Genomic DNA, 57081 nt, shown 5'->3' with positions numbered 1-57081 from the left:
CAACCGCGACGTTCAACCTATCCCGATCGGTCGCAATGGTGGCAAAGACCCCTACCCGACCACCGTCAATGCCAATCCATCGGCGCGCATCAATCAGACCCTGAGCAACACCGAGCTCAATGACGGTGACTTTGCCAATGTGGCCAGTGGCTCTTCCATTCGCGGCAACATGATCACACCAAATTCGAACCTGCCCGGCATGAACACGCTGACCAATCCCAATGGGATGCCTGGCATGAGCGCTGGCCATGGCGGCGGCTCTGGCGCCTCGATCTCCAATACGGTCAACCGGGCGATGAGTACCGGGCTTGCCCCTCTGACCCGTATGGCCGGAGGCCAATAAGATGAATCGCACCCTGCTTTTGCTTGCCTTGCTCGGCTGCTCCAGTGCAATGGCCGATACGAGCGCTGTCAATACTGCAAACCTTCAGGATTCCGGCATGCAATACCGCGGCAATTTCAACGTCAACCAGGCCGCCGGCGACCAGATGCAACAAGCCAACACCAAGGCAATCGCCATCGGCACCGATTCGCATGCCACCACCCGCGTCATCCAGAAGATCGACACACCGGCCGATCGCTCGATGAACGCCAGCGCCAACATTGGCGGCAACTCTTTCAGCAATGGCAACGGGATCCTCGGTGTGAACCAGGGCGCCGGGGCCAACAACCAGATGGCCAACGTGACGCGCGTCAGCATCAGTGCTGCCCCGCAGAGCGTTGACGACAGTGCCCTTTCGCAACAGAACGTGGCGCTTTTACCGAGCTCAGGAGCAACTGGTCCCTCTTCCGGCAGTCGCCAGGTCACGACAAGTGATCAGGCCTTCACCGGCAGCCGCGGGGTGATCCAGGTGAACCAGAGTGCCGGGGTGGGGAACCGTATGGCTAACACCCTGAGCATCCGGGTCGCTGACTGACCCAAACAACAAAAGCAGTGCAATTAGAAAAGTACCAACACTTAACCAACTAATAAGCACGATGGAGAAACACCATGAAACCTACAATGGCTCTCAAACCACTGGTTTTCGCACTTGCAGCAGTGATGGCAATCGCAGCACAGGCAGGCGGTCGTGATGACAATGATCACGGTCATGGTAACGGGCACGGCAATGGTCATGGCAATGGCCATGATCCAAAAGGCCCTACCCTCGAACAACTGCTGCAAATCGGCGCAGGCGCCGGTGCCGCAGTGCTCGACGCACAAGACAGCGATGGCAACGTGGTGAAAAACCAGGGCACCCTCAACAACGCCAACGCCAGCGACTCGCTCAATAACTCCAACGGCAACATGGGCGCCAACGTTGCAGCCGGTGACGGCAACCAACAAGACAACGCCGCTGCCCTGGCGACTGCCGACGAAAGCTTCATCTTCGGCACCGCTGTTGCTGCCTCGAGTGCAACTCAAGTCAACAACAACAACTATGTGAAAAACTCGTCCACCTTCAACAACGCTACGCTCAACAATGCAGGCAACAATGGTTCCGGCAACATCGGCATCAACGTGACCTCAGGCAACTTCAACCAGCAGAAAAACAACCTCGCGATCGCCGTTTCCGGTGGCCGTGTAGCCACAGCCGCCGCAGCCGCCAACCAGTCCTCCACCGGCCTGGTCGTGGAAAACAAAGGCGTGCAGGCTTACAAAACCGATACCCTTACCGGTACTTATGCCGCAGCTGGCACGTTCAAAGCCAAAGGCACTGCAACCATCGAAGACGACAACCATGGCGGTTGGGGCAACCGTGGCGGCGGCCACGGCGGCAACGATGATCAGAAAGCCAAGTTCGAAGCCGTGGGTACTTTTGGCCTCGCTGGCGTCACCACTCAGCAAGTGCTGACCAAAGATGGCTGGAAAACGCCTGTCGTCAACAATGCCAACATGACCAACTCGATGAACAACTTCTCCGGCAACGGCGGAGCCAACGTCTCGGCGGGTGTGGGCAACCAACAAAGCAACTCGCTGTCCATCGCTGCAGGTTGCAAAGCCTGCATGTAATCGCGATCGAAACGAAAGCCCCGGAAACGGGGCTTTTCCTCAGTCCGCAAAGGCGTATCGATCATGCGTAAGACGGCCCTTTTCGCCCTGCTTTGTGTCTGTGGCCTGACTCAGGCCGGTCAGATGCCCGTGGCTGCCCTGCCGGGTGGCACGCTCATCTACAAGAACGTGCAAAGCATCCGTGAGCGCAAGTTTGCCGACATCGTCGAACAGAAAACCGATTTCAGCTGCGGCGCTGCTGCACTGGCAACGGTGTTACGCCAGGCCTATTGGCTCGACGTCGATGAGGAGCACATCATCAAAGGCATGCTGGTCAGTGCAGACCAGGACCTTGTGCGTACCCAGGGTTTCTCCATGCTCGACATGAAGCGCTACGTAGAAACCATCGGCATGCGCGCAAGGGGTTACCGGATCCCGCCCGAAAAGCTCGAAGCGGTAACCATTCCGGTGGTGGTACTGATGGAAATTCGCGGCTACAAGCATTTCGTCGTCCTGCAGCGTTCGGACAAGGATTGGGTGTACATCGGAGACCCGGTTCTCGGCCATAAACGCTACAAACATGATGACTTTGTCAAAGGTTGGAACGGCATCGTGTTCGCCATCGTCGGTCCCGGATATGACAAGGCCAACGCCTTGCGCAGCCCTCCGGTGCCATTGACGGCCAAGAACAAGCTCGATGGTTTCAACCCTGTCAGAGATGCTGAATTGATGGACTTCGGGTTCATACAGAGCGACTTCTTTTAATCGCCGATTATAAAGAATGGGGCTGGATGTCCCGGGAGCAGCAAATGAAAACCTCATACTGGCTGGCCGCCGCCTGCCTGGCAGCGAGTGCGTCAGGCTATGCCAATGCAGGATTCAAACCTATCGAGATACAGGACCAGGAGCTGTCCGAATTACGCGGTCGTTATGTCATGCCGGGGCGGATCATCAGCTTCGGCGTTGTCATGAACAGTACCTGGCGCAACGCCGCTGGCGATCTGATCGGGGCAGCCACCTCGATGCAAATTCAGGCAGCCACGGTCAAACCCGAATTCTATGTGCAAACCATCAAAGAGCACGGCAACGGTAGCCCCCTGCCAACGGGTACCGGCACGATCACCGGCGGCGCCGGCCTCAACAGCAGCCAGGGCGTGACGCAAAGCGTCCGTGCCGCTGGCGACAGCAATACCGCCTACAACAACGTCGCCATCAATGTCTCGGAAGCCAGTCAGGCACCCGCGCTGGCGCCCGCTCAGGGGCAAGCGCTGATGGCCGGGCAAACCATCGGCGGTAGCAATGCCGCAGGCAGCGTAGCCGTTTCAGCCACCGGTGGCGGCGTACAAATGGCCATTCAGGCCGCCGGCAATCAGGGCACCGCCCTGCAACAGGTCGCCCAGGGTGGCTTGCTGCAGAACACCCGTTTGCTCGGCAGTGCCAACGTGGTCAACAACATGACGCAACTCAACGTCGTCCTGAACAATAACGGCATGAGCGCCGCCGCGCTGGATTGCAACCTGAATCAACTCAGAGCACTACGCTCCATTGGATATTGAACTACGCTCAGTCTCGATCATTGGGCTAAAAGGGACGGCTTTTTCATGTATCGATCAGTATCACTGCGTGCCGCAGTGTGTTTGAGCACTCTTCTCCCTGCGGCGATGCTTCAGGCAGCACCCGACGCAGATGTAGAGGCCCTGAAACAGGAACTACTGGAGCTGAAACAACGATACGAAGTACAACAAAAAGCCCTGGCGGTACTTGAACAACGAGTCCGTCAGGTAGAAGAGCAACCCACCGCCCCGCCGCCAAAACGTCTGGCCAAATCGCCTGCTGACCTGAAAGGCAATCGCGTCGCCACCGGCACCGGTGCGGCCGCCGCATCAGGAGGCGCCGCCGGGGGCAGTGGCGCTTCTTACGGGCAATCGCTGGCTGATGATTCACAACCGGCGCAGAGCGTTTCCAACCTGTACGACGAGGCCAGCGGCTTCTTCGGCGGCGGCAAGTTCAGCGTCGAAACCGGCATCACCTATTCGCGCTATGACACTCGCCAGTTGATTCTCAACGGCTTCCTCGCGCTGGATTCGATTTTCCTCGGCAACATCAACCTCGACCGGATCAAGGCCGACACCTGGACCCTCGACCTGACGGGCCGCTACAACTTCGACAATCGCTGGCAGTTCGACCTCAACGTGCCCGTGGTGTATCGCGAATCGACTTATCAGTCGGGCGGCGGCAACGAGGGCGCGGCGGGCGTAACCACCGAAGAAACCGTGACCAAGGATCCAACCCTCGGCGACGTCAATTTCGGCATCGCGTACAAGTTCCTCGACGAGTCGGTCAATACCCCGGATGCGGTGGTTACCTTGCGGGTCAAGGCGCCGACCGGCAAGGATCCGTTCGGCATCAAGCTGCGCCAGACCAATGCCAACTCCAACCTGTTCGTGCCTGACACCCTGCCTACCGGCAACGGCGTCTGGTCGATCACGCCGGGCATCTCGCTGGTCAAGACGTTTGACCCTGCCGTGCTGTTCGGCAGTTTGTCCTACACCCACAACCTGGAGGAGTCGTTCGACGACATCAGCTCGACCGTCAACCAGAAAAACCCGGGCAAGGTACGCATTGGCGACAGCTTCCAGATCGGTGCCGGTATTGCCTTTGCGCTGAACGAGAAGATGAGTATGTCGTTCTCGGTGTCTGACCTGGTTCAACGCAAGAGCAAGCTGAAGCAGGATGGCGGGGATTGGGAATCGGTGGTGTCCAGCGACGCCAACGCCGGTTACTTCAACGTCGGCATGACCATTGCGGCCACGGATAACCTGACCATCGTGCCCAATCTGTCCATCGGCATGACGGATGATGCCCCGGACTTTTCCTTCAGCCTGAAATTCCCGTACTACTTCTAACCATTGGGAAACGCAAAAGGCCCGTTGCGATCACCTCGCAACGGGCCTTTTCCATTTTCCGCCCTAGCGGATCTGATGCTTGTGCAGCAAACGATAGAACGTCGGCCGTGACACGCCGAGGACTTTGGCCGCAACGCTGAGGTTATCGCTGTGCCGGTTCAACACATCGCACAACGCCTGGCGTTCGGCGCGGGTCTTGTAATCTTCCAGCGTGCCCATCGGCGTGGCGATCGAGTGCTGGCTGATCAACCCCAGATCCCGGGCCTCGATCTGCCGGCCTTCAGCCAACACCAGGCCACGGCGCACACGGTTGGCCAGCTCCCGGACGTTGCCCGGCCAGTCATGCTTGCCCATGGCAATCAGTGCATCTTCACTGAAACTGCGTGGGCGTCGACCGGTTTCGTGGCTATAGAAGTGAGAAAAGTGGTTGGCCAGCATCGAGAGATCGCCATGGCGTTCACGCAACGGTGCGGTGACCACTTGCAGCACGTTGAGCCGGTAATACAGATCTTCACGAAAACGTTTCTTCTCGATGGCGGCTTCAAGGTCGACGTGAGTCGCCGCCAGAACGCGCACATCCACCGGGATCGGCTGACTGCCGCCGACGCGTTCGATGTGTTTTTCCTGCAGGAAGCGCAGCAGGTTAGCTTGCAACTCCAATGGCAGATCACCGATCTCATCAAGAAACAGCGTGCCGCCATTGGCCGCTTCAATACGCCCGACCTTGCGCTGGTGCGCGCCGGTAAAAGCACCTTTCTCGTGACCGAACAGCTCGGACTGAATCAAATGCTCGGGTATCGCCCCGCAATTGATCGCTACAAAAGGTTTGCTGTGGCGCTGGGATTGTCGGTGCAGCGTGCGCGCGACCAGTTCTTTGCCGGTACCGCTTTCGCCGCGGATCAACACCGGCGATTCGGTCGGTGCCAGTTTGCTGAGCAATTTGCGCAGCTCGCGAATCGGCTTGCTGTCGCCGAGCAATTCATGTTCGGGCTGGTCCACGTGAATCGTGCCTTGCCCGCGCAAACGCGCCATGCCGAACGCACGGCCAAGGGTGACCTGCACCCGCGACACGTCAAATGGCAGTGTATGAAAATCGAAAAACCATTCACAGACGAAGTCTCCGACGTTCTGTAAACGCAAGACTTCCTGATTGAGCACGGCGATCCATTCGGTGCCGCTGCGACTGATCAGCTCCTTGACGGCTTCGGGGCGTTCGAGGTGAAACGGCTGTAAACGCAACAAGCCGACATCGCAACTGCGATCGGCGGCGTTTTCCAGAGTGCAACTGTCGACATCCCAGCCTACGGCGCGTAATCCGGGCAATAAGCGGTGGCAGTCGTCGCACGGATCGACCACCAATAAACGTCGTAACGCTGGCGCTTCGCTCATGACTGTTCCTTGGCGCCAAATTATTAGAAATGATTGTAAAAACAGTCATTTGGCAGACCCGACTGTAACACTAGCAAGATTTTGACAGGGCCTTGTATCGATTGCTTATAGGCGTACAAGCAAATACGTTATAAGAACCTAAGTTATTAGTAAGCTATCGACTTATTTTTTCAGCCCCGACCTTTCAGCGAGCTTTCAAACGCGTTGTAAAAAGCATCGGCCTGAAAGAAAGTTGAAATTTCTTTGTTTCATGTGTGACCTGCCTGCGGGTTCGGTGCATCAGTACAAGTAGAAGCCGCACGGTAAGCCCAACCGACGGCACATCACTTGATTGGGCACGACAGAGAGAAAAAAACATGACCGCCCCGCTCCGTATCAACGAAGCTCTTTTGATTGCCAACCACGCGTTCAAACCTTTTCAGTGCGTGGCCTGGGCACCACAAGACGGCAATGGCGAATTGAGCCTGACCGTGATCGATCGGACCAATTCGCACATCGGTCGCCAAAAGATCCCAAGCAGCGCCTACTCCGATCCTGCGCAACTCGAGCAGCTGCTGCAACAGGCTCGCGCTGAACTCAGCAAAGAAGGCCATTTGCTGCAATCCTGGTCGATGCCACACTAACAACCGGGCAATGCGGATGACACTCAGGTCATCCGCCCTCCTCTGTTAGTTGTTTTCTTTTCAATTCCCAAACTTCTGCCCAACGCATGGCAACGTATCCAGCTTAATGCTTGGCCGGCTTGCTAGTGGTTCAAAAAGACACTGTTCTGGCACAGTGCGACCCTCCACCTGTTAGTTATCACAGTTGTACTTCTCCCGGTTCAGGGATTGAATGTTTCGCTCGTGCAGTTACCCATCCGGTTTCCGGTACAAGGTCAACTCGCAAGGAGATGCGTGCATGGCGACTCTGAACACTTCTGTGCTGCCGGCGTTATCGACAACGCTATTCACGCGCGCCGGTCAACTTGACAACACCTTTGCCACTACCGGTGTCGCTCAAGTGTATTTCGCTGACAGTGTGTCCAGTCTGACCGAGGACATCGCCCTCGATGCGCAGGGGCGGATTCTGGTTGCGGCCAAGGTCGGCGTCGCCACTGGCAGCCGATTCGGGCTGGCGCGAATGCTGGCCGACGGCTCGGCCGATCTGGCCTTTGGCGTTCAGGGCAGCGTGATCGGCACCTTTGCCCGCGGTTTTGAAGCCACGGCCGGCAAAGTCCAGGCACTGCCCGACGGACGCATCCTGCTCGCCGGCCTGCATTATGAAAACGCTCATCGCACCTTGCCGGCACTGGCCATGTTCGACGCACAGGGTAAACCGGACCTGAGTTTCGGCGACAATGGCCATCAGGTCGTGCGCCTGCCCGGCGACCTGTCCATGGGCAGCCGGGATGCCTGGCTGCCGCCGGGTGTACCGGGCGCCGAAGCCTGCGACTTTGTGGTCCAGGATGACGGCCATATTCTGTTGATCGCCAATCACCACTTCGAACTCGCCGACCATGCCGGCATGCTGATTCGCCTCAAGCCCGACGGCAGTCTGGATGAAACCTTCAACCGCCGCGGTTTCGTGATGATTCGCCACTTGCTGCTCAACACCTGGCTCAGCAGCCTGCTATTGCAACAGGACGGGCGCATCGTGGTGGCAGGTTCCATTGACTTTCCGCAGGAGGGTCTGCTGGCGCGCTACCTGCCCGACGGCTGCCTCGATGAGCGTTTTGCCGTGGACGGCTTCATGGCGTTCAAGGCACACGGGCAAAGCGCCCAGGTCAGTCAGGTCCTTGAGTCGGCGGATGCACTGCATTGTTTCGGTAGCAGCCGCGACCCGATTCGCTGCATGGCGTATAGCGTGCACACCAATGGTCGGCCGAACCTGCACAACCATGGCGGCCAGCCACAACTGCTGGAAATCGGCCCGAGCGGCTGCCAATGGAGCGCCGCTCAACCCATGGCAGACGGCCGCATCATCGCGGTCGGTGCAACCATTGGCGGATTCGAGGCGGATTTCATTGTTGCCCGTTACCTGAGTGATGGCGGCCTGGATCACAGCTTCGGCGACGGCAAAGGCTGGTTGCGCACGCGTCTGGGGCGCAGCCTCGACACAGCCAATTCGCTGGCCGTGCAAGCGGATAACGCCATTCTCGTTGGTGGTTATTCATTGGATGGCAATTATCGGGCGATGGTGGCGCGATATCTCAATCCGTAAGTCTGCGGCCGTCAACAGCGTTTACCATTCGTCGGTTTTGGCCCTGGACCTGTAATTTCTGACAGTAGACGTTAGCTGCGATCAGCGTTGAGATGGCGACACACGCAGATGGCTGCGTGGTGATCCTGGAAAAGGAATTTGAAATGACTGATCAAGAGAAATTATCCGGACAACTGACGCAGGTTGATGCTTCGAGCAAGCGGGCCAGCAAGATCAAACCAGCGATCCTGCAACTCACCGACCTGGACGGGCATTACATCGAATCCGGCAGTACCGTTGAAATTGTCGACTTTTTTGTCCATGGCGTGGCCGATCGCCCTGGCCCGGCGCAAATTCTGGATGGGGGAACCCTGATTGCCAATGCGCAGATTGACGAGCATGGCCGCTTTAAACAAGTACTTCTTGGCCAGAATCTGGGTGTTCATGCATACACCGTGCGAGATGAGTCTGGGCGAGAATCATCTTCCTGGGAGGTTAATATTGAAACAGATTCGGTAGTAATCGCATCTGTAAAAGGGCCCGACCAGAAATGGATCGATAGCGGTTCGAGTACAATTCATAACGAACTAACTTTTTTTGGCAAAGGCGTGCGTGGCCAAGTGGTCGAACTACTGGATAACGACATCGTGCTTCAGTTGCTCAAGGTCAATGACAGCTGGCATTGGCACGCCCTTCTCACGGGCCTTAAACCAGGCAAGCATCAATTCGTCGCTCGAAAGTTAAACGGCGAGGAATCAAACCACTGGCATGTTGAGATCGAAAAACCAGCATCGCTGAGCATTCAATTTAGTTACGGCGAAGGAAATCATCAGCCCATCAATAATGGCGAAACCACAACACAGACAGAAGCAGTTCTGGTTGGAACTGCCAAGCCGTACGAGTCTGGCCGGATCCTCAGTGATATCCATGAAGGGATTGTCTATAAGGCAAATGAACACGGAGTTTTCGTTGCCCCTGTTAAAGGCTTAGTCCCCGGCCATAGTTACAGGTTCGTCTGCCGATCTGAATCCGAACCGAATCGGCAGTCGGAACCTTGGGCAATCAAGGTAGCGTCTTCGAAGCTGCCGCAGCCGTAATTCTGCCTCATCATCAGAAAGCCCCATCGAGTGATGACTTGGCGGGGCTTATTATTGAACACCAGCAATCGTGTAAATACCTGCCCAAGCGTTCGCGGGGGTGGCGCGGTATCTCAATCCGTAGGGCTGTGGCCGTCAACAGTGTTTACCACTCGTCGGATTTAGCCCTGTACCTGTAATTTCTGACAGTAGACGTCAGCTGCGATCAGCGTTGAGATGGCGACACACGCAGATGGCTGCGTGGTGAACCTGAAAAAGGATTTTGAAATGACTGATCAAGAGAAATTATCCGGACAACTGACGCAGGTTGATGCTTCGAGCAAGCTTGCCAGCAAGATCGAACCACGGATCCTGGAACTCACCGACCTGGAGGGGCGTTACATCGAATCCCACAGCGTCGTTAAGATTAGCGACTTTTTTATCAAAGGCGTGGCCAATGTGGCTAGCCCGGCGCAAATTCTGGATGGTGGAACCGAGATTGCCACTGCTCACGTTGACGAGACTGGCCACTTTGAGACAGAACTTTTTCACCAGTCTCTGGGTACCCATATATACACCGTGCTAGATGAGTTTGGGCAAGAATCATCTCCTTGGGTGGTTACTATTGCTGCAGTGGATCAGTTATTGATTGAGTCCGTAATAGGGCCCAACGACGAAACGATCGAAAACGGTTCGAGTACAGTACATAACGACCTGAGGTTTACCGGCAGAGGTGCGCCTGGCAAAGTGGTCGATCTACTGGACAACGGCATCGTGCTTCGCTTGCTCAACGTCGCTGGCAACGGGCACTGGAGCGCCCACCTCACAGGCCTTAAGCCAGGCAACCATAAATTTGTCGCTCGAGAGTTAAATGGCAAGGAATCCGCCCCCTGGCTTATCGAGATCGAAAAACCGGCATCGCTGAGCATTCAATTTGGTTACGGCCAGGGAAATCATCAGCCCATCAACGATGGCGAAACCACAACGCAGACAGAAATAGTTCTGGTTGGCACTGCCAAGCCGTACGAGTTTGGCCGGATCCTCAGTGATGCCCATGAAATGGTTATCTACGATGCAAATGAATTCGGAATTTTCGTTGCCCCAATTACGGGCTTGATCCCTGGTTATAGTTACAGATTCGTCTGCCGATCTGAATCCGAACCGAATCGGCAGTCGGAACCTTGGACAATCAAGGTAGCGTCTTCGAAACTGCCGCAGCGGTAATTCTGCCTCATCTTCAGAAAGCCCCGTCGAGTGATGACTCGGCGGGGCTTGTTATTGGGCACGAGCAATCGTGGAAATACCTGTTTCAACTGCAGTAGCGAGGATTAGTCCACGAGCTGCTTGATCTTCCTCGACACATCCGGCAACTTTCGCGCTTCTTAATAAAAGGAGCAGCCGATGTCCGGCTCAATGGCCCAGGCGTTCGCGCAAAACTTTCTCGGGCACTCGCCACGCTGGTACAAGGCGACCATCGTCGGTTTTCTCATCCTCAATGCCGTCGTGCTGTTCAGCATTGGGCCGGTCGCCGCCGGCTGGTTGCTGGTGATCGAATTCATCTTCACCCTGGCCATGGCGCTCAAGTGCTATCCGCTGATGCCCGGCGGTTTGCTGCTCATCGAAGCACTGCTGTTGAAGATGACCACGCCACAGGCGCTTTACGATGAACTGGTGCACAACTTCCCGGTGATCCTGCTGCTGATGTTCATGGTGGCCGGCATCTATTTCATGAAAGACCTGCTGCTGTTTCTGTTCTCGCGTCTGCTGTTGGGCGTGCGTTCAAAAGCGGTGCTGGCCTTGATGTTCTGCTTTCTGTCGGCGTTTCTATCGGCGTTTCTCGACGCCTTGACGGTCACCGCGGTAATCATCAGTGCGGCGGTCGGTTTCTATTCCGTTTATCACCGCGTGGCGTCGGGCAACGATCCGCGCCAGGACAGCGAGTTTGGAGACGACCAGAACCTGCCGAAACTGCATCACGACGATCTGGAACAATTCCGCGCGTTCCTGCGCAGCCTGTTGATGCACGGCGCGGTCGGTACCGCGTTGGGCGGCGTCTGCACACTGGTGGGCGAGCCGCAAAACCTGTTGATCGGCCATGAGATGGGCTGGCACTTCGGCGAGTTCTTTCAGAAAGTCGCGCCGGTGTCGCTGCCGGTGTTAGCGGCGGGCCTGGTGACGTGCGTGTTGCTGGAGAAACTGCGCTGGTTCGGCTACGGCACCCTGCTGCCGGACAATGTTCGCGCCGTGCTGGCCAACTACGCCGCCGAAGACAATGCCGAACGCACAGCCCGGCAACGCGCAGCCCTGCTGGTGCAAGGTGCTGCGGCGCTGATCCTGATCGGTTGCCTGGCCTTTCACATCGCTGAAGTCGGCCTGATCGGTTTGATGGTGATTGTGTTGATCACCGCGTTTACCGGAATTACCGACGAGCATCGCCTGGGCAGTGCGTTCAAGGACGCCATGCCATTCACGGCATTGTTGGTGGTGTTCTTTGCGGTGGTTGCGGTGATTCACGATCAACAGCTGTTCGCGCCGTTGATCCAGTGGGTGCTGGCCCTGCCGGTCGAGCAACAACCGGGCATGCTGTTCATTGCCAACGGCCTGTTGTCGGCAATCAGTGACAACGTGTTTGTCGCCACGATCTACATCACCGAAGTGAAACAGGCGTTCCTCGCCGGCCACATGAGCCGAGAGCATTTCGAGACACTGGCGATTGCGATCAATACGGGCACCAATCTACCGAGCGTGGCCACGCCCAACGGGCAGGCCGCGTTCCTGTTCCTGCTGACCTCGGCAATCGCGCCGCTGGTGCGTTTGTCATATGGACGGATGGTGTGGATGGCGTTGCCGTACACCGTCGTGATGGGGTTGTTGGGCTGGTATGCCGTGAGCTACTGGCTCTGATCAACACTGAATAAACCTGTGGGAGCGAGCCTGCTCGCGAAGAGGGAGTGTCAGGCAACAGATTCGTTGAATGACACACCGCTTTCGCGAGCAAGCTCGCTCCCACATTGGTTTTTGGGTGGGGTCAGCGAGGCAGGATGTAGTTTTTGATCGCCTGGGCGACGCCGTCTTCGGTGTTCGACGCGGTGACCACGTCAGCCTGACGCTTCACCGCCTCCTCCGCCTGGCCCATGGCGATCGATAAACCGGCGCAATGGAACATCGCCGGGTCATTGCCGCCATCACCGATCGCTGCGGTCTGTTCCAGAGCAATGCCGAGATGCTCGGCCAGGGTCGCCAGTGCGGTGCCCTTGTTGGCCTCCAGCGCCGTCACGTCGAGGTACACCGGTTGCGAGCGTGAGACTTGCGCCATGCCGTTGACCTTGGGCAGCAGTTGCGCCTCCAGTTCGATCAACAGTTCGGTGTTGTTACTGGTCGCGACGATCTTGTCGATGCGCTCCATATACGGCTCGAAACTGTCCACCACCACCGGCGGATAACCGAGGCCGTGCTGTTCGCGCGGCACCATCGGCCCGTGCGGATCCTTGAGCAACCAGTCGCCGCCACTGAACACCCAGATTTCCACGTCCGGCTGATCGGCGAACGTTGCCAGCGCAATCAGCGCGGTGGTGGCCGGCAGGTAATGCGCGACCAGCAAACTGCCGTCCGGATTGACGATCGTGCCGCCATTGAACGCCGCTGTCGGCACGTCCACACCCAGTGCTTCGATCTGCTGCAACATGGCTTTGGGCGGTCGGCCGGTGGCGAGGCTGAACAGTACGCCCGCCTCACGCAGCGAACGTACGGCGTCGATGGTGCGCTGGCTCAGCGTGTGATCCGGCAGCAACAGCGTGCCGTCCATGTCGCTGAGCAGAAAACGGATGGGTTGTTTCGGCAAGTCACTCATCCGAGGCCATGCCAGACGCGGCCATCGCGAGTGAGCAGATCTTCGGCGGCTTGCGGGCCGTCTTCACCGGCCGCATAAGTCTGCACGCTGGCATCCTGCTGCCAGGCGTCGAGGAACGGTTGTACCGCGCGCCAGCCGTTCTCGATGTTGTCGGCGCGCTGGAACAGCGTCTGGTCGCCGGTCAGGCAGTCGTAGATCAGGGTTTCGTAGCCGGTCGACGGCTGCATCTCGAAAAAGTCTTTGTAGGCAAAACCCAGCTCGATGTTGGCCATGTTCAACGCGGGCCCCGGCCGCTTGGCGAGCAGGTCGAACCACATGCCTTCGTTGGGCTGGATCTGGATGCGCAGGTAAGTTGGCTGCAACTCATCGACTTCCGTGTCACGGAACTGCGCATACGGCGCCGGTTTGAAGCAGATGACAATCTCGGTGTCGCGCACGCTCATGCGTTTACCGGTGCGCAAGTAAAACGGCACGCCGACCCAACGCCAGTTGTCGATCATCACCTTCAGCGCCACGTAGGTTTCGGTGTTGCTGTCAGGCGATACGTTGGCCTCCTGGCGATAACCGTTCAGTGGCTTGCCATCGACTTCACCGGCGCTGTACTGGCCACGCACCGAGTTGGCCCGAGCCTCTTCAGTGGTCCATGGACGAATTGCACCCACAACCTTGGCCTTCTCGCCGCGCACCGCATCGGCGCCGAACGCGGCCGGCGGTTCCATGGCAACCATGGCGAGCAACTGGAACAGGTGATTGGGCACCATGTCGCGCAGTGCGCCGGTGTGTTCGTAAAAACTGCCACGGGTTTCGACGCCGACGGTTTCGGCGGCGGTGATCTGCACGTGGTCGATGTAGTGGTTGTTCCAGAAGGCCTCGAACAGGCTGTTGGAGAAACGGCTGACCAGAATGTTCTGCACGGTTTCCTTGCCCAGATAATGGTCGATCCGATAGATCTGCTTTTCGGACATCACCTTGAGCAAACAGGCGTTCAACGCTTCGGCAGTGTGCAGATCGGAGCCGAACGGCTTTTCAATCACCACCCTTCTGAACGCCTCAGGGGTTTCTTCGAGCAATCTGGCAGCGCCGAGTCGGCGCACCACTTCGCTGAAGAAACGCGGCGCGGTGGCCAGGTAGAACACTGCATTGCCAGTGCCGCTGTCAGCGATTTTCGCCGCCAGCGCGGAATAAGTGCTGTCGTCCAGAAAATCACCCTGGACGTAGCTGATACCTTTGGCGAGCTTGGCCCACAAAGCCGGATCAAGCATCTGATCGTCCTTGCCGACCTTCGCCGCCACTTCGGTGCGGATGAAGTCTTCGAGCTTCTGCGCGAAGGCTTCATCGGTAATGGCGTTGTGGTCAACGCCGACGATCCGCAGATTGTCGTCAAGCAAGCCGTCGCGACTGAGGTTGTACAGCGCCGGCATCAGCAAGCGCTTGACCAGGTCGCCGTGGGCACCGAACAAGAACAGCGTGGTCGGTGGTGCGGGTTCTGCCTTGGATTTTCTGCGGATCGTATGGGTCATTTCTTCGGTGTCTCCACGTGGCCGCCGAAGCCGAAGCGCTGGGCCGAAAGAATCTTGTCGCCAAAGGTGCCCTGACCGCGCGAGCGGTAGCGCGAGAACAGCGAGTTCGACAGCACCGGGACCGGCACCGCTTGTTCCATGGCGGCTTCGATGGTCCATTGACCTTCGCCGCTGTCCGCTACCGAGCCGGAGAAGCCGTCGAGCTTCGGATCGCTGGCCAGTGCGTCGGCGGTCAGGTCGAGCAACCACGAGGAAACTACGCTGCCACGGCGCCACACTTCAGCAATGTCGGCCACGTTGAGGTCGAAACGCTGATCTTCCGGCAGACGCTCGCTGGACTTGGTCTTGAGGATGTCGAAGCCCTCGGCGAACGCGGCCATCATGCCGTACTCGATGCCGTTGTGAATCATCTTCACAAAATGCCCGGCACCGGCCGGACCGGCGTGAATGTAGCCATGCTCGGCACGGTGATCCTCGGACTTGCGATCCTTGGTGCGCGGGATGTCGCCCATGCCAGGCGCCAGTGCGGCGAACAGCGGGTCGAGACGCTGCACGGTTTCGGCGTCACCGCCGATCATCATGCAATAGCCGCGTTCCAGGCCCCAGACGCCGCCAGAGGTGCCGACGTCGATGTAGTGCAGGCCTTTCTCGGCCAGAGTCCTGGCCCGACGAATGTCATCCTTATAGTTAGTGTTGCCGCCGTCGATGATCGTATCGCCGGCTTCGAGCAACGTGCTCAGGGTGTTGATGGTGTCTTCGGTCGGCGCGCCGGCCGGCAGCATGACCCATACCGCACGCGGTTTGGCCAGGCCGGCAACCAGTGCCGGCAAATCGGCGACGCCAGTGGAGCCCTCGGCGACCAGGTTATCGATGAAAGCGGTATTGCGGTCGTAAACAACGGTGGTGTGGCCGTTGAGCATCAGACGTCGCGCAATATTGCCGCCCATGCGGCCCAGTCCAATAATCCCGAGTTGCATGTGCTGATGCTCCTTACTACAAATAAATGTGTGTCATTGGTTATAGCCCAACGCGACTGATGGAGGTTAGTCCAGAGCGTTGCGATGAAGTTTCCGGGCATTGTGCCCGATCCAGACTGATAACGCCCCGAATCCTGCTGAAGACACACCGACCATGAAAAATAAAAAAGTTCCATTCACAGGCAAAAGAAATCAAAATTGGCGCCGATAGTAAGTCAGCACCCCAAAACGGGGACGACCTACAGTTGATGCACGCCATTTGCGAGGTGAGCAATGGGCACAGTACACACAGCAATGCCGCCACAAACCCTGTACGTGACAATCCGTCGCGATGAATTGCGCCAGTTGAAAGACGAACGCGACCAGTTGAAGCAGGAGCTGGCGCAGCTGCGCCTCTTGACCCAGGGTGCGCAACCGCAACCTTTGCCGGTCGTTCAGCGTCAACCCCACGCTTGATCCCCCGCCTATTTCGGGAACCGCAGCCGCTGTTCCCGACATGATGCTTAGCCGCCCACCGCCTTATAGACCAAAAGCGGCAACTCACAAACTTTTCACATTCTCTTCGTAATACTCCGCCCCATTCTGGCCGTACCTGCGTGTACGGCTTCCGTTCGTCGGTTTCATGGATGTTCCGGCGGTGGTTGTAATGTGAGCTGGAGCGCCGAATGGCATTGTTCAAACGCAGCAAAACGACTGCGACAGGTTTCGACTGGGCCGGTTTTATCTGGTTGTTTGTATTCTTCTGGTACTTCTCGGGTATCACCCAACTGCTGATCCAGCTGACCGGCACCTCGGGCTTCACCGGGTTCCGTCAGGCGTTCGTCATGAGCGCGATCTGGCTGGCGCCGATGCTGCTGTTTCCGAAACGCACCAAACTACTCGCCGCCATCATTGGCGTGGTGTTGTGGGCCTGTTCGATGGCCAGCCTCGGTTACTTCTTCATCTATGAGCAGGAGTTCTCCCAGAGCGTCATCTTCATCATGTTCGAGTCGAACATCTCTGAAGCCGGCGAGTACATGACCCAGTACTTTGCCTGGTGGATGGTCCCGGCGTTCCTCGCACACACTGCCTTCGCTTACTTCCTGTGGACGCGTCTGCGCCCGGTGTACATGCCCCGTGGCCGCGCATTCGTCGCAGCAATGGCTATTCTGATTGCCGTGATCGGTTATCCGCTGGTCAAACAAACGATGCGCATGGGCACCTTCGCCCAAGGCTTCGAAAAATTCGAAACCCGCATTGAGCCAGCGGTGCCATGGCAGATGGTCGTCGCCTATCACCGTTACCAGGAAACCCTCGCCGACATGCAGGGCATGTTGCATAACGTGAGCAAGATCCCGCCGCTGAAAAACCTCAAGGACGCCTCGGCCGATCAGCCCAAAACCCTGGTGCTGGTCATCGGCGAATCGACCAACCGTCAGCGCATGAGCCTCTACGGCTATCAGCGCAACACCACGCCGGAACTGGACAAGCTCAAGGATCAACTGGCGGTTTTCGACAACGTCGTCACCCCACGTCCATACACCATCGAGGCGTTGCAGCAGGTGCTGACCTTCGCTGATGAAGAGCATCCGGACCTGTACCTGTCGACCCCGTCGCTGGTCAGCATGATGAAACAGGCCGGCTACAAGACTTTCTGGATCACCAACCAGCAGACCATGACCAAACGCAACACCATGCTCACGACCTTCTCCGAACAGGCCGACGAGCAGGTGTACCTCAACAACAACCGCAACCAGAACGCCGCGCAATACGATGGCGACGTGATCGAACCGTTCAACAAGGCCCTGACTGACGCGGCACCGCGCAAGCTGATCGTTGTGCATTTGCTCGGCACACACATGAGCTATCAGTACCGCTACCCGCCGACGTTCGACAAATTCCAGGACCGCACCGGCGTACCAGCCGGCGTACGAGACGACCAGGTACCGACCTATAACAGCTACGACAATGCCGTGCTGTACAACGATTTCGTGGTGTCCAGCCTGATCAAGGATTACGCCAAATCCGACCCGAACGGCTTCCTGCTGTACCTCTCGGATCACGGTGAAGACGTGTTCGACTCGGTGGGCCACAAGACCCTGGGCCGCAACGAAAACAAACCGACCGCGCCGATGTACACCATTCCGTTCATGGCCTGGGCGTCACCGAAGTGGAAAGCCAATCACGACTGGAACTTCGCTGGCGACCTCGATCGCCCTTACAGCAGCTCGCACCTGATCCACACTTGGGCCGACATGGCCGGTCTGAGTTTCGATGAACTGGACCACAGCAAGAGCCTGGTCAGCGACAGCTTCAAGGCGCGACCACTGCTGATCGGCGACCCGTACCAGACTGAACAGCGTGCGTTGATCGACTTCAGTTTGATGAAGCCGAAGAAACCCGATGCCGCACCTGCGGACATCGCGCAGAAGTGACACCAGAAAGGGGCCCGAAACCGGCCCCTTTTTCCTGTCCGCAGGAAATTCAGCTACCCAGACTCGAAGCTCGCTTCGTCACTCAGCTACTCGCCACTGTCAGCGCTGACAGGTGCAAACGCCTGACAATCGATTGTTCTGCAACATGCTGCAAAACCTGCCCTGAACCGGCGTTAACCCCGCGTTAATTCACGCCTCCCAGACTCTCTTCCGAGATCTGCTTCATGGACGAACGGCTCCCACTTGTTCAGTAGGAGGCACCATGAAAATCACTACCGCAATGCTTGCCGGGCTGTTCGCCCTGGGTTCTGCCAGCGTGTTCGCCGAAGGCGGCGCTGAGCGCATGCGTTATTACTACGACAATTTTCCGGTTCACCACGTCCAGAGCGAGCAGAAGAGCGACGCCAACGCGAAAGAAATTCGCGTTCCCGCCGATCAGACGGCGCAGGTGACCGAGTCCTATCGCGACTGAGATTACCGAGCAACCGATGGACCTTCCATGGCTCCGCTCTGGCCTGGAAGAAGACAGTTTGGCGCCCTGGTCGGGGCGCCTTTTTTATGGGCACTGAGTTGGGTGTGCGGCTTTCTACTGTGGCGAGTTCGCCCCTCACCCCAGCCCCCTCCCGAGGGAGAGGGCGCTAATTTGTGGGCTTTTCAAACCTGAGTTCGGCTCGATGTTTCAGGTCGGCGTACCTTGCCCAAACACCTCGGTCAGTCCCCTCTCCCTCCGGGAGAGGGTTAGGGTGAGGGGCTTCTAGGTTTGCAGGTCTTTAATCCAGAACAGCATGCGCCCGTGATCCGGGTCGAACATGCCCGGCGCGAAGCCGAACTTGCTGTAGGCGTTCTGCGCCACGGCGTTGCCTTCCAGCACTTCGAGGGTGATCTTGCAGCAGCCGCGCTGGCGAGAGATTTCCTCGACTTTCAGCAGCATCTTCTGGCTCAGGCCGAGGCCGCGAAATTTGCCCACCACCGCCACGTCATGGACGTTGACCAAGGGCTTGCAGGCAAACGTGGAAAACCCTTCAAAGCAGTTCACCAATCCCGCCGGTTCACCACCGACGAAAGCCAACACGCTGAACGCATGCGGGCGCCGGGCCAGTTCTTCGGGCAGTCGACGCAGCAGGTCAGGGTCGAGCGAATGACCGCCGCCCATGGGGTCTTCTGCGTAGTGATTGAGCACGATGCCGATGGCTTCGGCGTGCACTGGATTGCTGTAGCTGGCCTGAAGTACAAGAATCTCTGCGCAATCCATTTCCATCCCCGAACACAAGAGCCCCGGCGCGCAACGTGCGTACTGAAAGGCCGTCTGACCTTAGCGCGGGGGTGATCGGGCGGGCAACCGGCAAATGCAAAAGATCTTTTGTTTTTTACCCGTCAATGGCCCCAGATCAGCTCTTCGGTCCAGCCCAGTTCGGCAAAGTCTTCGGCGCGCAGCCCGCTCTCGCCGGCGCAAAAGAACTCATCCAGCTGCGGCGGTTTCACCGCCGTGTCGCTGAGCATCGCATGCACTTGACCACGGTGATGAATCTGATGCTCGAACAGGTGCGAAAGCATGCGCAGACGGCTGTCATGCTGCGGCGTATCGCGGGCAATGGTGACGATGCGGGCCAGTTCGGCATCGCGCAATTGTTCGCAATAGGCGATCAGGCGCCGATCCACATGAGCCTGCGCTTCCCGCAACTGCGGGCCGTCGGTAAACGGCTCGTCCACATTGAAAAACACATAGCAGTCGGGATGCGGCTCGGCCCCGCGCAGTTCGCGCTCCAGCGCATCGACGTAGAACCAGTCGCAGGTCAGGATGTGATTGAGGGTCAGGCGAATACTCGGAAAAAAACTTACCCGCGGTGCTGCCAGACCTGCCGCGCCTAGCTGCATCCAGGCCTTGGCCAAGCGATGATTGGCCCACGCATTCTGGTAAGCCATGGTCAGCAAATGATGGGATAACGCTTGGCTCATGTCGTTGCCCTCTTCCACTCAAGCATCGGCAAAGCGCTGCAGCTGCATCTCCTGCAAGCGACTGAGGGTGCGGCGGAACGGGAATTCCAGGTAACCCTCGGTGTACAGCGCGTTCATGGGGACTTGCGCCTCGATGTACAGCGGCACCTTGCGGTCGTAGCACTCGTCGACCAGCGCGATGAAACGCCGTACGCCGTCGTCGTGAACCGACAGCTGCGGCAACTCACGGTCACCCGCAGCGACCCGTTGCGCGCCATCTTCGGTGCCGCGAGCGATCCGCCCTTCGCGTTTCTGTGCACTGAGATTGGGCACGTCGCTCAACAGAATAGCCGTGTAGCGGTCACACAGTGCGATGAAATCCATGGCGGCGAACGGCTGTTCGCACAGATCCGCGTAGCGGCACCACACCACCGTTTCACTGGCCTGCACCACGTTCAACTGGCGATGGCCGACCGTCACTGGCTCTGCGCTGGCCGCTTGCCCGGCGTTCAGCGTTTGAAAAACCTCCTCCAGCGTACTGACCGCAGACGTGGCGACGAAGTAGCGCTGCAGACCGGCCCCCGGATGCAGGCGATGATCCTCGGCGCCATTCACCGCAACCACCTGCATATGCGCCTTGATCGCGGCAATCGCCGGCACAAAGCGGTCGCGATTGAAGCCGTCGGCGTACAGCTCGTCCGGCGGCAGATTGGACGTGCAAACGATCACCACACCTTCGTCGAACATTACCTGAAACAGCCGACCGAGAATGATCGCGTCACCGATGTCGTTGACGAACAGTTCATCGAAGCACAGCACCCGCACCTCGGCGGCCAGCTCTTTGGCCAGCGCGCGCAACGGGTCGGCAATCCCGGTCAACTGGAACGAGCGCTGGTGCACCCAGCCCATGAAGTGATGGAAGTGTTGGCGTCGCGCCGGCACCCGCAGGCTCTGATAGAACTGATCCATCAGCCAGGTCTTGCCACGCCCGACCGGCCCCCACAAATAAACGCCGGTGACCGAAGGGGCATCGGCGTGCAGGGCTTCGTGGCATTTTTGCAGCGCCCAGACTGCATGTTCCTGAGCTTCATCCTGGATGAAACCCTTGTGTTGCACGGCGTGTTGCCAGGCGCTGAGGGGGGAGTCGAAAGTCATGCGCGGCAGTATGCCACGACGGTTACAGGGAAATATCCAGTCGGGCGATTTTCCCCTGTTCGTTCAACCGGAACGTGTAACGCAGCTGGGCCGGGCTGCCGGGGAATGTCCCGGAAATCAGTCCGTGCACCAGCACCTTGCCGGTGCGTTGCTGGACATCCAGCACTTCGACCCGTGGCTGATAGCGTTGCCCGGTTTCTTGCATCCACTGCGCGATGGCTTGCGGACCGACCTGATGCTGGCCCTCGTCGAACACGTTGGCATCCTCGGCAAAAAAACTGGCGACCTTCGAGGTGTCGCGTGCATTGGCCGCATCGATATACGCCGCGATCGCCGGGGCCAGTGCAGAGACGGAATGGGACATGGTGCAGCTCCTTTTTGTCTGGTTCTGCGAGCATCCTAAAACAGCTTTGCGTCAGTTTTTGTCAGGAGTGAAACGCCCGCTTTCATCCAGCTGCATCTGCTCGCGCCAGGTGCGCAACAGGTCGCTGCGCCGGCCCGGATAAGCCTCGCCCTGGCGACTCGCCGCGCTGATGCGGTCGGTGCGAAAGGTACGGTAGGCGCTGCGCAGTTCGCACCACGCAACGATAATTCGCACTTCATTGAGAAAGCCCAGCGCCAAGGGCCAGATCAGACGCTGACTCGGCACCTGTTGCGCGTCGGCGTAATCAATATGCAGTTTGGCCTGATCGCGGATGGCGTGGCGAAACACGTTCAACGGCACGGTGTTTTGCGGAAAACCATAGCCCGGCGGGCCTGGCATCACCGTGGGATTGCGCAGCGCTTCCTGGGCTTGCGGATCGAGCACCGCAGCAATTTTCGCCAGCGCATCCGCCGCCGCTTTACCGAGAACTTCGTCGCCCCGCTGATCGACATAGCGCAAACCGAGAACGATGGCTTCGGTCTCGTCGGCATTGAGCATCAACGGCGGCAGAAACAGGCCGCTGCGCAACACATAACCAATGCCCGCCTCGCCATGGATCGGCGCGCCGAGGGCAGTCAGTTCAGCGATATCGCGATAGAGCGTGCGCTCGGACACTTCCAGCTCGGCAGCCAGGGTTGCCGCCGTCACCGGGCGCTTCTTGCCGCGCAGCACTTGCAGCAAAGTCAAAAGACGAGTGGTACGCGACACAATGGGCAAGCTCTTGACGGGAAAGATGCCGGAGCTTAGCAGAGGCTGCTGTCAGAAAATGGCAGGAGAAATATGGGAGCGAGCAATAAAACCTGACCTTTCAGGCAGTTATTGCTCGTTGCCCTCGCCGTCCGCTTCCGGCATTCTGCGCCTCCATTTTCTGACCCGGCCCCGCCTTACGGCGCGCAAAACACCATGACCGCCTCTGAAAAAGCCCCGCGCAACAACGACCTGATCTACGGCCTCAACGATCGCCCGCACCTGACTGCCACGGTGTTTGCCGCGCTGCAACACGTACTGGCGAGCTTCGTCGGCATCATCACTCCGACCCTGATCATGGGTGGCGCCCTCGGTCTGCAGAGTGAAATTCCTTACCTGATCAGCATGGCACTGTTCGTCTCCGGGCTGGGCACCTTTGTCCAGGCCAAGCGTTTCGGTCCGGTCGGTTCGGGATTGTTGTGCCTGCAAGGCACCAGTTTTTCCTTTATCAGCGTGATCCTCAGCGCTGGCTTTATGGTCAAGGCGCGCGGTGGCGGCACCGATGAAATCCTCTCGACGATCTTCGGCGTGTGTTTTTTCGCCGCGTTCATCGAAGTGGTGCTGAGCCAGTTCATCGGCAAGTTGCGCATGCTGATCACCCCGGTGGTCACCGGCACCATCATCACGCTGATGGGTCTGTCGCTGATCAAAGTGGCGATGACCGACATTGCCGGTGGTTTCGGCGCGCCTGACCTGGGCGCCGCCAGCCACGTGTTTCTGGCGGCGCTGGTGATCGGCACCATCGTCGTGCTGAACCGCGTCGACGTGCCGTTTCTGCGCCTGGGCGCGATCGTCATCGGCCTGACCCTCGGCTACGTGGTCGCCTGGCTGATGGGCACGGTGGACTTCGCCTCGATGCCCGAGGTGCCGCTGGTCAGCGTGCCGGTGCCGTTCAAGTACGGTTTCAACTTCGACTGGGTGGCGTTCGTCCCGGTGGCGGTGATTTTCCTCGTGTCGCCGCTGGAGGCCGCGGGTGATCTGACTGCCAACTCGATGATCTCCCGGCAACCGGTCAAAGGCCCGCTGTACATCCGTCGCATCAAGTCCGGCCTGCTCGCCGACGGCCTCAACTCGGCCATGGCGGCGGTGTTCAACAGCATGCCGATGGTGACCTTCGCGCAGAACAACGGCGTGATTCAGCTCACCGGCGTAGCCAGCCGTTATGTGGCCTTCTTCATTGCCGGTTTGCTGGTGCTGCTGGGACTGTTCCCGATGATCGGCGCGGTGCTGCAGTTGATGCCGAAACCGGTGCTCGGCGGCGCCGAACTGGTGATGTTCGGCACTGTTGCGGTGGCCGGAATCAAGATTCTTGCCGAGGCCGGCCTGCATCGGCGCAATATGCTGATCGTGGCGATTTCGCTGGGCATGGGTCTGGGCATCGCGGCGGTCCCGGAAGTGTTGCGCGAACTGCCGCAAGCGCTGCGCAACATCTTCGAATCGCCAATCACCGTCGGCGCGTTGTGCGCTATCGTGCTGAACATCTTCCTGCCCGAAGAGTTCATCGAACTGGAAGAAGACGATTTCGACCCGGAAGCTTCTATTCTGCAGGTCATGGAAAACCCGGACATGCCGGCCAAAGGTGAACCTGCCCCAGCGGCGGCTGTCGCACAGTTGAACCGCTAACGTCAGGCCTTTAACAGAAAGGGCTGAGCCGCTGACGGTTCAGCCCTTTTTTGTTGAGAGACCGTTTATGCGCCGCTTGCACGCCGTCATTCTGTCGTTACTGCTGCTGTCCCTCAGTGCTTGTGCGCTGTTCCCCAACCGTGATCCGGTGAACATCAACGTGGTCGGCCTCGAACCGTTGCCGAGCCAGGATCTGGAAGTGCGTTTCGCCATCAAGCTGCGCGTACAAAACCCCAATGAGACAGCGATCGACTACAACGGCATCGCGTTGGATCTGGAGGTCAACGGTCATTCGCTGGCGTCAGGTGTCAGCGATCAGAGCGGTTCGATTCCGCGATTTTCCGAAAGCATCGTCACCGTACCGGTCAGCATCTCGGCGTTCTCGGTGCTGCGCCAGACCCTCGGCCTGAGCCAGACGCAAACCCTCGATAACCTGCCCTACGTGCTGCGCGGCAAACTCGCCGGTGGCTTGTTCGGCACCATGCGGTTTGTCGACAGCGGCAAGCTCAGCCTGCCCAAGAGCAGTGCCGCGACCTGGTGAAAATGCGGTAGCCTGCCGCGTACCTTAAAGACATTCATGGAGGCTGCAGGTTTATGGAAGACATACCGACGCTGTACACCGAACGACTGATCCTGCGCCCCTTGCAACTGGCCGATGCAGAAGCCGTGCAACGCGAATTTCCGCATTGGGAGGTGGTGCGCTATCTGAACGCGGCCGTGCCATGGCCGTATCCGGAGGGCGGTGCCCTCGCCTATCTGCGCGACATTGTCTTGCCGGCGGTCGCGGCGGGCAAGGAATGGCCGTGGACAATTCGCCTGAAATCGGCACCGGAGCAATTGATCGGCAAGATCAGCCTGATGGATCAGCCGGAAAACCATCGCGGCTTCTGGCTGGCGCCGGCGTGGCAAGGTCAGGGTTTGATGACGGAAGCCTGCGCGGTTGTGACCGATTACTGGTTCAACGTGCTTGAACGTCCGCTGATGCGCGTGCCGAAAGCGGCGCCGAACATCGGCTCGCGCAAGCTCTCGGAGCGCGCGGGGATGCGCTTGATCCGGACTGATGAAGGCGATTTCGTCGGTGGGCGTTTTCCACGGGAGCTCTGGGAGATCACCCGTGAAGAATGGCTGGAGCGCCACTGACTCCCAGACACACCACCGATCCAATGTAGGAGTGAGCCTGCTCGCGATGGCGTCGGATCAGTCAGGATTCATGTTGAATGACACACCGCTATCGCGAGCAGGCTCACTCCTACAGGTTTTGTGTCAGCCAGTAGGTCATGTGTTGAATCGCACCCCGGGCTTGGCGCGTTCATCCACTGACAGCTCAAACACATCCGGCCGCGCATAGTGCCCGACCACATCATAGTCATAGCGCGCACGCACCAGCTCATCGGTGTCGATTTCAGCAGTCAGCAATCCCGACTCACCGCGCAACGGCCCTGCCAGCACATCTCCCATCGGCCCGACAATCACGCTGCCACCAGCAATCAACGGCCGGTCCGCCGGCCAATTGGCAATCTCCACGCCCAGTTCATTCGGTGAGGCCTGCACCTGACACGCACTGACCACAAAGCAGCGGCCTTCATGAGCAATGTGGCGCATGCTGACTTGCCACATCTCGCGTTCATCGACGGTCGGCGCACACCAGACTTCGATGCCCTTGGCATACATCGCCGTGCGCAGCAACGGCATCATGTTTTCCCAGCACACCACCGCGCCGAGCTTGCCGACCTGCGTATCAAGCACTGGCAATGTCGAACCATCGCCCTTGCCCCAGATCAGCCGTTCGGTGCCGGTGGGCATCAGTTTGCGGTGCTTGGCGACGAGGCCGGCCTGCGGGTCGAAATACAGTGCTGTGCAATACAGCGTGCTGCCTGCGCGTTCGATCACGCCGATCACCAGATTGGCCCCGGTGCGCGCCGATAGCCCCGCCAGAGCGTCCGTCTCAGCCCCTGGCACATCAATGGCATTGGCGAAGTAACGAGCAAAGGCTTCGCGTCCCTCGGGCAAGCGATAACCCAGTTGCGTACCGAAGCCCTCGCCTTTGGGATAGCCGCCAAGTACCGCTTCCGGCATCACCACCAACGCCGCGCCAGACTCGATGATCGCGTCTTCCCAACTGAGAATCTGTTCCAGGGTCGCGCCTTTGCCTACGGGCAAAGCGCCGATTTGCAGCGCAGCAACAATTGATTTGGTCATCGCAATCACTCCATCAGGTTCAGTGGTTGCCGATTCTGCGGCGCCACGCGATCATGAATAAAGCCCCATTCACTGCTGAATGATATGAACCAAATGAATATCGCTACCGTCGACCTCAACCTGCTGAAAGTCTTTGAAGCGCTGCACGAAGAATCCAGCGCCAGCCGCGCGGCGTTGCGTCTGGGGGTGACGCAATCGGCGGTCAGTGCGGCTTTGCGCCGGTTGCGCGAGGTCTACGGCGATCAATTGTTCGTGCGTACCGGGCGTGGTCTGGCGCCGACACTCAAAGCCAATCAATTGAAACCGGTGGTCAGTGAGGCGCTGAACAAATGCCGGCAGAGCCTGGCGATGGTCGACCCGGCGGCCAATCAGTACAACGGCCGTTCGGTCACCGTGGGGCTGTCGGATGACTTCGAGATTGCCTACGGTCGCCGCCTGATCGAGGAAATAGCGCGCAGCGCACCGAAGTTACGCCTGATTTTTCGTCAGACCCACAGTCAGATCGTCGCCAGTGCCCTGATGGAGCGCAGCATCGATCTGGCCATTACCGCCGGGGGCTTTGCCGAACGCTTGCTCAGCCGTCAGGTGTTGGGCGAAGGGGGGTATGCGTGTCTGGTCGATCCAGCGAGCCTGGCGCCCGGCCAGCAGCAGATCGGTCTCGAGGAGTTTGTCGCCCGTGAGCACATTCTGGTGTCGTCTGGCGGTTTTATCGGGATCACCGATGAAGGGTTGGCGGCGTTGGGCCTGAGTCGGCGGGTGTGCGCCTCGACCACGCATTTCGCTGCGCTGCCGTACCTGCTCAAGGGCAGTCGGGCAGTGGCGACCATTCCGACCCATGCCGCCGAAAGTATCGCCACGCTCAGCGGCCTGACGCTGCTGCCCTGCCCGCTGAAATTGCCGCGTTACCCGATCGAACTGGGCTGGCGCACCAGCACACAGATCGATCCGGTGGTAGTCAAGGTTCGCGAGGCGATTGCCGCGACGTTCGCCTGAGACGTTACTTGTTCGCGGCCATCAGTCGATTGACTTCACTGCGCACCATGTTGGCGAACTCCGGCGGCGACATGCCGTCCAGTTCCGCGCGGACCCACTCGGCCCACTTGCCTTTGCGCTTGCCGCGCTCGCCGAACAGACGCGCGGCTTCGCCTTTGGCTTTGCCCAGATTGTTCTGCCAGAGTTCGAACAGACGGGATTTCTCGTCTTCCAGCGCAGCGCGCTCTGCGAGTGATTTGTCGGCCAGATTGAAACTCATGGGGAATTATCCTGCTGCGTAAAATGCCGACATCTTACACGCTCGACAGAAATGTCCCGCGCAGGTTTTTGTTTCCGGTCTAAATTCAGTGCAACTTTTCAGCAAGCGTCACACTCCATTGATCACTGTCCATTCAACTGCAAGGAGTCACCCAATGGCCCGCAAATCCGCCGTGCAAGCCGCCGAAGATCAAATCAAGGATCAGGCCTTCAGCGAACTTCAGGCTCTGATCGAAGAGTCCGACAAACTGCTCAAGAGCAGCGCCTCACTGGTCGGTGAAGAAGCGGAAACGCTGCGCGGACAAATCGCCCAGAAACTGCAGCAGGCACTGGATTCCGTGTCGAGCGTGCGTGATCGCACCCAACCGGCAGTCGAAGCCACCGAAAGCTACATCGGCGGTCATCCATGGCAGACCGTGGCCATCTCCGCCGGTTTTGGTCTGGTGGTCGGTTTACTGCTCGGCCGTCGCTGATTCAAGCGCGCAAAAAAAGGCGAACCCAATGGGTTCGCCTTTTTTGTGCCTGCGTGTTTTTGCCTGCTTTGAACCAGTTCCAGGCCCTCAGAACCTGAGCCCAACTCGATCTTTCACGTCGGCGCACATCCCCCATTCACCGCGGTCAGTCCCCTCTCCCTCCGGGAGAGGGTCAGGGTGAGGGGCTTCTGATCTTCGATCACGCCCCCGCCAGTTCACGCAACTGCGCCAGCGTTTGCGCATCCAGCACGATACCTTCAGCCAACGATTTGCTGCGCTGCCAATGCCGACGATCGCCCGGCAAACGCTTGAGGCCGACACTGTGCATCTGCCGCACCAGTTCACCACTGCGCTCGGCAAAACCTTGTCCGGCGGCTTTGCTCGGATCGATGACGATCAACAATTGCCCGGTCCACGGTGTTTTCGCCCCGGGATGATTGGACCAATCGAACTCGAAGGAGAAGTTGCCCCCCGTCAGCGCCGCCGCCATCAACTCGACCATCATCGACAGCGCCGAACCTTTATGCCCGCCGAACGGCAACAGCGCCCCGCCCTCGAGAATCGCCTTGGGATCCTGCGTCGGCTGACCAAGGCTGTCCACCCCCGTCCCGGCTGGCAACCGCTCGCCTTTGCGCGCAGCAATCTGTACGTCGCCATGGGCGATTGCGCTGGTGGCCAGATCGAAAACAATTGGCGCAGCACCGGCCCGTGGTGCGGCGAACGCAATCGGGTTGGTGCCGAACAACGGGCGGTCGGCACCATGGGGCACCACGCAGGTCATGCTGTTGACCACACTGAGCGCCACCAGGCCTTCATCGGCGAAGGGCTCGACATCCGGCCACAGCGCGGCGAAGTGGTGCGAGTTGCGAATCGCCAACACGGCGATCCCGGCACTACGCGCCTTCTCCACCAATAACGCTCGGGCGGCGGCGAGTGCCGGTTGGGCGAAACCGTTGCCGGCATCGACGCGGACAAATCCGGAGGCGACATCCTCGACCTGCGGCACAGCGTGACCATTGACCCAGCCGCTGTTCAGGGTCGAGACATACCCGGGAATACGAAACACGCCATGGCTGTGGGCACCGTCGCGCTCGGCGCCGGCACAATTGGCGGCCAGCACTTGCGCGACTTCGGCGGAGGTGCCGTGGCGCAGAAAGATCGTTTCAAGCAATTGCGTCAGCGCTTCGAGAGACAACGCGGACGAGATGGCAGAGGACACATGATCGTGTGGCGCAGACATCTGAAGCTCCAGAATGATTATTGGAGGGAACAACAGCGTACGGAGGACTTGCTGACCGATTAACCATGGCGAAGCTGTCGGCTGTCAACCCCGCAATCATCTGGAAATCACTGCACCTCGTGCGCAGCACACTTCGACCCGGAGTGTGCGGTAACTATCTACCGCCAAAGACCTGACCGGAGTACCTAGTCTTGAGCTCCCGCCCATGGCGCCTCCGCTCAGAGTTCGAACATGCCTAGCCCTACCGCTCCTCTGCTGTTCCCCGACATTCTTGAATCCCCCGGTCTGCATGCGGACCTGGGTCCGGCGCACGGCCTCAACAGCAAAGATTTCAGCTGGCTTGCCCATGTGCAACTGGCGACCCATGCTCTGCGCAGTGAACAAGACCCGCCCATGCTGGCCGAACGCATCCTGCTGAACGCCGACAAGCAACTGGCTGTGCCGCTGGCCGGCAGTTTTATTCTCAGCGCCGGTCCGGATGACAGCGGCGTGTTTCTCTACACACCCTACGATGGCTTGAAAAAATACAGCGATCACGAGGCCTTGACCCAAGCCTTGCAGGCGCGCCTCGACAACGCTGACGAACAGGATGATCTGTTGGCCTTTCTCAGTGTTTCGCTGCGCAAGGAGCTGGTTGAGAAACGCGGCATCACGCTGACCCGTGAAACGCTCGAAGGTGATGTATTTGACGATCAGAAAACCGCAATCAGTCTGTCTCAGGACGCCTGCGCGCGCGACCTGCTGGATGAACTGAAACGCCTGCCTTCGCTCACCCGACTGCTGGAGCAGATCCTCGACGAACTGCTCAAACCGCACTTTGCCGACCTGCAGCAATCACTCACCCGTGTCAGCCTTTACGCTGACACTGCTCCAGTCTCCGCAGGTATCAGACAATGGGTCAGCTCGCTGTCATTGAGTGAAGCGCTGCTGCAGCATTTCCGACATCAGGGTTGGCCGCCCGGCCAGACAGCGGAATTCTCCCATCCGTCTCGCTCAAGCCAAGAGGCCGACCAGGCTGCATGGGCCGCTGCGATCGCGTCTGCGTCGGGGAAACTGACCATGCTGCTGTTTCGGCAGCTTGAGGCCTACTGGAATGCCCCCGCATTCGAGGGTTCGACCAGACGCATGTTCTTCAGCCAGACCTTGCGGGATCAGGTACGCGCAGACTTGATGATCAAGCGCGAAACGCAAATCCTCACCGCCACCGAGTTCAATGCCTTGCACTGCTTGATCCGAGAGCCGAAGGTGGCGTTCCGTCGGCCCAACTTCGAAACCGTGTGTCTGCGCGATGAGACCGTCTTCGTAGAGTTGGCCGGCTCGCTGATGATCAACCATGACAAGGCTTACCTCTACACCCCCACCCAAGGCTTGCAAGTCCTCACCAACTACGCCGATCTCAAGCAGACGCTGACCGCCAAGCTCAGTGCTGCCGGCCATGAAGACGAGCTATACGGACTCATGAGCCTGGAGGAGCGCAATCGCTACCTTGGCTTTCGCAACGCCCAAGTGTCCGGAGAAAACATCGGCGGCGACATCATTGCCACACTGTTCGAAGCGATCATCACCAAACAACGGCAGAACGTTGAGTTTGCCTTGCAGCTCTTTCGCCAAAGCGAACGCAACACTGACATCCATGCGCTTTTCGACAAGGCACTGGATATTCGCTCGATGGTTCACGAGCGCCTTATCAAGCTTGACGTCAACGAACGCTGGAGTACTCGACCGCTGTTTACCATCACGCCGCCATCATCGCTTGTCCAAGCCGACAAGGCCGGGCACTTGGCGACGAAACTCCAAGGAATACTGGACAATCTCACCAACCACTTTAAAGACCAGCCGACCACGAGCAGCCGCGAACAACGTAGCTTCCTCGAAGGCATTCGGTGGAAGCTGGCGCACGCCTTTGAGGATGGGATGCGTGGTGAGGCTCACATCCGAAACCTCAGTGGCTCCTGGCTGACGGCTGAGCGGAAAATCGTCGATACCGTGTTCGACACAAGACACGCAACACGCATGGATCGGCAGTCACTTAATGGCTTCCGGCCGGATGCCTGGGCGCTGACGCTCACCTGCGCCGACCAAAGCGATGTGCTATCGCTGGCTCATTGCGTGCTGTTGACCGAACGCGGTGGCATGGACGTCGAACATTCCGGGCGCGCCATTGTGTGGACGCCGGCCATCGGCCTGGAGTCGTTCGACAATATCGCCATCGCGCAAACGCAATTGCAACGACGGCTGGACGATAACAACCAGCGTCAGACACTGCTGGAAAATTTGCCGCCGAAGCAACGCCAGCTGGATCAGCCCTACACGCTGGGCGCCTTTGAATTGATTGAAGGCAGTGTGGTGAACGATCGCATGCAATCGGCGGTGGAACATTTTCTCGCTCATTGTGAGGTATTACGCACTTGCATCGAGGACAAGGACACACTTGCATCTTTCCTCAATCAAATGAAAAGCACCGTCATTGATACCAACCTGCTCCGGGCCATTGAACTGGCCCGGACCGTTGTCCGGCGGCTGGATTTTCCCGACTGGTTGCGCATGGCCCCAGTCACGGAACAACGAACGCAACTGGCGCTGCTGGATGAATTGCGGCTGAGCTTCATCGATGGCAAGGATTTTCTCGAGGGTGTCCCGGCGTTAGCCACCCATGTCGAGCAAACGCTGAAGACGCTGCTCGATGCCAGATTCCCGAACAACGGACTCGAGCCAAAGGATATCCTGATCACCCCGAATCTGACGCTGGCGGGCCCTGCCTGCAATCTGCTCGATTTCGCCCTGCATCACTACAACATCGTGCAAGGCACCGGTTTCAAAGTGGCCTCAACAACCGCTACAGCGTTACCGAAGAACCTCAATCAGTCTGCCGTTCAGCAACTCCTGCAATCCCTGGAAATCACTACTACCTATACGCAGAAAGTAACCGCTGCGCTGTCAGGCGACAGCGACTCTGCACGCACCAGCAAAGAGCGTTTTCTGCGTCAGTTGCCCTGGCAATTGATGCAGCACGCGCACTCGATGAAATTGCAACAGCAGCTGTCGGAAACCGGTTACGACTACGTTTGTCAGGTTCTGGACATGCCGGACGGGATAGCCCGTGCCATGGTGCAGGACGCTCAGGCCATGGCGTCCGCTCTTTCATTGATCAAGACCGAAGGTGCTGAATTCGTCGACGCCCTCGGACTTTACATTATCGGGCCGGGCACGGGAAAAACAGGACCCCGAGTGCTCTACGCCCCTTACTCCAAGTACGTATTCCGCGAATTCGAAGATGAAGTTCAGCTGATTGAGGCGTTGAATACACCCGGGCATTTTCAGGATCTGATCATCCGGCGTCTGCCGTCCGGACAGCAGTCCGTGTTCAAGAATCTGCTGAAAACGACGATCGCCAAACCCAGTGAAATCAAGCTAAAAAGCACGCCCATCAACGGCAATCTGCTGGAGCATTTGCACAAGGATACCCTCAGCCTGTTGCCGCAATTACTCAGTTCCCAGCCACAGATCAATGCGCAAGCGGACTGGGAAGCGGCGAAGTTTCTGTTCAGTCACGGTGTTCGTCTGGTTCCGCATCTGTTGCCGGGAAAACTCGCCTGTCTGTTTTTTCTCTGGAAGAGCTACAACGACTTCAAAGCGTCTGCCGAAGACCTGCAGGAACACCGTTGGGCGAATGCCGTGAAGAACTTCATCGCGGGGGGGATATCCCTGTTCAGTCTGGGGCGTTTGTCCTGGGAAACGGAAGTAGAAGAAGAGACCGCTGAATTTGCCCCCGAAGCGCAGACACCTGGATCGAAGGCTCCCGGATCCGGCGTAGACACAACAGTAAAGAGGGCGTCTCGCTGGTCAAAAGTCCCCCCCGCTACATTCTCTCGGGTTAATTTGCGGTCCTTTGAAACCAGCAAGGCTCTCGAAACCCTCAAGCTTGAGGACAACAAACTTGTTTATGGGGAACCCTCGACGGCACGAAAATACGCGGCAATTGCCGGCAAGGTCTATCCAGTGGTCCAGTCCGGAAAAACCTGGTATCTACGCAAAAAAGACGGAGGCCAAGGCCCGGCGCTTGAACAGAAAAACGCCAGGTTGGTCGTTGCCCGCGCCGGCCAGCCTGTTCACCGCTGCCGATCAAAGCAGCGCGACCGTGCGCAAGCCGATGTCGAGCTAAGCCGCTCGATAATGATGTATATCCAGGCCAAAGGGATGACCCAAATCAACCGCCGCTATCCCGCCAGAGCCTTCGTGATTCAGCAGGCTGTCCGCCGCGCAAGAGAGTACGCGCTTAATTGCGTGCACAATTTCGTCACTCATCGCGACAACCTGGGTGGCACGCGGATAGAAACGATACTCAAGGATTTTTTCGAAGTGTCGCAACTCAGCTCCGCGCTGCTCACGAAAATCGAAAAGGTGATCATCCGCCTGTGCCGCGAGCTGACGGATCCCAATGATGACTTGCTCTATACAGACCGCTTTTTCGCTGGACTGAATGCGAGTTACGGCGACGGTACGGTTGCCTTTGTGTTTAAACAAGACAAACGCAGAGTAGTCCACCTCACCCAACATTTTTTTAATCCGCGGCTGGACGTTTACACCGCGTATTTGCCTCGCAGGTTCAATATTGACTCGCACGCTCGAGCGGTCGCGCTGATCCACGAATTGTCACATATAGCCTGCGATAGCGTAGACCTGGCTTCCGTAGAGGCAATGTCGCCCTACTCCCATCTGATCGACGTATCAACCGCGGAAGGCCAACTTCTCAAAGACGATCTGGACCGTATGCGTAACACTTTGTCCCGCTCTACGCCCATTTCGCAGTTGTTCGCGGAGCAGGATGCAAATGGCGTCTGGGTGAGTTTCGACCAATTGCCCGACAGGGACGATGATTGCAACAAAATCCTCAGGCTTACTAAAACCAAAGACCTCGGGAAGGCACGCGAAGCCTTTCGCAGTCCGATCTCTGACGAGGCACGCATTGAAGTGAAGTTGGCCAATGCCGATTCCATCGCGCTGCTGATCAGCGAAATGGGCAGGGTGCTGGACCCGCTCCCGGCCCCAATACCTTTGCCGGCTCCAAGCGTAAGACAGACAGGCCCCTCACTGCTGTTGTCGTAAAACCGAAGCAAAAATACGCCGGCTTGAAGCCGGCGTATTTTTAACAGGAAGCAGCCTCGTCCGTCAGTCCTTCTGATCCCGCAACACGTTGCCCGACGTGCCGTCGATGCGGAACTCATAGACAACGCCATCAGCCTTGCGCCCCTCGCCTTCCCAGTAGCCGTCGTTGTCGGCTTTGATCTCATAGACCTCGACATAACCGGCCTTGGTTTTGACGGTCTCGATGGCTTTTTCGATGGTGATCCAGCCGGCGCCCGGCCGATCGGCCAACGCTGCGCCTGCACTGAGCAAACCGGCGGTGGCCAGCAACGCTGCGAATGTCTTCTTGATCATTTGTTTACTCCATTTGTGGATAGTGGTCTTGGTCGTCCTGTTTTTTGGGCGCCAGAGGAAAAAATAAGTTCACTTTGATGGGTAAATGCCATGACGGATGTTCTCGGTCACTTCCCGACAAGGTTAGAATGGACGAAATCAGGACGAGTCAATGACCCAAGACACCCTCTCGGAAGCCGAATACGATGCGATCACCGATGCCGCCGCGCATTGGTGCATGCGTATGCACGCCGATGATTGCACCGACGCAGAGCGTCGCGCATTCAAGCAATGGCACGACGCTCATCCCCTGCATGCGTTCGAGTATGAAGCCATGCTGGAAATCTGGGAGGTGGCGGAGCATTTGCCGCTTCCGGCCTCTGTGGCAGACACGCCAGCCCGTCAGCCTTCGCGCTCGTGGCGTGAATTCGCTGTAGCAGCCGGTGTCTGTGCGCTCGCACTGCCGCTGGCGGCTTATACCGGCTGGAATCTGGGCTGGCTGCCCGACAGCTATCAGCATATCTCCGCGACCGATAGTGTCCGGCAGATCACACTGAGCGATGGCAGCCAGCTCGAACTGAACCTGAACACCGATCTGACCTTCAGCAATTACAAGGACGAGCGCCGCGTCACTCTGAAAAAGGGTGAAGCGTTCTTTACAGTCAGCCACGACATGGCCCACCCGTTTGTCGTCCGCGCAGGCGAAGGCAAGATTCGTGTCACGGGTACGCGTTTCAATGTCTGGATGTATCAGGATCAGGTGCGTGTGAACCTGATCGAAGGTTCGTTGCTGGTCACCAGTAATCGCTCATTGCCGGGCGACGGCTTACGCCTCGGCCCATCGATGCAGGCCCGCTACAGGCAAGGCGACTACATGCCGCAGATCAGCCAGACCTACCCGGGTGATACGTCACTGGCCTGGCGCAACGGCAAACTGGTGCTGGATAATCTGGCGCTCAGCGAAGCGTTGCCGCTGATCAACCGTTATCTGAGCAAGCCATTGGAACTGGCGGACAATAGCACCGGCGCGATTCGCGTGGGTGGCATCTACAACATCAAAGAACTGAACAACCTCGCCAACAGTCTGCCCAAGGTGCTGCCGGTCTACCTGACCCGTAACCAGGAAGGGAATCCGGTGATCAACTCCATACCGCAACAGCCGCCAAAAAGCTGAAGGCCGCATCCCTCGCAGGATGCGGCCTTCAGGCTCGACGCGATTAACGCTCGGGTTTACTGAGCGGCGACCTTCCCCGCCCTGTCCAATGTCTCGCGAACCATCTGCACCTGATACTGCGGGTCAGCCTGAATCTGCTGTTCGGTAAACGGCAGCACACTCCACTGTTTCTTCGAGAACGCCTCGGTCTGATCCCGCGAATATTTCGACGCCGGATCGCTCGACAGCGAGAACGCCAGCAGCCCTTGGGCATGCGGGCCTTTTTCGTCGAAGGTCACGACTTGCAGGTAGCTGGTGCCACTGACCACTTCCAGTTTGCCGTCTTCCCGCGGCACGCTCTGGATAGCATTGTAGATGCCCAACGTGCCCGGTCCACCGTGTATCGGCGTCTGTTGACCACCACTGCTGACGACCTGAATGTCACCCCAACGGGTTTGCGGCGTCAGGCCCATTTTTGCGCTCGACTCGACCGACGCCAACATCGCCTCGCGCAATGCCTTGGCTACCGCAGGCTGCTCGACCGCCAGACCGCGCGGCGTGTGTTGCGCATCCTTTGCGTCGAATGCGACACGCCAGACGTCCGGCGCGGCCTGCAACGTCTGCATGATGTTGCGGAAGTGCACCAGGCCCAGGCCCGAATCCAGATTGGCGCGGCCATCCCAGGCCTTGAGGCTGGTGCAGACCGGCTTCAACGCCTGCGCATCGGCGCCAAGGTCAGAGGCACAGAACTTCAGCAGATCCGGCACCACCTGAGTCGCCAGATACACCTGATCATCCATCACCATCTGCTGCAAGTCCTTTACCGCCAGCGGACCTTTCTTGCTCAGCGTGTTCAAACGATCCAGCGCAAACCGCGAACGCAAGCCCAGCGGCTGGCCGTCCTGACTGATCAGCGGCGAAAAACCGGTGAGCGGTTGCGCCGGGTTGGCCAGCCACGCCGAGTCATTGGAATGCTGGACGAAGTCCTTGCGCAACAGTTGCGGCAATTCGCTGGCGGCATAAATGCCCTTCTGCGCGGCTTGCGGATCGATGTCCCACGCGCAGGCGCTGTTGGAGCCGTCCAGCACGATCATTTGCGTGCCGACACGCGGGTCGCTGCACTTGGCCAGTTTCTGCGCATTGACGTTCGGCACCACCGACAGGTTCATGTACAGCGTCTGGCCTTTGTCATCCACGGCCAGGGTGTTGACCCATGGAATGCCCTGAATCTTGTGCACCGAGTCCTGCAATTGCTGAAGCGTGGAAGCCTGATTCATCGTGTACCACTGGTTCAGCACGCGATCATTGTCCAGATTGGCATCGCGCAAGCTGTAGGCGAACTGATTGTCCCAATCGAGCTTGCCCGGCCATTGCACAATCGGCCCGAACTGCGAGCTGTAGACATCCCGCGAAACCGGCACCACCTGGCCGTCGGCCTGTTTGACCTGCACGGTGACGGTCTGCTTGTTCAGCGGCAGGGATTGGCCGTCGAGCAGATAGCGCGTGGAATCCTTGGGATCGAGTTGCAGACGATACAAGGTGAAATGTTTCGACGAATCGACCGTGTGCGTCCAGGCCAGATGCTGGTTGAAGCCGATATTGATCATCGGCAGTCCCGGCAAGGCAGCGCCCATGACGTCGAGCTTGCCGGGGATGGTCAGGTGCATCTGATAAAAACGCATGCCTCCCACCCAAGGGAAATGCGGGTTGGCCAGCAACATCCCGCGCCCGTTGAACGAACGCTCACTGCCCACGGCTACAGCGTTGCTGCCACGATCCAGGGCAAAGCGTTGCTGACGCGCATCGGCCAACTGATAGGCCTGCACATCATGTTTGACAGCAGCGGTCGCCTGCGGCGGTGTGGCACCGGCCAACGCCTCGGCGAACTGGCCGACACCGCCCTCGACCAACAGACGGCGGGTCAGCTTCACCAGATCTTGCGGTGCAATCTCCCGCACCCACTCACCCTGACACTGTTGCGGCAAGCCTTGCTGACGGCGTTCGCCCAGATAACGGTTGTAGCCAGCCGCATATCCTTCAACCAGATCGCGCACCTGCGCAGGCTGCGCCTGCCAGAACGCCTTGACCGCTTCCGGCGTGTTGAGCCAGGTAAAGAACACATCACTGACACGGTTTTCGCGTTGCTCGACAGTGAACTGGTCCGGGCCGAAGTAACGGGAGCGCTGACCATTGACCGTCACGATCTCATTGGCCAGCAGGCACAGGTTGTCCTGCGCATAGGCATAACCGATGCCAAACCCGAGCCCGCGCTCATCCTGCGCACGAATATGCGGCACCCCAAACGCGGTACGACGAATATCGGCGCTGACCTCAGTGGCCGGACTGAACCCATAGGCCGAACAACTCAGCCCAAAAACCACGCCGGCCAAGGTCAGTCCCGTTAACTGTCTGGAAATAATCACGCTCGCTCCTGATCGACATGCCAAAGAGCGGATCCGGCGCTGACGCGGACCCACCCTGGAAACACCCACGCGTCCACGCGCAATGAGCCTGTCGAAGAAACGAAGTCAGAGAAAAAAATTTAGGCGCCCCGCGCAATCCCCCGAAGCAAAATCAAAAGCCCCTCACCCTAGCCCTCTCCCGGAGGGAGAGGGAACTGACCGAGGTGATTGCGAGAGCTACGCCGACGTGAAATACCGAGCTGAACTCAAACACTGAAGCAGATCAAAAGCCCCTCGCCCTAACCCTCTCCCGGAGGGAGAGGGAACTGACCGAGGTGATTGCGAGAGCTACGCCGACTTGAAATACCGAGCCGTACTCGAATACCAAGCAAATCAAAAGCCCCCTCACCCTACCCCTCTCCCGGAAGGAGAAGGAACTGAACGAGGTGATTGCGAGAGATACGCCGACTTGAAATACCGAGCCGTACTCGAATACCAAGAAAATCAAAAGCCCCTCACCCTAGCCCTCTCCCGGAGGGAGAGGGAACTGACCGAGTTGATTGCGAGAGCTACGCCGACGTGAAATACCGAGTTGAACTCAAGTTCTGAAAAGCCCCGCATCATCCAAAACCATACACCCGCTTCTCACCACTCAACAGGATGAGCGCAAGCTCGGCTGCCGCTCTTGATCTTGCCGTGCTGGCCCCTTCGGCAGGCTGAGTGGAGGGATTTATCCGGGGGTGGGAGCGCAGCGACCGTTCGACGAAGTCGAACGCATCGAAAGGAGGTGCAGCGAAGCAAACCGGAAGCGATGCCCCCGGATAGATCCCGTAACGAAGGAACCCCGAGCCCCGGCGAGCGGGCCGAACGCCGGGGCCCAGACCTTTGGTTCCTTTGGGGCGTTTGCCAAAGGGACTCGCTGTAAGAGCGAAACCGCCAGCCGCAACACCCGAAGCACCGGATATTCACCCAAACCCCCAAGAGCCTGGTCGGCCCAAAGGCCGCCAAGCCCCACTCGCAAACACCCCAATTCCAACCCGCAATCACAAGGAAAAGACAAATCCCCGACAAATTTTCTACATTTTTTCTTTCATGATTTGTCGTGCTGATACGTCTTGTTCTAGAGAGCGCAAAAAAACCTTCCAGATCAGACTCTGAAAAGGAGTAATCGCATGCACAACTCGCAACTACCAACGGACGGTAGCCAGGTACCCAAAGGAATCTCCATGAACCCCCACGCGAGCGACTTCGGACAACGCGTCGAGCGTCACGGTAACGAACGCATCCGCTTGCTGCTGAAAAGCTTCGGGCTGCGCACCAGCCTGATTCGTCTGAAAGTCATCGACGCCTTGCTGGTCGCCGCGCAAAACGATCGGCGCCTGGGCGTGCGCGGCGTCCACAGCCAATTGCTGGATCTGGATATTCCGCTGTCCTTTCTCAGTGTGCGTGAGGTGCTCAAGCGCCTGTGCGCCGAAGGGGTCATCACCTTCAATGAAGACAAGAGCTACAGCCTGCATCCACAGGCTGCGGCCGTTCTCAACCACGATTGAAGCGTGCGGCCATCGCCGTCAGGGCTTGACCTTGCGGCGCATCACGCCATTGATCACCACCACGATCACCGCCACACCGATGGCGACGAATTGAAACGTCTTCTCTGAAATCATGCCGGCATTTTGCAGCCAGGACAGGCCGAGCATGATGGCCAGTACCGACACGGCGATCAGAATCGAATAAATCAAACGTTGCTTGTGGGTCATTACGGCTTCCTGAAACTTTGAAATGTATCCGGTTTGTATCCGTTTGCATGCCATGCACTTACCGTTCTACGGGGATGTGCCGCTGCAAGCGGGGTCTCATGTTACAGCCGATGAAGAGTTTTAGCTTCATGACGGCGTAACCAAGAGGAATTTTCAAAATGCTGCGTCGAATCACCTGGCTGATTCCCGTTCTTGCCCTGCTGACCCTGAGTGGCTGCATCATCTTCCCCCACGGTGGCTGGCATGGCGATCACCACCGTTATTACCAGGGTGGCCCTGGCTACTACCAACATCGCTAGAACAGGATTGTTCGCCCTGCCCGCTTGCCAATTAACAGACCGTGGCAGGCAATCAACACGCCCGATCAACTTCAAGCCCGCCCTGCTGCGGGCTTTTCTTTTTTTGTCGAACACCGCTGCCATGCCTCTTGACTCAGAACTTGCACAACGCCAAAGAGCTAAACAAGTTGCAAGCATTTGAAATTTAATGTCGCAGCAAATCAATAGGTCAGGCGCGGCTGCGCAACTAGTCTCTGGCAACTTCCTTTCACTCACTAACAGGAACGTTTATGCAGAGAACTCTTATACAGATCGGGCCTCGACAAGTGCTTGGATTCTGCTTGGCGATCAGCGCGTTTGAACTTCTGACGTATATGGCCAGCGACTTGATCATGCCGGCGATGTTAAGCGTAACAACCGAACTCGGGGCCGATGTGCGGCATGTGCCGAACGCGTTCAATCTCTATCTGCTTGGCGGTGTCTGCCTGCAATGGCTGATCGGGCCATTGTCCGATCAATGGGGTCGACGTCGAGTCTTGTTGGTGGGTTGTGCAGTCTTTGCCCTGGCCTGCACAGGGGCGTTCGCCACTCAAAGCATTGAAGCCTTCAATCTGCTGCGACTGCTGCAAGGCATGGGGCTGGGCTTTGTTGTTGCGGTCAGTTATCCGGCGCTTCAGGAAGTCTTCTGCGAAGCCGATGCTGTGCGCTTGATGGCGCTGCTCGGCAATATCGCCTTGCTGTCACCGCTGGCTGGGCCGCTGCTGGGCATTGTGTTGTTGCAATGGCTGACCTGGCGTGAACTGTTTCTGGTGCTGGGGCTGGCGGCCTCTATGGTCTGGCTGGGACTGTTTGCCTGCATGCCGGAAACCGTCGGCGTCACACGCCGCGACGGGCAGCGCCAAGCCGCCGTGCGCTTCTCCTGGCGCCAGACTTTTCAGCGTTACCGTGTCCTGTCCGGCAATGGCCGATTCCTCGCCGCCAGCCTCGCGCTGGGATTGATGAGCCTGCCGCTGATCGCCTGGATCGGCCTGGCCCCGCTGCTGCTGATCCAGTCACTCGGGCTGACGCCGCTTGAATATGGCCTGTGGCAAATCCCGATTTTTTCGGCCGTTATCGTCGGCAATCTGATCCTCGATCACCTGCTGACCACTCACTCTCTAGCCCAACTGATTCGCTTGGCGCTCTGGCCTTTCTGTCTCGGACTTCTGGCTCTGATTGGCTGTGCGCTGGCGGGTGCCAGTCTGAGTCCGGTGGTTGCCTGCCTGGCCCTGTACGCAGTCGGGCTGGGTATGAGCAATGCCGCGCTGTATCGCGTGGCGCTGTTTGCCAGTGAGGACAGCAAAGGCCTGGTCTCGGCGTTCGCCGGCATGATTTCGATTGCCGTGATGAGCCTCGGCGGCTTGCTCATTGCCTTCATCGGCGGTGGTACTCGCCTCGAACTCTTCGCGCTCTGCGCCGCCTTCAGCGGCCTGATGTGCCTGCCTCTGGTGCTGGGATTGTTGCAACGCACACCTGCCGATTCCGCTTCGGCTCAATAAAGGAATATTGAATGAACCATTTCCCCGCCAGCGATGCGCTTTGCGCATTGCCACACCCCTATTGTCCGGATGCCATGCCGGCGAGCCTGTTCGATCAGGCCATGGTCGAGATCAGTCGGTTTCATTGCCGACACACGCCCGGCTACGAACACTGGCTGAACGCCAACGGCCTCAACGAACAGGATCTGGACGGTCTCGATGACTGGTCCCTGCTTCCACCGATTCTGGCCAACTTTTTTAAACAGAAACTGTTGCTCAGCCCGACCGGGGCGAACGCGCTGGAGCTGACTTCATCCGGTACCAGTGGCCAGAAAAGCCGCATGCGCTACGACGAGCGCAGCCTGTCGGGTGCACAGTTCATGGTTGAACGGATCTTCCATCACTATGGCTGGCACTCGCCGGATACGCCGTGCAATTACCTGCTGCTGAGCTACGAGCCGAAAGGTTCGATCACCTTGGGAACATCGTACACCGACCAGTTCCTCTGCCGCTTCGCCCCCATCAACCGGGTCGCCTACGCTTTGCGCTGTAACGGCGACGGCCATCAATTCGATGTGTACGGCGTTATCGCGGCGCTGCAATCGTTCGCCGAGGAAGGCCTGCCCGTGCGCATTTTCGGTTTCCCGGCGTTCCTTTGGCAGACCCTGCAACACATGCAGGCCACGGGCGTACCTGAGCTGAAACTGCCGGACGATTCCCTGGTGTTCTTCGGCGGCGGCTGGAAAACCCGGGCCAGTGAGGAAATCCCGAAACAACAATTGTATGGACGCATCGCCTGCCAATTGGGCATTGCAACATCGCAGTGCCGCGATGGTTATGGTGCGGTCGAACACGCGGTGCCCTACATCGAATGCGCCCACCATCATTTTCATGTGCCGGTTTACGCCAGGGCGTACGTGCGCAATCCACTGGATTTTTCCGTTCAGCCCTACGGCCAGCAAGGCTTGCTGGGCTTCGTCTCGCCCTACATTTCCTCCAGCCCGGCACATGCGGTGGTGATGAGCGATCTGGCGACGCTGCACCCCGGCTCAAGCTGTCGCTGCGGCCTGGCCAGTGACTGGTTTGAATTACATGGCCGCGCGGGCACGACCGTCGGCAGGAGCTGCGCAATGGCAGCCTCCGAATTGCTGGGGAGGCACTGACATGTACCTGATCAACGGAGAACTGCACGCTGACGTCGACCTCGACCAGGCACTGGCGCAACTGCACCAGACCTTGCCACAACACTTGGGCATACCGTTGGACAGCGCCACCGTACTAACGGCCGCCGCTCAGTTCGCACGGCAACTGCACAGTGTCGAGCTGCCGCTGGATGACGAACAACGCCAGGCGTTGATTGATTTCTGCCAGCCGCACGCGCTGCAAACCAAGCTTGAACGCGAACTCGGCGATCAGCCTCAATCGCTGCGCAGAATCGATTACCGGCAAGCGCGCTTTGAGCGCTGGAGCCCCTTGGGCCTGGTCGTGCACGTGACACCGGCCAACGCGCCGCTGCTGGCCTGCTGCGCCATGCTCGAAAGCCTGTTGGCCGGCAACCTCAACTGGCTGCGCCCCAGCCGCAGTGACCAAGGCCTGACGGCGCGCCTGCTGCACGCATTGGTGCAATGCGACCCCAGCGGTCAATTGCGCCATTACGTTGCAGTGCTTCCAGTGGCGACCGCGCAGATCGGCCGCTTGTGCAACATGGCCAATGGCGTATCGGCGTGGGGCGGCGAAGCGGCGCTGCAAGCCATCCGCCAACAGTTGCCGCCGGGTTGTCGCTGGATCGACTGGGGGCACCGCATCAGTTTTGCCTACCTGACGCCGGAGGCTGCCTCGCCGTCGGCACTGGACGCTATCGTCGATGAAGTCTGCCGACTGGATCAACAGGCATGCTCCAGCCCCCAATGGTTGTTGGTCGACAGTGACGAGCCGGCCATTCTTCAAGACATCGGCGGCGCCCTGGCCAAGGCCTTCGAGCGCCGCGCAGGGCAATGGCCAGCGTTGGCCCCAACGGTCCAGGAAGCGAGCGAAATCACTACTCACGCGATGATGGCGCGTCTGGGCCAGAGCTTTTCCGCCACGACCGGGCAGGTCTGGAGTGCCACTGGCTGGCGGGTGATCTGGAGCCATGACGCGTCGCTCGTCCCCTCGCCGCTGTTTCGCACGTTGTTGCTCAAACCGCTGCCACGTGCACGTCTGACGCAGACCCTGCTGCCTTGGCGCAACGTTTTGCAGAGCTGTGCGCTGGTCTGCGCTGAGGCGCAGATCAGTGAGTTGTCACGCACGCTGATTGCCGCGGGCGTCAGCCGAATCACGCCGATCAGCGCGATCCATGACGGCTACGACGGCGAGCCTCACGACGGCGTTTATGCGCTGCAACGCTTGAGCCGGCGAGTGTCGGTCAGCGTCGCGCCAACGCAGTTGCCCGCCCACATGACCCTCGATCAGCGACCTTGCCCGCTGGTACTGGCGGGCCTGCCGATTACCGACAAAGCGGCGTTTATCGCGCGGCCGACGACAGCGGCGGCGCAGCTGTTTTTCCGCTCCGGCGGCAGCAGCGGCACACCGGCGCTGTCGGGGTTCAGTTACCGCGATTTCCAACGGCAAATGCGCGCAGCGGCCGACGGCCTGTTCGCGGCAGGGCTCGATCCGAGCCGCGACAAGGTGATGAACCTGTTCTTCAGTGGCGGCCTGTACGGCGGCTTCTTCAGCTTTGCCAAAGTCCTGGAAATGCTCGATGCCACCCACCTGCCCATGGGAGCACCCGCCGATGATGACTACCGCGATATTGCCCAGGTGATCATCGAACAGCGGGTGACTGTGCTGATCGGCATGCCCAGCACTTTGCATCGGTTATTCCTCAACGAACACGAGCGTCTGAGCCGTTATGGCGCCATTGAAAAAGTCTTCCTTGGCGGTGAGCACATCAGCGATCAGTGCCGCGACTTGTTACATCGCTGTGGCGTCGCCAGCATCCGCTCAGCGGTCTACGGCAGCGTCGATGCGGGGCCGTTCGGACATGCCTGCGCCGCCACTGGCGACGGCGTGTTTCATCTGATGGACACGATTCAACACCTGGAAATCGTTGCATTGGCAGAGGACGTCCCCGTCAGCGATGGTGAGGTCGGGCGCTTGCTGTTCACCTCAAAAGCCCGCGAAGGCCAGCAGGTGCAGCGCTATGAAGTCGGCGACACCGGACGCTGGCTGCCCGGCGCGTGCCCGTGCGGACTGAGTTCGCCACGCTTCGAGCTGCTGCAACGGCACGGCAGACTGCTGCGTATCGGCAGCGATTTCATTTGCCAGAAGGAACTCGCCCGCCACCTGCAGGCGCCGTTTCAGTTGTACCTCGATCACGCGCCTGACGGCCTGGAACGCCTGTTGATTCGCAGCCCCGGCGAACCCGCTGAGATTCTCGGCCGACTCGAAAGCTACTCGACGCTGGCGACCCTCGTGCGCACCGGCCTCCTCACCGTGCACGCGCAAACTTGCGATCCGCAACAGTTCGACAGAAACAGACACAGCGGAAAGATACCGCCAGTGATCGATGCACGCCGTTGAAAGCAAACTTCACGCACTAGCAGAACAATTAAAAGAGAGCACCATGACTACAACACTGGAACTGAACAAGTTGCTCGCCTTTGCCCGCGAACAATCAAACTATTACGCCAGACATTTGCAAAACGTTTCGCATCAGATAAACACACTGGATGAACTTCCGGTGATCGATGCACAACAATACTGGGCGCACAGCGAAAACTTCGAGCACTGGCCGGTACTGACTTCAACGGTTGAGCGCGCACTGGTGTTCAAGACCGGTGGAACAACCAGCGCTGGCAAACTTTCGGTGTTTACCCGCGAAGAGTGGCAGACACTGGTGCGCGACTTCGGTCAGCATCTCGGTAGCCAACTCAACCCGGGAGACCGGGTGGCCAACCTGTTTTTTGTCGGCGATCTGTACGCCAGTTTCGTCTTCATCCACGATGCATTGGCGCAAGAACCTGCTGGCGTCACCGAATACCCTTTTACCGGCGACGTCGACCCCGTGGTCCTTAGCGACTCTATCCGCTTGTACAGAATCAATGTGCTGGCTGGCATACCCGCGCAGTTACTGACGTTTGCCGCCGTACTGGAGCGCCAGGGGCAAACCCTGGTCGAGGTTGAAACCGTGCTCTACGGCGGCGAAAGCCTGTTCCCCGCGCAACTGCAGATATTGCACCGGGTGTTCCCCAACGCCCGGGTCGCCTCCATCGGTTACGCCAGTGTCGACGCCGGGTTCATCGGCGCCACGAGCCGCGATTGCGCCTTGGGCGAACACCGCATGCTGGCCGGCCACAGCGTGCTGGAAATCATCGACGAACACACCGGCGAAGTGATTGAAGAATGCGACCGCCCCGGCCGGTTGTTGGTCACCAACCTCACCCGCCGGCTCATGCCGTTGATTCGCTACCCGGTGGGTGACCTTGCCTGCTGGCGGGAACCGGCCACGGCACCGATGCGCAAGTTCGCCTTGCTGGGACGTAGTGCGAGCAGTCAGCGTGTGCGAGTGAGCAGCCTGACCCTGCTGATCGACGACATCGACAGAATTGTCCAGCGCGCAACCGCCAGCGACGACTGGCAGCTGATCATCAGCCAAGCGGCGAGCATCGATATCTTGTGTCTGAAGTGGGTGTCCGGGACGCAAAAGCACGCAACCGCTGAGCTCGACACACGCTTGCAAAATGGCTTGATCGAGCAGTATCCGCTGATCGCGCAACTGAGCGATGATGGCCAACTTGAATTGCAGCTCGCGCAATGCGCCCACGGTGAACTCGTTCGCCATCCACGCTCCGGCAAACGCCAACGAATCGTCGACCTGCGCACTTACGACACCCCACGTCCGGAGCAACGCCCATGGACGACGTGACGCTGCGCAGCTATCGCCGCACCGACGCCGGGGCGGTCAGTCGCCTGTTTCGGGAAATCTACGGTGACCACTATGTGCAGCCGCACGTGTATTTGCCGTTGATGATCAACCAGAACCATGGCGATGGCAGCTGGCATTCCCTGGTGGCGGAATCCGGCAAAAAAATCCTCGGCCACGCCACGCTATGCAGAAGCGCCGGATCGCACACGGCCGAACTGGCATTGAGCGTGGTGCACCCTTCGACACGCGGGCAGAACATCGCCACGCAGTTGGGCACGCGGCTGTTGATCCACGCGCAAGCGCTGGGTTGCCATGGCGTGATCATCAAACAGGTGACACAGCACGCCTACACACAGCGCATGGCTGACAGACTCGGTTTTTGCAGCAGCGGGTTGCTGCTCGACTATGTACCCTCACCTTTTGGCGAACCCCTGCCGGAGTCCATCGTCATCGGCTACACCCCTATCGACGGGTACCGACGTCCGCTCCCGGCGTTGCCATGGCCAGACAGCTGTCGCGATTTCATGGAGCATTTGTGTGGCGTATACGGGACGCAAGAAAAGGACGCGCCCTGGGTGGGTCCACCGATGCATGTCGAACAATGTTCCGGGCGTTATGACGTAATACTGAAACAACTCGATAGCCGTTTGCTTAAACAACTGCGCAGACTGCCCGGGCACTGGATGATCTCGATCAGGCTCAGGCTGGCAACAGGCTTCGCCAGTGCTGTGGAAAGTCTGTCAGCGATAGGCTTCAGCTTTACCGGGATCGCGCCAAATGATCATTGCGCGGGATGGCTGGCGCTGTTTCACCGGGGCTATTGCTCGCGTTCGCTGGACCTGTGTTGCCCGCACATCCAGCGACTGCATGATCGGGCGCAACAGCAACTAACCGCGTGCGCCGGCAAGGCACCGCTGCCGGCTTGAGCGAGAGCCGGCACATCGACCAGCCCGCTCATGCGTTGAGCGGGCTACAACCATCAGTCTCAAGCCTTGGCTTTGACACCTTCATCGACCGGTTTCGGGGCGTTGCCGTCACCGTAAGTCTTCAGGTTCTGCAGGACATAAATCGCTTTCTTGAATTCGGGAATCAGGCTCTTGCCGTAAGCATTGCCATTGAGGCCATTGTTCTGGATGGAATCCAGTTGGGTAGCGAAATACTCCAGGGCGTTGAATTTGGCATCGATATCCTTGACCACGCCAAAACGGTCGAACTTGTCCCCGGCATTCTTCAACGTTAAGGATGTGATCTCGGAGATCAGCCCACGGCTGCGCAGCAGCTCGCTCAGATTTCCCAGTTGTTTGACGGAAACGTTCGCAGGATCAAAACCCTTGATCGCTTTGCGCAAACCCTGCTTGTCCATCTCGGCAGTATTCAGCGCGGTAGGATTGGTGCCGACCAGAGTGAGCATTTGCTGCACTTTGACACTCTGGGCCACTTGTTTTTTCGCGCCAGTGTTACGAACCAGAACCCCGGCTTTACTCTCCCAGCCGCCGACAATACCGATCGTCATGAGAAGACTCCCTGTGAAATGACCATGAAAATATCCGTGATGAGCACCAATAATGGGCGCGAGTATCGGCGGGCGAACTGATGGCACCAACCTCTTTCTGCACTTTTTTACAATTCTCGTACATTCTCGATACAAAAGCTCAACGCCCCGCAAACCCTGACCCGGCACTGTCATGGCAATGAAAAGAAAATCGCTTTTTCACGCACTCGCCTGCGCTGATCAGTGAGTGTGTATCGAGCCTGATACCGACCGGTCATCGCTGCCTGCATGTTTCAGGACGTGAGTACCTAAAGCTTCCCGCCGCGACGACGATACGCTGTTGATACCCGCAAAGTTTTACCCCGCCCCCCAATAAGAAACGCTGCTCAAGGACCGGTCTCCATGCCCGCTTTCCGCACTATTCAGGCTCGCTACACGCTGTTTCTGGTTCTGTTCATCCTGCTCCTGTCGGTGTTGACCGTGGTCGGCATCAGCCAACTGGTCGCCCCCAAGCTGCGTCATACCGAAGAACAGGTGGTCCTCAACCGCATCGCCGAAGTGGCGGAGCAGATTCAGGGCGAGCTGAACAAAGTGCAGGCGCAACAACGCAGCATCACCCAGACCATCCCGTTGCTCGACAGCGCTGCCATCGACAGCGTGCTGCCAGGTCTGGTCGATCAGTACGGCGAGTTGAAAGTCTTCGGCGGCGGGATCTGGCCACTGCCCGGGCAGCGTGAGGCCGGGCGCAACAAATTCAGTACGTTCTGGCACCGCGACGCGTCGGGCAAACTGGCCGTGAACACGTTCTGGAACAGCGACGCGGCACCCAACTACTACGACCAGAGCTGGTACAAGGGCGGCATGGCCACACCGCGTGGCCAATGCGCCTGGGCGGCGGCGTATAAAGATGACGCCAGCGCCGAGCCGCGCACCAACTGCGCCATGGCCATTCAGAAAAACGGCAGCGCCTGGGGCGTGGCGACCATCGACGTCACCCTCGGTTTTTTCAATGATCTGGTGGCGCGCAAGGAAAAAGACCTCAACGCCGAGATGCTCATCGTTGAAGCCGACGGCAAGGTCATCAGTAACAGCTCGCGCATCAGCGGCCCGATCGTGCTGAAAAACATCAGCGAACTGGCCGGCACGTCGACCTTCGTCAGCCAGGTCAAAACCGGGTTGCAGAACCGCGATCAGGCGCAGCGCATCGAATTCGACAACAACGGCGAAGCCAGCACCTTCTTCATGCGCCCGATTGAAGGTACGCCATGGTTCCTCGCCACCGCCCTGCCGACGAAAATGCTCACCGCTCAGCGTGATGACGTCCTCAGCACCCTGAGCCTGTTGCAGATTCCGCTGGTGATCCTGTTGGTGCTGTTGCAGGTCTACGCGATTCGCCAGTTGGTGCAACGCATGAAAGCGTTGAAAGCCAACATCGACTTGCTGTCCAGTGGCGATGCCGACCTGACCCGGCGCATCACCATTCGCGCCGAAGATGAACTCGGCGCCATCGGCCATTCGGTCAACACCTTTATTGCCTATCTGCAGAACATGATCGGCGAAGTCACCCAGGCCACCGGTGCCATGGCGTCCAGCCTCGACAACCTGCAACGCACCTCGGCGCACACCAGCCAGATCCTGCTGCGTCACGCCTCGGAAACCGATCAGACCGTGACGGCCATTACCGAGATGAGTTCGACGGCAGAAAGCGTTGCGCAGAATGCCGCTGAAACCGCCGCCTTCACCCAGCGCGCCAACGAAAACGCCGACCGTTCCCGCGTGGTGGTGGGCGAAGCGACCAACAGTGTCGTGGCGCTGATCGACGAAGTGGCCAGCGCGACGCACAAAGTCGAGAACATGCAGCAGGACGCCCAGCGCATCACCGAGATCCTTGGCGTGATCGGCGCGATTGCCGGGCAGACCAACCTGTTGGCGCTCAACGCCGCCATCGAAGCGGCACGCGCCGGTGAGCAAGGCCGGGGTTTCGCCGTGGTTGCCGATGAGGTCCGCGCCCTCGCCGCACGCACCCAGGCCAGCACCTCGGAAATCAACGAGATGTTGACGCGTCTGACGCAGGGCGTGAGTTCGTCGGTCAGCGCCATGGAAAACACCCAGGCCAGCTGCCAGTCCGCCGCCGACGCCACCGCACGGGTCAACTCCGGGCTGGATGAAATGGCCGGTTCGGTCAGCCACATCAACAGCCTCAGCACGCAGATCGCCACCGCCGCCGAGCAGCAAAGCGCGGTGACCGAAGAGATCAACCGCAGCATGGTGCAGATCCGCCACATGGTGGATGAGTTGGTCCAGAGTGGCAAAGCCAGCGAACTCAACACCCACCAGTTGCTCGAGGCCAACAGCCGGGTGAGCGCGATCATGGGGCGTTTCAAGGTGCGTTGATCCCTGCTTCCCACAAGATCTTCTGTCCACCCTGGAAACCTTGTGGGAGCGAGCTTGCTCGCGAAAGCAATCTGCCAGTCGCTGCTTCAGTGTCTGAATGACCGCCTTCGCGAGCAAGCTCGCTCCCACAGGGCCACACCATCGCCAGATGTAGCCACCTGACAACCTTGTCATCTCGCGCTCAGCAACCTGTCAGCCTTGATCTACGATCATCCTGCCCGCACGCATTGCAACAACTGGAAACATTGCGTTGATGCCCGGCGGAAAAAACCGGTCAAAATGCGTGCTTTCCGATCGTCACCCGAGCCGAGAATCCGTTATGCGAACTCACCTGCGTCTGGCCGCCCTGAGCGCCCTGTTCATCTCCTCCCTGGCCCAGGCCGGCGAGCTGATCCCGATCGAAGTGCACCGCGACGCCAATTGCGGATGCTGCAAAAAATGGATCAGCCACCTCGAAGCCAACGGCTTCAAAGTCGAAGACCACGTCGAAAACGACATGAGCAGCTTCAAACAACAACATGGCGTGCCGCCGCTTCTGGCCTCGTGCCACACCGCGATCATCAACGGCAAATTCGTCGAAGGCCATGTGCCAGCGGAACAGGTGCTGGCCCTGAGCAAGCGTGACGATCTGCTCGGCGTCGCTGCGCCGGGCATGCCGATGGGTTCGCCGGGCATGGAAATGGACGGCATGAGCGATGCATATCAGGTCATCGGACTGAAAAAGGATGGCGCTGACGTCGTCGTGGCGGATTACCCGGCGCATTGATCATCGCGGCTTACGGCGGGCTGTTCCTCGCCGCATTCGGCGCGGCGACGTTGTTGCCGCTGCAATCCGAGGCCTTGCTGGTCGGTCTGATCGTCAGCGAGCGTTACTGGCTCTTGGGCCTGCTCGCGGTGGCAACGCTGGGCAACGTACTTGGCTCGCTGGTGAACTGGTGGCTGGGCCGCGGCATCGAGCGTTTTCAGGATCGACGCTGGTTCCCGGTGAGCGCCGCGCACATGGCCAGGGCGCGCAAACACTATGAGCGCTACGGTCATTGGTCGTTGCTGCTGAGTTGGTTGCCGATCATTGGCGACCCCCTGACACTGATTGCTGGCGTCATGCGCGAACCGCTCGGGCGGTTTTTGTTGATCGTCACTCTGGCCAAAGGTGCGCGTTATGGCGTGCTGGCCATGCTGACCCTGGGCTGGCTGGGTTGAACGATCGGGCGCGGGCATTGCCTGTGTTTAACGTCGGCGTAATCCAGTCGTTCCAGCATCGGCCGATTTCTAACGGAGTTTGACCTTATGTCTGTGAAGTTTTCCCGTTGGCTCCCCGGCCTGTTCCTCTGCGCCGCCCTGCCCCTGTCGGCGCAGGCTGCCACGCCAAGCGAAGCCGCGCCGGAAGGCCCGGCCTATGGCCCGGAACTGCAAGGCTTCGAATACCCCTACACCCTGAAACACTTTGCCTTTCAATCCCAGGGTAAATCCTTGCAGATGGGTTACATGGACGTCGCCGCACACGGCAAGGCCAATGGCCGCACCGTGGTGCTGATGCACGGCAAGAATTTTTGCGCGGCGACCTGGGACAGTTCGATCAAGGCCTTGAGCGAATCCGGTTACCGGGTGATCGCGCCGGACCAGATCGGCTTCTGCACCTCCAGCAAACCCGACCACTATCAATACAGCTTCCAGCAACTGGCGACCAACACCCAGCAGTTGCTCAAAGCGCTGGGCATTCAAAAAGCCACCCTGCTCGGTCATTCCACCGGCGGCATGCTCGCCACCCGTTATGCCTTGCTGTTCCCTGAGCAGGTCGAGCAACTGGCGCTGGTCAACCCGATCGGCCTGGAAGACTGGAAAGCCCTCGGCGTGCCCTATCGCACTGTCGATCAGTGGTATCAGCGCGAGCTGAAGGTCAGCGCCCAAGGCATTCGCGAGTATGAACGAACGACTTACTACGACGGCCGCTGGAAACCGGAATTCGACCGTTGGGTCGACATGCTCGCCGGGTTGAGCAAAGGCCCGGGCAAAACCCAGGTCGCGTGGAACTCGGCGCTGATCTACGACATGATTTTCACCCAGCCGGTCTATTACGAGTTCAAGGACCTGAAGATGCCGACCCTGCTGCTGATCGGCACGTCCGACACCACGGCCATCGGCAAGGACCTTGCCCCTCCTGAGGTGAAAGCGAAAATCGGCCATTACGACGTGCTGGGCAAACAAGTGGCCAAGCTGATCCCGCAGTCGACGCTGGTGGAGTTTCCCGGCATGGGTCACGCACCGCAAATGGAAGAGCCGGCACAGTTTCACAAGGCCTTGCTCGACTGGCTGAACACAACCAATCCCGTTCGTTGATGAGGTAAGGCTGATGGCGGTGCAGATTGCAGTGATCGATGACTGGCAGGCCGTGGCCCGCGACGTGGTCGACTGGTCAGTGCTCGATAGCCTCGGTGAAGTGACGTTCGAACATGATTACCCGGCGGACAACGCCACACTGGCCGCGCGCCTGGGCCGCTACCAGGTGATATGCGTGATGCGCGAGCGCACGCGGTTCGATGAGGACCTGCTCAAGCGTTTACCCAATCTGAAGTTGCTGGTCACCGGCGGCATGCGCAACGCGGCGCTGGATATGCAGGCAGCCGCCAGGCTCGGCATCAGGGTCTGCGGCACTGACAGTTACAAGCATGCCGCGCCGGAGTTGACCTGGGCGCTGATCATGGCGGCTACGCGCAATCTGCTGAATGAGGCCAATGCCCTTCGCGCCGGTCATTGGCAACAAGGGCTGGGCGGCGATCTGCACGGCAAGACTCTGGGAATTCTCGGTCTGGGCAGCATCGGCCAAAAAGTAGCGCAGTTTGGTCAGGTGTTCGGCATGCGGGTGATTGCCTGGAGCGAAAACCTCACCGCCGAACGGGCTGAACAGGTCGGCGTCACGCACGTCAGCAAACAGGAGTTGTTCGAGCAGGCGGACGTGTTGTCGGTGCATCTGGTGCTCAGCGAACGCAGTCGCGGGCTGGTCGATGCGCAGGCTTTGGGCTGGATGAAACCGACAGCGCTGCTGGTCAACACGGCGCGCGGGCCGATTGTCGATGAAGCGGCGCTGATCAAGGCCTTGCAGAAACAGCAGATCGCCGGGGCGGCGCTGGATGTTTTCGAGCAGGAGCCGCTGCCGGCATTGCACCCGTTTCGCACACTGGACAATGTCCTGGCCACGCCGCATGTGGGGTATGTCAGCCGGCAGAACTATGAACAATTCTTTTCGCAGATGATCGAGGATATTCAGGCTTGGTCATCGGGTAATCCAATCCGACTGTTGAACTGAGTATTTATGCGAAGCCTAAGGTGAAGCCAAAATCGCTATCGCGGGCAGGCTCACTCCTACATTTGGAATGCGTTCCCTGTAGGAGTGAGCCTGCTCGCGATGGCGTCATAACGGTCACCCCATCAACAAACTGCCCGCACCACAACAGTGCACCCGCCCTCACCGCTAGCACAAATTCGTGACCGATCAGTCACCGTTTTGGCCCTCCCTTGCAAAAAAACCTGCACTTCGTCGGTGCGTTTACCCCTCAAAAGCTCGGTTTGCACGGACTGCCAACCGATTGTCGAACAATTTACCCATTTGCCCCGCCCCGCTCTAGGATCTGGCCTAGACTGATTTTCGCGGGGTAAAACCGACCAGTCACATTGCCGAAAAAAAGTCGAAACTTTTGCGCGCGGCGGCGGGTCATCTGCAAGACAGGGCTAAAGCGAGTGGTGCAATCCTTGCAACGGCCCCTTCACCCATTCTGCTTGCGCGTGTTGGGTAGCGTTTGCTCACCGATGCGTGGCGCGTTTGCGCCCGGCCACAGGACTTGGCCATGGACATCGCTTGTTCAAGACAAGAATCAGATCAACGAGACGGGAGATTCATATGATCAGTGCGGCATTGGAAATTCAGGGAGAGCGTGCTCAGCAGGCGGTTGGTGAATCGAGCACCATCAGTGTTCCTGGCAGCCGACAGATCAACGTCCCCGGCACCAAAACGCTGACTCCAGTAGCGAGCCAGAACCCCAACAAGAAAAAAGTGTTATTCGTGACCTCGGAAATCGCCGATCTGGTCAAGACCGGAGGCCTGGGTGACGTCTCCGCTGCACTGCCCCGGGCCATGGCCCATCTGCATGATGTGCGCGTGCTGATCCCCGGTTACCCGCAGGTGATGCACAGCGAAAATCCGATCCATATCATCGGCGAACTGGGCGGCCACGCCGCGCTGCCGCCGTGCAAGATCGGGCGCATGGACATGCCGGACGGTCTGGTCATCTACGTGCTGATCTGCCCTGAACTCTACGAGCGCGAAGGCTCGCCCTACGGCGCCAACAACGGTCGCGACTGGCCGGACAACCATATTCGTTTCGCCCGTCTGGGCCTGGCCGCCGCGGACATCGCCGCCAACCTCGCACAAATTCACTGGTGCCCGGATCTGGTGCACGCCCATGACTGGCCGGCCGGTCTCGCCCCTGCCTATATGCACTGGCGCGGGCAGCGCACGCCGACCCTGTTCACCATTCACAACCTCGCCTATCAAGGCGTGACCAGCCTCGGTTCCTGCCCTGAGCTGGGGATTCCCGCCCATGCCCTGCAACAGGAAGGCATGGAGTTCTACGGCAAGATGTCGTTCCTCAAGGCCGGCATGGCGTATTCGAGCCATATCACCACGGTCAGCGCCACGTACGCGCAGGAAATCACCACCCCGGATTTCGGCTGCGGCCTCGACGGTTTTCTCGCCGCCAAGACCCAGCAAGGCTTGCTCAGCGGTATCCCCAACGGCATCGATGAGAGTTGGGACGCCGCTACCGATCCGCACCTGTTCGCGCCGTTTGCCATCGGCGACTGGGAAGGCAAAGCGGTCAACGCTGCGCACGTGCGCGAACTGTTCGGCCTGACTGACTCCACAGGACCACTGTTCGCCGTGGTGTCACGCCTGGTTTATCAAAAAGGGCTCGACCTGACGATAGCGGTGTCCGAGTACATCGTGCAAAACGGTGGCCAGATCGCAATCATCGGTCGCGGCGAGCCGGAAGAAGAACAAGCCATGCGCGAACTGGCGCTGCGCTTTCCCGGGCAGATCGGTGTGCGCATCGGCTTCAATGAAACCGACGCCCGACGCATGTTCGCCGGCAGCGATTTCCTGCTGATGCCTTCGCGTTATGAGCCTTGCGGTTTGAGCCAGATGTACGCCCAGCGTTTCGGCTCGCTGCCGGTGGCGCGCAACACCGGCGGTCTGGCCGACACCATTGAAAACGGCGTCACCGGTTTCCTCTTCGATGAATCCACTGCTGAGAGCTATCAGGAAGCCCTGAGCCGCGCGTTCAAGGTGTTCGCCTTCCCCGAACTGCTCAACGCCATGCGGTGCCGGGCGATGGCCGCGCCGTTCAACTGGTGCAAAGCGGTTGAACCGTACGCCGAACTCTACGAACAACTGGTCGCCAAGGCGCTGGGTAAAGCTCACCACAAATAACCAGGGAGGTTCACCACGATGCCGTTACGGTCTACTGAAACCTGGCCCCACGGCGCGATCATGCTGGACGCCGAACACACGCAATTTGCGCTATGGGCGCCGGATGCGTTTTACGTGAGTGTCGAATTAGAAGACGGTCAGTCGCTGCCAATGCTGCCTCAGGCAGATGGCTGGTTCGTGATCAAGGCCCGCTGTCCGGCGGGCACCCGCTACCGCTACAACATCGACGGCGAACTGGAGGTGCCCGACCCGGCCTCCAGAGCGCAGGATGGCGACCTCGACCGCCACAGCGTGGTGGTCGATCCGTTGGCCTATCAATGGCGACACAGCACCTGGCACGGTCGGCCGTGGAGCGAAGCGGTGATTTACGAGCTGCACGTGGGTGCGCTCGGCGGCTTTGCCGAAGTCGAGCAGCACCTGGCGCGGCTGGTCGCTCTGGGCATAACTGCGATTGAACTGATGCCGCTGGCGCAATTTCCCGGGGATCGCAACTGGGGTTACGACGGTGTACTGCCTTACGCACCGCAAGCCTCCTACGGCACCCCGGAACAACTCAAGCACTTGATCGACAGCGCCCATGGCCATGGTCTGGCGGTGATTCTCGACGTGGTCTACAACCACTTCGGCCCCGACGGCAACTACCTGCACCGCTATGCCAAAGGCTTCTTCCGCGAGGACAAGCACACACCGTGGGGCGCCGCGATCGATTTTCGCCGCAGCGAAGTGCGCGAATTCTTCATCGAAAACGCGCTGATGTGGCTACTGGAATATCGTTTTGACGGCTTGCGCCTGGACGCGGTTCACGCGATAGAAAGCCCGGACTTTCTCCCCGAACTGGCCCAGCGTGTCCGCCAACAGATCGACCCGACGCGGCATGTCTGGCTGACTGTCGAAAATGAACTGAACCAGTCCAGCCTCTTGGAGAACGATTACGACGCGCAGTGGAACGA

Annotated in this window: 50 protein-coding genes and 2 pseudogenes (2 of these 52 only partly in view); 36 read left to right on the top strand and 16 right to left on the bottom strand. The window is 58.9% G+C overall.

Annotated features, from left to right (window positions below):
* The 6 genes from ACM6IV_RS08580 to ACM6IV_RS08555 all read left to right on the top strand — a co-directional run.
* A protein-coding gene (locus ACM6IV_RS08580; protein ID WP_414869580.1) for a hypothetical protein crosses the window boundary here: on the top strand, positions 1-343 show its 3' portion. The gene continues 107 nt to the left of window position 1, outside the view; 343 of the gene's 450 nt are visible here — the last part of the coding sequence; its start codon lies off the left edge, out of view; its stop codon occupies positions 341-343.
* A 1-nt stretch (position 344) separates the two neighbouring features.
* On the top strand, positions 345-917 hold the full coding sequence (locus ACM6IV_RS08575; protein ID WP_414869579.1) for an adhesin: 573 nt from the start codon (positions 345-347) through the stop codon (positions 915-917).
* A 74-nt stretch (positions 918-991) separates the two neighbouring features.
* Positions 992-1993 carry a heme utilization protein gene (locus tag ACM6IV_RS08570; RefSeq protein ID WP_414869578.1) on the top strand — a complete coding sequence of 334 codons (1002 nt, stop codon included), beginning with the start codon at positions 992-994 and terminating at the stop codon, positions 1991-1993.
* A gap of 63 nt (positions 1994-2056) precedes the next feature.
* Positions 2057-2737: a C39 family peptidase gene (locus ACM6IV_RS08565; protein WP_414869577.1), complete on the top strand. Its 681-nt coding sequence runs from the start codon at positions 2057-2059 to the stop codon at positions 2735-2737.
* Between the two features lie 44 nt (positions 2738-2781).
* On the top strand, positions 2782-3528 hold the full coding sequence (locus ACM6IV_RS08560) for a hypothetical protein (protein ID WP_414869576.1): 747 nt from the start codon (positions 2782-2784) through the stop codon (positions 3526-3528).
* A 45-nt stretch (positions 3529-3573) separates the two neighbouring features.
* Positions 3574-4878, top strand: coding sequence for a hypothetical protein (locus ACM6IV_RS08555; RefSeq protein WP_414869575.1), 1305 nt, complete (start codon positions 3574-3576; stop codon positions 4876-4878).
* Positions 4879-4941: 63 nt separating this feature from the next.
* Here ACM6IV_RS08555 and ACM6IV_RS08550 read toward each other — a convergent pair whose 3' ends face one another.
* Entirely contained in the window at positions 4942-6267 is a 1326-nt protein-coding gene (locus ACM6IV_RS08550) for a sigma-54 dependent transcriptional regulator (protein ID WP_016983762.1), read from the bottom strand.
* A 356-nt stretch (positions 6268-6623) separates the two neighbouring features.
* Here ACM6IV_RS08550 and ACM6IV_RS08545 point away from each other — a divergent pair, with 356 nt between their 5' ends.
* The 5 genes from ACM6IV_RS08545 to nhaB all read left to right on the top strand — a co-directional run bounded on the left by ACM6IV_RS08545 (position 6624) and on the right by nhaB (position 12428).
* A complete protein-coding gene (locus ACM6IV_RS08545; RefSeq protein ID WP_414869574.1) occupies positions 6624-6890 on the top strand; it encodes a hypothetical protein in 267 nt (88 codons plus the stop codon).
* Between the two features lie 277 nt (positions 6891-7167).
* On the top strand, positions 7168-8469 hold the full coding sequence (locus ACM6IV_RS08540; protein ID WP_414869573.1) for a hypothetical protein: 1302 nt from the start codon (positions 7168-7170) through the stop codon (positions 8467-8469).
* Between the two features lie 143 nt (positions 8470-8612).
* The gene (locus tag ACM6IV_RS08535) at positions 8613-9545 is read left to right on the top strand and encodes a hypothetical protein (protein WP_414869572.1); all 933 of its coding nucleotides are present in this window, start codon (positions 8613-8615) and stop codon (positions 9543-9545) included.
* 267 nt (positions 9546-9812) lie between these two features.
* Entirely contained in the window at positions 9813-10748 is a 936-nt protein-coding gene (locus ACM6IV_RS08530) for a hypothetical protein (protein WP_414869571.1), read from the top strand.
* A gap of 177 nt (positions 10749-10925) precedes the next feature.
* Positions 10926-12428, top strand: a complete 1503-nt coding sequence (gene nhaB, locus ACM6IV_RS08525; RefSeq protein ID WP_414869570.1) for a sodium/proton antiporter NhaB — start codon at positions 10926-10928, stop codon at positions 12426-12428.
* A 124-nt stretch (positions 12429-12552) separates the two neighbouring features.
* Here nhaB and ACM6IV_RS08520 read toward each other — a convergent pair whose 3' ends face one another.
* The 3 genes from ACM6IV_RS08520 to gnd are packed head-to-tail and all read right to left on the bottom strand — an operon-like array spanning position 12553 to position 15871.
* The gene (locus ACM6IV_RS08520) at positions 12553-13374 is read right to left on the bottom strand and encodes an HAD family hydrolase (protein WP_414869569.1); all 822 of its coding nucleotides are present in this window, start codon (positions 13372-13374) and stop codon (positions 12553-12555) included.
* A complete protein-coding gene (gene zwf, locus ACM6IV_RS08515) occupies positions 13371-14894 on the bottom strand; it encodes a glucose-6-phosphate dehydrogenase (protein WP_414869568.1) in 1524 nt (507 codons plus the stop codon). The genes ACM6IV_RS08520 and zwf overlap by 4 nt, the downstream gene beginning before the upstream one ends.
* Entirely contained in the window at positions 14891-15871 is a 981-nt protein-coding gene (gene gnd, locus ACM6IV_RS08510; protein WP_034153922.1) for a phosphogluconate dehydrogenase (NAD(+)-dependent, decarboxylating), read from the bottom strand. The genes zwf and gnd overlap by 4 nt, the downstream gene beginning before the upstream one ends.
* A 273-nt stretch (positions 15872-16144) precedes the next feature.
* Here gnd and ACM6IV_RS08505 point away from each other — a divergent pair, with 273 nt between their 5' ends.
* From ACM6IV_RS08505 to ACM6IV_RS08495, 3 genes are all read left to right on the top strand, one after another.
* Positions 16145-16327 (top strand): DUF6026 family protein, encoded by a 183-nt coding sequence (locus ACM6IV_RS08505; protein WP_414869567.1) that lies wholly within the window; start codon positions 16145-16147, stop codon positions 16325-16327.
* A 209-nt stretch (positions 16328-16536) separates the two neighbouring features.
* On the top strand, positions 16537-18285 hold the full coding sequence (locus ACM6IV_RS08500; protein WP_414869566.1) for a phosphoethanolamine transferase CptA: 1749 nt from the start codon (positions 16537-16539) through the stop codon (positions 18283-18285).
* Between the two features lie 262 nt (positions 18286-18547).
* The gene (locus tag ACM6IV_RS08495; RefSeq protein ID WP_414869565.1) at positions 18548-18757 is read left to right on the top strand and encodes a hypothetical protein; all 210 of its coding nucleotides are present in this window, start codon (positions 18548-18550) and stop codon (positions 18755-18757) included.
* A gap of 282 nt (positions 18758-19039) precedes the next feature.
* Here the strand turns inward: ACM6IV_RS08495 and ACM6IV_RS08490 are convergent, their stop codons facing one another.
* The 5 genes from ACM6IV_RS08490 to ACM6IV_RS08470 all read right to left on the bottom strand — a co-directional run bounded on the left by ACM6IV_RS08490 (position 19040) and on the right by ACM6IV_RS08470 (position 22507).
* Positions 19040-19537: a GNAT family N-acetyltransferase gene (locus ACM6IV_RS08490; protein WP_414869564.1), complete on the bottom strand. Its 498-nt coding sequence runs from the start codon at positions 19535-19537 to the stop codon at positions 19040-19042.
* A 122-nt stretch (positions 19538-19659) separates the two neighbouring features.
* Positions 19660-20241 carry a DinB family protein gene (locus ACM6IV_RS08485; RefSeq protein ID WP_414869563.1) on the bottom strand — a complete coding sequence of 194 codons (582 nt, stop codon included), beginning with the start codon at positions 20239-20241 and terminating at the stop codon, positions 19660-19662.
* 18 nt (positions 20242-20259) lie between these two features.
* Entirely contained in the window at positions 20260-21375 is a 1116-nt protein-coding gene (gene zapE, locus ACM6IV_RS08480) for a cell division protein ZapE (protein ID WP_414869562.1), read from the bottom strand.
* 22 nt (positions 21376-21397) lie between these two features.
* On the bottom strand, positions 21398-21739 hold the full coding sequence (locus tag ACM6IV_RS08475) for a nuclear transport factor 2 family protein (RefSeq protein ID WP_414869561.1): 342 nt from the start codon (positions 21737-21739) through the stop codon (positions 21398-21400).
* Positions 21740-21790: 51 nt separating this feature from the next.
* Positions 21791-22507 (bottom strand): helix-turn-helix transcriptional regulator, encoded by a 717-nt coding sequence (locus ACM6IV_RS08470; RefSeq protein ID WP_414869560.1) that lies wholly within the window; start codon positions 22505-22507, stop codon positions 21791-21793.
* Between the two features lie 195 nt (positions 22508-22702).
* Here ACM6IV_RS08470 and ACM6IV_RS08465 point away from each other — a divergent pair, with 195 nt between their 5' ends.
* From ACM6IV_RS08465 to ACM6IV_RS08455, 3 genes are all read left to right on the top strand, one after another.
* Positions 22703-24169, top strand: coding sequence for a nucleobase:cation symporter-2 family protein (locus ACM6IV_RS08465; protein WP_034156004.1), 1467 nt, complete (start codon positions 22703-22705; stop codon positions 24167-24169).
* Between the two features lie 67 nt (positions 24170-24236).
* Positions 24237-24710, top strand: a complete 474-nt coding sequence (locus tag ACM6IV_RS08460; RefSeq protein WP_414869559.1) for an LEA type 2 family protein — start codon at positions 24237-24239, stop codon at positions 24708-24710.
* Between the two features lie 53 nt (positions 24711-24763).
* Positions 24764-25309, top strand: coding sequence for a GNAT family N-acetyltransferase (locus ACM6IV_RS08455; protein ID WP_414869558.1), 546 nt, complete (start codon positions 24764-24766; stop codon positions 25307-25309).
* Positions 25310-25444: 135 nt separating this feature from the next.
* On the opposite strand, the gene ACM6IV_RS08450 is transcribed toward ACM6IV_RS08455, so the two are convergent.
* Positions 25445-26368, bottom strand: a complete 924-nt coding sequence (locus ACM6IV_RS08450; RefSeq protein ID WP_414869557.1) for a carbon-nitrogen hydrolase family protein — start codon at positions 26366-26368, stop codon at positions 25445-25447.
* Positions 26369-26452: 84 nt separating this feature from the next.
* On the opposite strand from ACM6IV_RS08450, the gene ACM6IV_RS08445 reads away from it, so the two are divergent.
* Positions 26453-27361 (top strand): LysR family transcriptional regulator, encoded by a 909-nt coding sequence (locus ACM6IV_RS08445; RefSeq protein WP_414869556.1) that lies wholly within the window; start codon positions 26453-26455, stop codon positions 27359-27361.
* Between the two features lie 4 nt (positions 27362-27365).
* Here the strand turns inward: ACM6IV_RS08445 and ACM6IV_RS08440 are convergent, their stop codons facing one another.
* Positions 27366-27620, bottom strand: coding sequence for a hypothetical protein (locus tag ACM6IV_RS08440; RefSeq protein ID WP_007917411.1), 255 nt, complete (start codon positions 27618-27620; stop codon positions 27366-27368).
* 154 nt (positions 27621-27774) lie between these two features.
* On the opposite strand from ACM6IV_RS08440, the gene ACM6IV_RS08435 reads away from it, so the two are divergent.
* Entirely contained in the window at positions 27775-28092 is a 318-nt protein-coding gene (locus tag ACM6IV_RS08435; protein ID WP_414869555.1) for a DUF883 family protein, read from the top strand.
* A 199-nt stretch (positions 28093-28291) separates the two neighbouring features.
* Here the strand turns inward: ACM6IV_RS08435 and ACM6IV_RS08430 are convergent, their stop codons facing one another.
* The gene (locus tag ACM6IV_RS08430; protein ID WP_414869554.1) at positions 28292-29332 is read right to left on the bottom strand and encodes an Ldh family oxidoreductase; all 1041 of its coding nucleotides are present in this window, start codon (positions 29330-29332) and stop codon (positions 28292-28294) included.
* Between the two features lie 231 nt (positions 29333-29563).
* Here ACM6IV_RS08430 and ACM6IV_RS08425 point away from each other — a divergent pair, with 231 nt between their 5' ends.
* Positions 29564-34438 (top strand): dermonecrotic toxin domain-containing protein, encoded by a 4875-nt coding sequence (locus tag ACM6IV_RS08425; protein WP_414869553.1) that lies wholly within the window; start codon positions 29564-29566, stop codon positions 34436-34438.
* A 63-nt stretch (positions 34439-34501) separates the two neighbouring features.
* Here the strand turns inward: ACM6IV_RS08425 and ACM6IV_RS08420 are convergent, their stop codons facing one another.
* Entirely contained in the window at positions 34502-34771 is a 270-nt protein-coding gene (locus tag ACM6IV_RS08420; protein ID WP_414869552.1) for a PepSY domain-containing protein, read from the bottom strand.
* Between the two features lie 151 nt (positions 34772-34922).
* On the opposite strand from ACM6IV_RS08420, the gene ACM6IV_RS08415 reads away from it, so the two are divergent.
* On the top strand, positions 34923-35924 hold the full coding sequence (locus ACM6IV_RS08415; protein ID WP_414869551.1) for a FecR family protein: 1002 nt from the start codon (positions 34923-34925) through the stop codon (positions 35922-35924).
* Positions 35925-35980: 56 nt separating this feature from the next.
* Here ACM6IV_RS08415 and ACM6IV_RS08410 read toward each other — a convergent pair whose 3' ends face one another.
* Positions 35981-38326 (bottom strand): acylase, encoded by a 2346-nt coding sequence (locus ACM6IV_RS08410; RefSeq protein WP_414869550.1) that lies wholly within the window; start codon positions 38324-38326, stop codon positions 35981-35983.
* Between the two features lie 1151 nt (positions 38327-39477).
* Between ACM6IV_RS08410 and ACM6IV_RS08405 the strand changes: the two genes are divergently transcribed.
* On the top strand, positions 39478-39855 hold the full coding sequence (locus ACM6IV_RS08405; RefSeq protein ID WP_414869549.1) for a fe2+ zn2+ uptake regulation protein: 378 nt from the start codon (positions 39478-39480) through the stop codon (positions 39853-39855).
* A gap of 18 nt (positions 39856-39873) precedes the next feature.
* On the opposite strand, the gene ACM6IV_RS08400 is transcribed toward ACM6IV_RS08405, so the two are convergent.
* A complete protein-coding gene (locus ACM6IV_RS08400; RefSeq protein ID WP_038363103.1) occupies positions 39874-40062 on the bottom strand; it encodes a hypothetical protein in 189 nt (62 codons plus the stop codon).
* Positions 40063-40220: 158 nt separating this feature from the next.
* Here ACM6IV_RS08400 and ACM6IV_RS08395 point away from each other — a divergent pair, with 158 nt between their 5' ends.
* The 6 genes from ACM6IV_RS08395 to ACM6IV_RS08370 all read left to right on the top strand — a co-directional run bounded on the left by ACM6IV_RS08395 (position 40221) and on the right by ACM6IV_RS08370 (position 47689).
* Positions 40221-40361, top strand: a complete 141-nt coding sequence (locus ACM6IV_RS08395; RefSeq protein ID WP_008077622.1) for a hypothetical protein — start codon at positions 40221-40223, stop codon at positions 40359-40361.
* Positions 40362-40630: 269 nt separating this feature from the next.
* Complete coding sequence (locus ACM6IV_RS08390; RefSeq protein ID WP_414869548.1) at positions 40631-41878, top strand: MFS transporter; 1248 nt, start codon at positions 40631-40633, stop codon at positions 41876-41878.
* Positions 41879-41889: 11 nt separating this feature from the next.
* A complete protein-coding gene (locus tag ACM6IV_RS08385; RefSeq protein WP_414869547.1) occupies positions 41890-43020 on the top strand; it encodes an acyl-protein synthase in 1131 nt (376 codons plus the stop codon).
* 1 nt (position 43021) lies between these two features.
* On the top strand, positions 43022-45418 hold the full coding sequence (locus ACM6IV_RS08380) for an acyl-CoA reductase (RefSeq protein ID WP_414869546.1): 2397 nt from the start codon (positions 43022-43024) through the stop codon (positions 45416-45418).
* The gene (locus ACM6IV_RS08375; RefSeq protein ID WP_414869545.1) at positions 45405-46763 is read left to right on the top strand and encodes a phenylacetate--CoA ligase family protein; all 1359 of its coding nucleotides are present in this window, start codon (positions 45405-45407) and stop codon (positions 46761-46763) included. Before ACM6IV_RS08380 ends, ACM6IV_RS08375 begins: the two co-directional genes overlap by 14 nt.
* Positions 46751-47689, top strand: a complete 939-nt coding sequence (locus tag ACM6IV_RS08370) for a GNAT family N-acetyltransferase (RefSeq protein ID WP_414869544.1) — start codon at positions 46751-46753, stop codon at positions 47687-47689. The genes ACM6IV_RS08375 and ACM6IV_RS08370 overlap by 13 nt, the downstream gene beginning before the upstream one ends.
* A 59-nt stretch (positions 47690-47748) precedes the next feature.
* On the opposite strand, the gene ACM6IV_RS08365 is transcribed toward ACM6IV_RS08370, so the two are convergent.
* On the bottom strand, positions 47749-48276 hold the full coding sequence (locus ACM6IV_RS08365) for a hypothetical protein (protein WP_414869543.1): 528 nt from the start codon (positions 48274-48276) through the stop codon (positions 47749-47751).
* Positions 48277-48657: 381 nt separating this feature from the next.
* Here ACM6IV_RS08365 and ACM6IV_RS08360 point away from each other — a divergent pair.
* From ACM6IV_RS08360 to treZ, 8 genes and pseudogenes are all read left to right on the top strand, one after another.
* Positions 48658-49788: pseudogene (locus ACM6IV_RS08360) on the top strand (cache domain-containing protein); the annotation flags it as partial.
* Positions 49789-50121: 333 nt separating this feature from the next.
* A pseudogene (locus ACM6IV_RS08355) lies at positions 50122-50649 on the top strand (methyl-accepting chemotaxis protein); the annotation flags it as partial.
* 319 nt (positions 50650-50968) lie between these two features.
* Positions 50969-51415 (top strand): DUF411 domain-containing protein, encoded by a 447-nt coding sequence (locus ACM6IV_RS08350; RefSeq protein WP_414869542.1) that lies wholly within the window; start codon positions 50969-50971, stop codon positions 51413-51415.
* A complete protein-coding gene (locus tag ACM6IV_RS08345; protein WP_414869615.1) occupies positions 51415-51849 on the top strand; it encodes a YqaA family protein in 435 nt (144 codons plus the stop codon). The genes ACM6IV_RS08350 and ACM6IV_RS08345 overlap by 1 nt, the downstream gene beginning before the upstream one ends.
* Before the next feature lie 87 nt (positions 51850-51936).
* Positions 51937-52986: an alpha/beta fold hydrolase gene (locus ACM6IV_RS08340; protein ID WP_414869541.1), complete on the top strand. Its 1050-nt coding sequence runs from the start codon at positions 51937-51939 to the stop codon at positions 52984-52986.
* Between the two features lie 13 nt (positions 52987-52999).
* Positions 53000-53953, top strand: a complete 954-nt coding sequence (locus ACM6IV_RS08335) for a D-2-hydroxyacid dehydrogenase family protein (RefSeq protein WP_414869540.1) — start codon at positions 53000-53002, stop codon at positions 53951-53953.
* Positions 53954-54544: 591 nt separating this feature from the next.
* Positions 54545-56131, top strand: a complete 1587-nt coding sequence (gene glgA, locus ACM6IV_RS08330; protein ID WP_414869539.1) for a glycogen synthase GlgA — start codon at positions 54545-54547, stop codon at positions 56129-56131.
* Between the two features lie 18 nt (positions 56132-56149).
* Positions 56150-57081: the 5' portion of a malto-oligosyltrehalose trehalohydrolase gene (treZ, locus tag ACM6IV_RS08325; RefSeq protein WP_414869538.1), read on the top strand. It continues 868 nt past the right edge of the window; the window shows 932 of its 1800 coding nt (coding positions 1-932); the start codon lies at positions 56150-56152; its stop codon lies off the right edge, out of view.

Source organism: Pseudomonas sp. IT-347P (genome assembly GCF_949768005.1).
Classification (GTDB): Bacteria; Pseudomonadota; Gammaproteobacteria; order Pseudomonadales; family Pseudomonadaceae; genus Aquipseudomonas.
Note: the sequence above shows the minus strand (reverse complement) of the source record. Positions and strands in the feature narration are given on the sequence as shown.

What these genes read in the sequence shown, in the direction of transcription:
- ACM6IV_RS08575 (WP_414869579.1), top strand. Translation starts at nt 345, where the DNA reads ATGAATCGCACCCTGCTTTTGCTTGCCTTGCTCGGCTGCTCCAGTGCA.
- ACM6IV_RS08570 (WP_414869578.1), top strand. Translation starts at nt 992, where the DNA reads ATGAAACCTACAATGGCTCTCAAACCACTGGTTTTCGCACTTGCAGCA.
- ACM6IV_RS08565 (WP_414869577.1), top strand. Translation starts at nt 2,057, where the DNA reads ATGCGTAAGACGGCCCTTTTCGCCCTGCTTTGTGTCTGTGGCCTGACT.
- ACM6IV_RS08560 (WP_414869576.1), top strand. Translation starts at nt 2,782, where the DNA reads ATGAAAACCTCATACTGGCTGGCCGCCGCCTGCCTGGCAGCGAGTGCG.
- ACM6IV_RS08555 (WP_414869575.1), top strand. Translation starts at nt 3,574, where the DNA reads ATGTATCGATCAGTATCACTGCGTGCCGCAGTGTGTTTGAGCACTCTT.
- ACM6IV_RS08550 (WP_016983762.1), bottom strand. Translation starts at nt 6,267, where the DNA reads ATGAGCGAAGCGCCAGCGTTACGACGTTTATTGGTGGTCGATCCGTGC.
- ACM6IV_RS08545 (WP_414869574.1), top strand. Translation starts at nt 6,624, where the DNA reads ATGACCGCCCCGCTCCGTATCAACGAAGCTCTTTTGATTGCCAACCAC.
- ACM6IV_RS08540 (WP_414869573.1), top strand. Translation starts at nt 7,168, where the DNA reads ATGGCGACTCTGAACACTTCTGTGCTGCCGGCGTTATCGACAACGCTA.
- ACM6IV_RS08535 (WP_414869572.1), top strand. Translation starts at nt 8,613, where the DNA reads ATGACTGATCAAGAGAAATTATCCGGACAACTGACGCAGGTTGATGCT.
- ACM6IV_RS08530 (WP_414869571.1), top strand. Translation starts at nt 9,813, where the DNA reads ATGACTGATCAAGAGAAATTATCCGGACAACTGACGCAGGTTGATGCT.
- nhaB (WP_414869570.1), top strand. Translation starts at nt 10,926, where the DNA reads ATGTCCGGCTCAATGGCCCAGGCGTTCGCGCAAAACTTTCTCGGGCAC.
- ACM6IV_RS08520 (WP_414869569.1), bottom strand. Translation starts at nt 13,374, where the DNA reads ATGAGTGACTTGCCGAAACAACCCATCCGTTTTCTGCTCAGCGACATG.
- zwf (WP_414869568.1), bottom strand. Translation starts at nt 14,894, where the DNA reads ATGACCCATACGATCCGCAGAAAATCCAAGGCAGAACCCGCACCACCG.
- gnd (WP_034153922.1), bottom strand. Translation starts at nt 15,871, where the DNA reads ATGCAACTCGGGATTATTGGACTGGGCCGCATGGGCGGCAATATTGCG.
- ACM6IV_RS08505 (WP_414869567.1), top strand. Translation starts at nt 16,145, where the DNA reads ATGGGCACAGTACACACAGCAATGCCGCCACAAACCCTGTACGTGACA.
- ACM6IV_RS08500 (WP_414869566.1), top strand. Translation starts at nt 16,537, where the DNA reads ATGGCATTGTTCAAACGCAGCAAAACGACTGCGACAGGTTTCGACTGG.
- ACM6IV_RS08495 (WP_414869565.1), top strand. Translation starts at nt 18,548, where the DNA reads ATGAAAATCACTACCGCAATGCTTGCCGGGCTGTTCGCCCTGGGTTCT.
- ACM6IV_RS08490 (WP_414869564.1), bottom strand. Translation starts at nt 19,537, where the DNA reads ATGGATTGCGCAGAGATTCTTGTACTTCAGGCCAGCTACAGCAATCCA.
- ACM6IV_RS08485 (WP_414869563.1), bottom strand. Translation starts at nt 20,241, where the DNA reads ATGAGCCAAGCGTTATCCCATCATTTGCTGACCATGGCTTACCAGAAT.
- zapE (WP_414869562.1), bottom strand. Translation starts at nt 21,375, where the DNA reads ATGACTTTCGACTCCCCCCTCAGCGCCTGGCAACACGCCGTGCAACAC.
- ACM6IV_RS08475 (WP_414869561.1), bottom strand. Translation starts at nt 21,739, where the DNA reads ATGTCCCATTCCGTCTCTGCACTGGCCCCGGCGATCGCGGCGTATATC.
- ACM6IV_RS08465 (WP_034156004.1), top strand. Translation starts at nt 22,703, where the DNA reads ATGACCGCCTCTGAAAAAGCCCCGCGCAACAACGACCTGATCTACGGC.
- ACM6IV_RS08460 (WP_414869559.1), top strand. Translation starts at nt 24,237, where the DNA reads ATGCGCCGCTTGCACGCCGTCATTCTGTCGTTACTGCTGCTGTCCCTC.
- ACM6IV_RS08455 (WP_414869558.1), top strand. Translation starts at nt 24,764, where the DNA reads ATGGAAGACATACCGACGCTGTACACCGAACGACTGATCCTGCGCCCC.
- ACM6IV_RS08450 (WP_414869557.1), bottom strand. Translation starts at nt 26,368, where the DNA reads ATGACCAAATCAATTGTTGCTGCGCTGCAAATCGGCGCTTTGCCCGTA.
- ACM6IV_RS08445 (WP_414869556.1), top strand. Translation starts at nt 26,453, where the DNA reads ATGAACCAAATGAATATCGCTACCGTCGACCTCAACCTGCTGAAAGTC.
- ACM6IV_RS08440 (WP_007917411.1), bottom strand. Translation starts at nt 27,620, where the DNA reads ATGAGTTTCAATCTGGCCGACAAATCACTCGCAGAGCGCGCTGCGCTG.
- ACM6IV_RS08435 (WP_414869555.1), top strand. Translation starts at nt 27,775, where the DNA reads ATGGCCCGCAAATCCGCCGTGCAAGCCGCCGAAGATCAAATCAAGGAT.
- ACM6IV_RS08430 (WP_414869554.1), bottom strand. Translation starts at nt 29,332, where the DNA reads ATGTCTGCGCCACACGATCATGTGTCCTCTGCCATCTCGTCCGCGTTG.
- ACM6IV_RS08425 (WP_414869553.1), top strand. Translation starts at nt 29,564, where the DNA reads ATGCCTAGCCCTACCGCTCCTCTGCTGTTCCCCGACATTCTTGAATCC.
- ACM6IV_RS08420 (WP_414869552.1), bottom strand. Translation starts at nt 34,771, where the DNA reads ATGATCAAGAAGACATTCGCAGCGTTGCTGGCCACCGCCGGTTTGCTC.
- ACM6IV_RS08415 (WP_414869551.1), top strand. Translation starts at nt 34,923, where the DNA reads ATGACCCAAGACACCCTCTCGGAAGCCGAATACGATGCGATCACCGAT.
- ACM6IV_RS08405 (WP_414869549.1), top strand. Translation starts at nt 39,478, where the DNA reads ATGCACAACTCGCAACTACCAACGGACGGTAGCCAGGTACCCAAAGGA.
- ACM6IV_RS08400 (WP_038363103.1), bottom strand. Translation starts at nt 40,062, where the DNA reads ATGACCCACAAGCAACGTTTGATTTATTCGATTCTGATCGCCGTGTCG.
- ACM6IV_RS08395 (WP_008077622.1), top strand. Translation starts at nt 40,221, where the DNA reads ATGCTGCGTCGAATCACCTGGCTGATTCCCGTTCTTGCCCTGCTGACC.
- ACM6IV_RS08390 (WP_414869548.1), top strand. Translation starts at nt 40,631, where the DNA reads ATGCAGAGAACTCTTATACAGATCGGGCCTCGACAAGTGCTTGGATTC.
- ACM6IV_RS08385 (WP_414869547.1), top strand. Translation starts at nt 41,890, where the DNA reads ATGAACCATTTCCCCGCCAGCGATGCGCTTTGCGCATTGCCACACCCC.
- ACM6IV_RS08380 (WP_414869546.1), top strand. Translation starts at nt 43,022, where the DNA reads ATGTACCTGATCAACGGAGAACTGCACGCTGACGTCGACCTCGACCAG.
- ACM6IV_RS08375 (WP_414869545.1), top strand. Translation starts at nt 45,405, where the DNA reads ATGCACGCCGTTGAAAGCAAACTTCACGCACTAGCAGAACAATTAAAA.
- ACM6IV_RS08370 (WP_414869544.1), top strand. Translation starts at nt 46,751, where the DNA reads ATGGACGACGTGACGCTGCGCAGCTATCGCCGCACCGACGCCGGGGCG.
- ACM6IV_RS08365 (WP_414869543.1), bottom strand. Translation starts at nt 48,276, where the DNA reads ATGACGATCGGTATTGTCGGCGGCTGGGAGAGTAAAGCCGGGGTTCTG.
- ACM6IV_RS08350 (WP_414869542.1), top strand. Translation starts at nt 50,969, where the DNA reads ATGCGAACTCACCTGCGTCTGGCCGCCCTGAGCGCCCTGTTCATCTCC.
- ACM6IV_RS08340 (WP_414869541.1), top strand. Translation starts at nt 51,937, where the DNA reads ATGTCTGTGAAGTTTTCCCGTTGGCTCCCCGGCCTGTTCCTCTGCGCC.
- ACM6IV_RS08335 (WP_414869540.1), top strand. Translation starts at nt 53,000, where the DNA reads ATGGCGGTGCAGATTGCAGTGATCGATGACTGGCAGGCCGTGGCCCGC.
- glgA (WP_414869539.1), top strand. Translation starts at nt 54,545, where the DNA reads ATGATCAGTGCGGCATTGGAAATTCAGGGAGAGCGTGCTCAGCAGGCG.